The sequence below is a fragment of the Bacillus sp. PS108 genome (assembly GCF_037963335.1).
Lineage (GTDB): Bacteria > Bacillota > Bacilli > Bacillales > Bacillaceae > Bacillus > Bacillus subtilis.
Genome location: NZ_CP150155.1, coordinates 350,515 through 408,185 on the forward strand (window position 1 = coordinate 350,515; position 57,671 = coordinate 408,185).

Consider the following 57,671-nt stretch of genomic DNA (forward strand, 5'->3'; position numbering starts at 1 on the left):
GTTTATCCTCTAAAAAGTCTTTCCACGGATCCTTGTGGACAGAGAGTGTTTCATTCATTCGGCCGTTCAGCTCCTGCCGCTTTTCCGGATCGTTTAACACGGATTGGACATGGGATAAACCGACGCGCTCAAGCCATGCGGACGTACGCTCCAGATAGTTTGCGGTTTCCCTGTAATATTGCAGGTAAGCGCCCGCGTATTCTAAGACTTCTTCATTTGTTTTCACCTTCATCAGCAAATCGCCGGCACGCAAATGGGTTCCGCCGTTTCCGCCGACATAAAGCTCCCAGCCTCCGTCGATGCCGACAACGCCAAGGTCCTTAATGCCGGATTCCGCACAGTTTCGCGGGCAGGCAGACACGGCCATTTTGACTTTGTGAGGCGTGTTCAGCCCTTCGAATTTTTTCTCAAGCGCAATGCCCAGTGCCATGGAGTCTTGTGTGCCGAAGCGGCAGAATTGCTCGCCTACACATGTTTTCACTGTGCGGAGCGTTTTTCCGTACGCGTAGCCCGATGGCATATCAAGATCTTCCCATACCTTCGGAAGATCTTCTTTTTTCACGCCGATAAGATCAATTCGCTGGCCGCCTGTCATTTTCACGAGCGGGATCTCATATTTGTCAACGACATCGGCGATCTTGCGCAAATCTGTGGAGTTGGTCACGCCGCCGTACATCCGAGGAACGACTGAGTATGTTCCGTCTTTTTGAATATTGGCGTGCATTCGTTCATTAACAAAGCGGGATGTCCGGTCATCCTCGTATTTGGTTGGATTGATCATGCCTAAGTAGTAGTTCAGAGCGGGTCGGCATTTAGAACAGCCTTCTGGCGTTTTCCAGCCGAGCACATTCATGACTTCTCTTGTATGTGACAGCCCTTTGGCTTTGATTTCTTCTACGACTTCATCTCTCGACAATGTGGTGCAGCCGCAAATGGCTTCTTTTTGCGCAGACGCATCAAAGTCTGATCCGAGCGTATGCTGGAGGATTTCTTCTACGAGCGGCTTACAGCCTCCGCATGAGCGGGATGCGCCGGTGCATGCTTTGATTTCGTCCGTTGACGAGCAGCCCTTTTCCTGTATGGCTTGAATAATCGCACCTTTTGACACGCCGTTACAGCCGCAGATGATTTCATCGTCGCTCATCGCTGCGGTTATGCTTGTGCTTGCTTCCTGGCTGAGGGGCTGTAAGATTGATATTTTAGAGGTTTCAGAGATATCGGCTTCTTTTTGAATCATAGAAAACAGGCGATTGCCTTCGCTGCTGTCGCCGAATAAAACAGCACCGACAATTTGATTGCCTCTCAGGACTATTTTTTTATAGATGCCGTCCTGCTCATCGAAGACTTTAATCGCTTTTTTCTCCTCTGATTCGTTAAAGTCACCGGCAGAGAAGACCTCGACGCCTGATACCTTTAACTGTGTGGAGAGAACGGAGCCCTCATACGGTTTTGTTTCGATGCCGCACATATGCTTTGCCAGCACTTTTGCCTGTTCATACAGCGGCGCCACAAGCCCGTAGGCGATTCCTCGGTGCTCGGCACATTCGCCGACCGCGTAAATGTGCGGGATTTCAGTCTGCATATAATCGTTGACGATGATGCCGCGGTTAACCGGAATGCCGCTCTCGGCCCCGAGCGTTGTATTTGGGCGGATGCCGACAGCCATGACGACTAAATCAGCTTCAATGCTTGTGCCATCCTTGAATCGGAGGCCTTCGACACGGTCGTCACCGACAATTTCTTCTGTTTGCTTTTCAAGTAAAAAGGTCATACCTTGTTTTTCTAACTCGTTTTGCAGCAGGCGTCCTGCCGTTGCATCAAGCTGGCGCTCCATCAGGAATGGGGCAAGGTGGATGACGGACACATCCATGCCAAGATTCAGCAGTCCGCGAGCTGCTTCCAAACCAAGAAGTCCTCCGCCGATGACGGCAGCTTTTTTATATTGTTTTGACGCGGCGAGCATTGTGTCTGTATCTTTTATGTCCCGGAAAGCTGTGACGCCTTTTTTGTCTGCGCCCGGAATCGGAAGGATAACAGGGACCGAGCCTGTCGCCAGGATCAATTCATCGTAAGGCTGGATTCTGTCTGCATCTGTGATGACTGTTTTGTTTTCCGTGTCCACTTTGATGACTGTTTCATTTGTATACAATTGAATGTTGTTTTCTTCGTACCAGTCCCAATCGTTTAACGTAATATCTTTAATATCTGTATCGCCTTGAAGCACTTTTGACAAAAGGATTCGGTTGTAATTGGGATGCGGTTCGGCACCGAAAATTGTGATCTGAAACTCGTCTTTAGCAACACTCAGTATCTCTTCAATGACCCTTACCCCGGCCATTCCATTACCAACAAGAACTAGCTGTTTTTTTCCCATCAGATGATCCGCTCCTTATCAATGTTTTTTCCAGCGTAGCACAGCAAAAAGGAATATTTAAGATACATGTTATAAAATGTAACAAAATATACGAAAAGTTCTAAAAATTTTATGAAAAATTTAAATAGGTCTGATTCGGACGGCGCATACCTTAAAACCGGGCATTTTACAGACTGGATCTAAGGCTTCTCCGATTAAATCATTCACATTTTGAGCGTCTGCCCAATGGATGGGAACAAAAACAGTATCTTTTCTGATTTGTTCTGATAATTTGCTGCGGACGGTGATGCTTCCCCGCGGCGATTCTATTTTTACCAGTACACGGTCCTCGATATTGTAGGTCGCTGCTGTTTGCGGATGGATCTCCATAAACGATTCAAAATGTCTCGCGGCAAGGGCGGCGCTTTTTCTTGTTTGGACGCCTGTTAAGTAGTGAGACATGACTCTGCCTGTTGTTAAATAAAGCGGATAATCGGCTGTCGGCTTCTCTTTTGGAACAGGTGGTTCGTTTGGAATCACACTTAATGCCGCTTTTTGATCCGGATGAGCAAATGATTCTGTAAACAAGCGCCCAGTTCCGGGATGATCAGATTCCGGACACGGCCAATGAATGCCGCCTTCACGTCTGAGCCTGCCGTATGAGATGCCTGAATAATCGGCAATCCCGCCTCGGCTCGCTTCTCTCAATTCATTAAAAATATCCTCCGCTGACGTATAAGAAAAGTAGCGGCCCTTGCCGAGAGCGGATGCGAGATCACAAATGATCTGCCAATCATGCTTTGCTTCGCCGGGGCATGGCCGGCTTGCTTCTCTTAATGTCACGCGTCCTTCTACATTTGTCATGGTGCCTTCATCTTCTAAGTAAGAGGAGGCAGGTAAAATCACATCTGCGTATTTCGCAGTCTCAGAAATAAACAAATCGATTGCAACAAAGAATGTCAGTTTACGTAAAGCCTTTTTTACGAGATTCGCATTTGGACTGGAGACAGCAGGATTGGAGCACATGAGGAACAATCCCTTGATGTCGCCGTCGTTGATTTTTTCCATCATTTCATAGGCTGAGACACCTTTTCGCGGCAGATCATCCTGATGGATTCCCCACACTTTCGCAACATGTGCCCGGTGTTGTTCGTTTTCAATAGATCGATAGCCCGGAAGCTGATCGGCTTTTTGGCCATGCTCTCTTGCACCTTGCCCGTTGCCTTGTCCGGTGATCGCCCCGTAACCTGAGTAAGGCTTGCCGATTTTTCCTGTGATCAGCACCATGTTTAAGAAGCCTTTCACAGCCGCTGTTCCATCGGTTTGCTGTTCAATCCCGCGGGCTGTAAACAGCATGCCGGACGTTTCCTTGGCAAACTTTACAGCCGCTTTTCTTATATCCGCCAGCGGGACACTCGTCTGTTCGGCGATATCATTCAGGCTCAGCGCGTCAGTATGCTGCTTCAGCTCCTCGAATCCATTTGTTCGTGATTGAATAAAATCTTTGTTTGCGAGCTGTTCGTCGATGATGATTTTGACGAGACCGTTGGCAAGAGCGGCGTCTGTGCCGGGTTTGATTTTCAAATGAAGATCGGCGATTTTCGTTGTCGCTGTTTCACGCGGATCAATGGCAATGATGTAAGCTCCGTTTTCTTTCGCTTTTTCAAAATACGGCATAATCGTGGGCTGGCATTCCGCGATATTGGTGCCGGCCAGAATGATCACACGGGTGTGGGGAATGTCTGATAAGGGATTCGTTAAGCCTCTGTCTGCGCCGAATGTTTGGTTGGCTGCGGTTGCTGCGGCGGACATACAAAGCCTCCCGTTATAGTCGATGTATTTTGTCTGTAAGCCCACCCGTGCGAATTTCCCTAACAAATACGCCTCTTCATTTGTAATCGAGGCGCTTCCGTATACCGCCATGGCGTCATGGCCGTGTTCTGCTTGGATCATTGTCACTTGGTCTTTAATGTAATTCAATGCTTCTTCCCAGGAAACAGGGATAAACTCGCCGTTTTTCTTCAGCAGCGGCCGGGTGATGCGGGAGGAGTTCAGGGCATGCTGGTGAGCATTCATGCCCTTCATGCATAGCCGACCCTGTGTTGTAGGATTATCAATCCCGATCGCAGTGTACTTTTTGCGCGTGACGATGGTTTGTTCCACGAGCTGCATTTTGCACTGCATGCTGCAAAACGGGCATTGAGTGTCATATGTTTTTTCTGATTGGACGTCTTGCTGTTTATCACGGAAATATCTAAGCAGTCGTTCAGTCAAAATGCCTCATCCTTTCTTATATACGCCCGTCTCTACAGTCGGGTTTTGGATCAGTGACAGATCTGTTTGGAGGCTTTCCAGCAGCTGTGCCCTTAGGTCTTCTTCGAATAGCACTTCTCTGATATGAACGATCCCGAGACGGTCTATCCACTGATGAACAGCTTCTAAGTAATGAGCCGTTTCCCGATAATACTGGATCAGTCCTTTGATCATGCCGGCAGTGCTGTCTTCGTTCTCAGTCACGCAAAACAGAGCTCCTGAACGGGCATGAGTTCCCCGGACGCCGCCGATGTGAATGTCCCAGCCAGCTTGTGTCCGAATTGCGCCGACATCTTGCAGGGCGGCATCGGTGCAGTCTGTTTCACATGATAAGCTGATAGAAATGGGAGCGGGTAAGGGAAGCGTCTCAAGTTGTCTTTCGATTTGGGCTGCCAGCTGCTGAATCGATCGATTTTGCCCGCATGTACATGCTTTGATGCTTTGCAGCGCGTGTCGGTGTTCATTAGTGTAAACGGGCATCTTCAGGTCTTTTTTTATGTTCGGGAGATCCGCAGGCTTGATCCCGGAAAGCTTCAGCCTTTGGCCGTGAGTGATGGATACGTCGGGAATGCTGTATGCCTCAATGATGTTGGCGATGGTTCTTAGCTGCTCCGCGTTTGTCCGCCCGCCGTACATTTGCGGAATCAGGATGCATGTCTCTTCAGTGGCTGGCTCAGGCTGGACAAACCCAGGGTACAGCATTTCCAGATAGTATTGAATCGCAGGAACACAAGTACTGCATCCGTTTTTTGTTTTCCAGTCAAGCTGGTTCATCACTTCTGCCGGATTAGTGAATGGCCTGCGCTGAAGCTCAGCGATGATGTCGTCTTCTGTAAAATCAGTACAGCCACAAAACGAAGGTGTGCCGGCGGGCTTCGTATATTCGCTGTTGGTCATGTGCCTCAAAAGGTCTTCAACGAGCGGTTTGCATCCTCCGCAGGACCCAGTGGCTTTGGTGCAGTGCTTGACTTCCTCAACAGTTGTTAAGCTATTCGTGTGCACCGCTTCTTCAATCGCGCCTTTCGTCACTGTGTTGCATTGGCAAATCGTTTCACTGGAAGGCATGGATTCAAATAAAGGGCCGCTTGTCTCCGGTTCGATGATCTGCTTTTTGACAATGGAGATGTCTCGTTGTTTAAGGAGGCTGTCGAGAAGCCGCTGCTTGTCACGGGTGTCTCCGAATAAAATAACGCCGGCCAGTTTTTCATCTACAAAAAGCGCTTTTTTATAAACTCCTGCTTGTTCGTCGTAGATTTTGATGCTCGTCGTGCGTTCATCCTCTTGGATCTTTCCTGCTGACCACACATCGATTCCAGCTATTTTTAACGCCGCTGATGGTGCTGAGCCTTGATATTCCTCACATGGAACGCCGCAAATATGACTGGCGAGCGCTTTTCCCTGCTCATAAAGCGGAGCCACCAATCCGTACACCGTTCCGTTATGCTCAGCGCATTCACCAACGGCGTAGATATTCGGTTCGCTTGTCTGCATGAAGTCATTCACGATGATCCCGCGGTTCACTTTGATTCCAGCGGATACAGCCAATTCAATATTCGGTTTGACGCCGGCCGCCATCACAATCAAGTCTGCTTTTAATGAAGAGCCATCTTTAAAATGGATTCGGTCTGCCTTCGTGGCGCCGGAAATGGAGACGGTGTCTTTCTCCAAAAGAAAGGTTAGGCCTTTTTGTTCCAGCTCTGTTTGCAGCAGCCGCGCCGCTGTTTGATCGAGCTGTTTTTGCATAATGCCGGCGGAGTGGTGAATGACGCTGACATTCATACCGAGATGCTGTAAACCGACTGCAGCTTCCAGTCCTAATAAGCCGGCTCCGATTACCGCAGCCTTTTGAAAGTGCTGGGCCATCTTCATCAGTGCTTGGCAGTCTTCTATTGTCCGAAATCCATAGACACCTTTTTTGTCTGCCCCGGGGATAGGGAGAATATGAGGGGAGGAACCTGTTGCCACTATTAATTTGTCATACGACAGAGTGCGTTTCCGATCTGTGATGACCTGCTGCTGATCTGTATCAATCTGAATAACCGTTTCGCCTGTGTAAAGCGTGATCCCGTGCTTGTCGTACCAATCCTTGCTGTTCAGTGTAATATCATCGAGTGACGCTTCACCCTGCAATACAGAGGATAAGAGAATGCGATTGTAATTGGGATGCCGCTCGCTTCCGAAAATGACAATCTCAAACATGTGGCGATTCAGCTTTAATACTTCTTCAATACAGCGGATTCCGGCCATGCCGTTTCCCGCTAACACCAATCTTTGTTTCTTCATGTATCAGACCTCCTTTGGCGAAGCTCGTAAGTTTTCTCCTATTAAAAATTATGTCACAATGCACTGTTAACGCATTAAACGTGTCACAAAAACTTACACATGTCTTTTCCAGAAAATAATGGTCCTATATCCTTGATTCAGAAAATGTAAAATAATGAGGGTCTAGAAAGGGGAATCTTATGAAGCTGTCGGAACTGAAAACTAGCGGTCATCCACTCACGTTGCTCTGTTCCTTTTTATACTTTGATGTCAGTTTTATGATATGGGTTATGCTTGGGGCGCTGGGTGTTTATATTTCTCAGGATTTTGGCCTGTCTCCTTTTGAGAAAGGGCTTGTCGTAGCTGTGCCGATTTTATCTGGATCAGTGTTTCGTATCATTCTTGGTATTTTAACGGACAGAATCGGACCGAAAAAAACGGCAGTGATCGGGATGCTGGTGACGATGATTCCGCTGCTTTGGGGGACATTCGGCGGCCGTTCCCTGACTGAGCTGTATGCCATCGGGATTCTGCTTGGCGTGGCGGGGGCAAGCTTTGCTGTAGCGCTGCCTATGGCCAGCCGATGGTATCCGCCTCATTTGCAGGGGCTTGCGATGGGGATTGCCGGAGCGGGGAACAGCGGCACGTTGTTTGCAACCCTGTTTGGCCCTCGTCTGGCAGAGCAGTTCGGCTGGCACATTGTCATGGGAATTGCGCTAATTCCATTATTGATCGTCTTTATTCTTTTTGTATCCATGGCAAAGGATTCTCCTGCACAGCCGGCTCCGCAGCCGCTCAAAAGCTATCTGCATGTGTTCGGGCAAAAGGAAACATGGTTTTTCTGCCTGCTGTACAGCGTCACATTTGGCGGATTTGTCGGGCTCTCAAGCTTTTTATCTATTTTCTTTGTTGATCAATACCAGCTGTCAAAAATTCACGCAGGGGACTTCGTTACATTATGTGTGGCGGCGGGGAGCTTTTTCCGGCCTGTCGGGGGCTTGATTTCGGATCGTGTCGGCGGCACGAAAGTTCTTTCTGTACTGTTTGTCATCGTGGCACTGTGTATGGCCGGAGTCAGCAGCCTGCCATCTCTCTCAATGGTTATTGTTCTATTGTTTGTCGGAATGATGGGGCTCGGAATGGGAAACGGTGCAGTATTCCAGCTCGTGCCGCAGCGTTTTCGCAAAGAAATTGGCATGGTGACGGGAATCGTCGGTGCGGCCGGAGGAATCGGAGGGTTTTTCCTGCCGAACATCTTAGGATCTCTCAAACAGATGACAGGCACATATGCTATCGGTTTTATCACGTTTTCCTGTATCGCGCTGCTGGCGTTTGCACTTGTGCTTGCCGCAGGCTATTACTGGCGGAAAAGCTGGAGCGCGGAAAGCAGCCCGGCGGATGTTTAGGGTTTTGACGGACACGCGTTTGTGCGTGTCTTTTTTATTTTCTCTTGATTTTCAACAGTGAACCGATCAAAATAAATAGTAATTATTACGATTTGTTAGTGAGAGGAGTTTTCTGAATGAATCAACATACGCTGCTCCCGAAAAAAACGGAGCGTCTTCAATACTTTGGATCGGTCAGTCCGATCAAAGGCGAGAAACCAGTGGAAAAAGAGAAAATGAAGGACCTGCAAAATATCAGGAAGGATTATTTTTTTGACATTCAGCATGTAGGTGTAGCTAATGTGTCCCATCCAGTCACAATCACTTCTGCCATGATGCCTGCCGAGCAAACAACGGCTGCGAACTTTACAATGACTTGTAATTTGCCGAGAAATCAGAAGGGGATTAACATGAGCCGGTTAACAGAGCTGCTGCAAGTCTATCATCAAAATGGTTGGATTCTCTCATTTTCCTCTCTTCAGCAATTTACGAAAGAGCTTGCAGAAAACATGGACACATCATCTGCCACAGTTGAAGTGAGGTTTCCGTGGTTTTTCGAACGGAAAAGCCCGAAGCTTGAGAAAGCGGGTTTGATGCATGCTGATATATTCATGTCTGTCACCTATCGCAAAGATCAGCCGTTTAAACAGCGTGCCGGCATCTCAGCAAAAGTAACGACTCTGTGCCCTTGCTCCAAGGAAATCAGCGAATACAGTGCCCATAATCAGAGGGGAACGGTCAGCATTTGGGCGGATATTCACCCGGCCGCATCGCTGCCAAGTGATGTTAAAGCTGATTTGCTTCACGCCGCAGAATCAAATGCTTCTGCGAGACTGCATCCGGTATTGAAGCGGCCTGATGAAAAAGCCGTGACAGAAACGGCCTATGAAAACCCGAGATTTGTTGAGGATCTCGCCCGGCTGATTGCTGCTGATTTGTTTGAGCTTGAATGGGTGTCGGCCTTTGAGATTGAATGCCGCAATGAAGAATCGATCCATCTCCACGATGCCTATGCGAAGCTGCGTTTTTCGAAACAGGTGGATAGAATATGAAACGCTCATTATTCATTATTGCAGTTCTTGTGCCGGCCAGCCTGCTGTCAGCGTGTTCTTATCATACGGAAGAACACGCAAGTATCAATACAAAGAAAACGGTCGAAAACATAACGGACGTTCGAAAAACAGCAAAAACAAGCATTGATTGGACAAAGCCTTCGGGCGGAGAATACCCGGATATTAAACAGAAGCATGTCTGGATTGATGTGAATGTGAAGGAGCAGAAGGCTTACATCAAGGAAGGAAGCAACACCATCTATACAATGATGATCTCTTCTGGTCTTGATCAAACAAAAGATGATGCTACGCCAAAGGGCACCTTTTATGTAGAGCCTGAACGGGGAGAATGGTTTTTCTCCGAAGGATACCAGGAAGGCGCAGAATACTGGGTATCATGGAAAAACCACGGCGAATTTCTATTTCATAGTGTGCCAATGACAAAGGATCAAAAAGTCATCAAAACGGAAGCAGAAAAACTAGGAACGAAAGCATCTCACGGTTGTATCAGGCTGACCATTCCAGATGCAAAATGGATATATGAAAATATCCCTGAACATACAAAAGTGGTGATCAGCTGAATTGAAAACCGTTGACAAAAAGGAAAAAAGACCATACAATTTAAATCGTAATAATTACGTTTTGTGGTAAATGGCTTATCATTGGCTGTATCTGTGAAAAGCGGAAAGGCTAAGGATCTTGCTGTCATTGATCCCCATGAAGCGTCTTGTTGAAAACTTGAAACGAAACCCAAGCTACTTTCTGATGAGATGTTTGCGCTTTCCATCGGTTCAGCAACGCAAGTGGAGCAATTGCTTTATGCAAGCTGCGGTTTTCCGAATGTCGGCAAGGGGCAGGGATTTGCGATGGGGAAAAGGATTAAACGCGGTTGGAGCCTTTACTGATTTAGAAATCGGGTGGCAGCGAGAAATGAGCGCGAAAAGCTGCTCTACACCATTGTACATACGGCGAAGTATTCGATTTAAATCGTAATCAATCTATTTTAATGGAGGCACTGTTATGAAAAAAATTCCGGTTACCGTACTGAGCGGTTATCTAGGTGCGGGAAAAACAACATTGCTGAACAGCATTTTGCAAAATCGCGAAGGCTTGAAAATAGCGGTTATCGTAAACGATATGAGCGAGGTGAACATTGACGCGGGCTTGGTTAAGCAGGAAGGGGGCCTTTCCAGAACAGATGAAAAGCTTGTGGAAATGTCAAACGGCTGCATTTGCTGCACGCTTCGCGAAGACTTATTAATTGAAGTTGAGAAGCTGGCAAAAGACGGACGGTTTGATTATATCGTCATCGAATCGACAGGAATCAGCGAACCGATCCCGGTGGCCCAGACTTTCTCTTATATCGATGAAGAGATGGGAATCGATCTTACAAAATTCTGTCAGCTGGATACGATGGTGACGGTTGTTGATGCCAACCGTTTTTGGCATGATTATCAGTCAGGCGAAAGCCTTCTGGACCGCAAAGAAGCATTGGGGGAAGAGGATGAAAGAGAAATCGCCGACCTCTTGATCGATCAAATTGAGTTTTGCGATGTACTGATCTTAAATAAATGTGATTTGGTCAGCGAGCAAGAGCTCGAACAGCTTGAAAACGTTCTTCGTAAACTGCAGCCAAGAGCCAGGTTCATTCGTTCCGTCAAAGGAAATGTAAAACCGCAGGAGATTTTGCATACAGGGTTATTTAACTTCGAGGAAGCGAGCGGATCGGCCGGCTGGATTCAAGAGCTGACGGCAGGCCATGCGGAACACACCCCGGAAACAGAAGAATACGGTATCTCTTCATTTGTATATAAGAGACGTTTGCCGTTTCATTCTACACGATTTTACCGTTGGTTGGATCAAATGCCAAAGAACGTGGTACGTGCCAAAGGAATCGTCTGGTGCGCATCTCATAACAACCTCGCTTTGCTGATGTCGCAAGCAGGTCCGTCGGTTACGATTGAGCCTGTATCTTATTGGGTGGCGGCGCTGCCGAAGCTTGAGCAGGAGCAAGTCAAACAGCAGGAGCCGGAAATCCTGGAGGAGTGGGACCCGGAGTTCGGCGACCGCCTAACGCAGCTAGTTTTTATCGGAACTGACCTGGATGAAGAAACGATCACGAAAGAGCTTGATCAATGCCTGCTGACTGAATATGAATTTGATTCCGACTGGTCGCTGTTTGAGGACCCGTTTAAATGGAAGCTGAATCAATAGAAAAAAAGCCGTCCCCTGGGGAGCGGCTTTTTTTAATGAAACGTTTGTTTAAACATAATGAGCGTATTTTTTCTCAAGGATATTCTGAAAGACCGCGGCAATGGAGCAGATGGCCCAATAAATGAGAGCGGTCAGAATATACATGGTCATATAATCAAACTCTCTGCCCCCGATGATTTTCGCATGCTGGAGCAATTCCGGCACTGTAATCATCGCAGCGAGAGATGACGCCTTGATTAAGTCGAGCAATACATTGGCAAGCGGAGGCAGCGCAATACGTATCGATTGCGGCAAAATGATGCCCCTCATCGTCTGCCAATAGGAAAGACCCAGCGAGGATGCGGCTTCCCACTGTCCTTTTTCGACGGATGAAATGGCTGAACGGTTAATTTCCGCAATGTAGGCGGCGCTGTTTAGGCTAAAGCCGATTAAAGCAGCCGTGACAGCGGAAAATTCAATGCCGATATAAGGAAACCCGAAATAAAGGATAAACAAAATCACCAAAATCGGAACGCCCCGCATAAATGAGATATAGAGCTTCGCCGGCCATCTTAACAAAGCAAGCTTAGACATTCTGGCGAGTGATATGAACAGGCCGATCACAGTTCCCGCAAACATGCTTACAAAAGAGATGAGCAGTGTATATCCAATGCCTTTTATGACATAAGGGAACGATTCAATAGCCAGCTTCGTGTTGAAAATATATTCCCATTGAATGCTATTGATCATGGCGTCCGATTACAAATCAACGTCCTGAACGTCGGCATCAATTTTTTTTGATACATCTGCTTTATTGAAGAATTGTTTCGACAGTTTAGTCAAAGAGCCATCCTTGCTCATCTCTTTCAATGCTTCGTTCATCTTTTTCTGAAGTGCCGCATTGCTTTTTTTCATGACAAGGGCCTGTTTGTTCGGCATGTACTTGATGTCAGGATGAATTGTAATGTTGAGATCCGGGAATGCCGCGAGCGCAAGTGTCTGCAGGTAATAGTCGTTTAAAATGACGTCAGTGCGTCCGTTGGCAACATCTTTTAAATATTGCTCATTCGTCGCATTATCATAAATCACTTCTTTGGCGCCGTATTTTCTCGCGACCTCCATGTAGACGGTTGTAGCCGCGCCAGCCGCTTTCTTCCCTTTTAAATCCTTGAGCGTTTTAATCCCTGATAAATCGTCTTTTCGGACAATTGCCGTGCCGTATGAATATTTATATGGAGTGGAAAATGCGAACTTCTCCTCACGGTCCTTCGTGACAGCGATGTCATTTGCGGCTGCGTCAACCTGTCCGCTGTTCACCGCTGTCAGCATCCCGTCAATGCCCATCTCCTTGAACTCAACCTTCAATCCCAGGCGTTTTGCCGCTTCACGAACGACTTCAACCTCGTAGCCCGTCAGCTTATCAGAGCCAGAGTCAGTATCGTGATAAGAAGTGGGATAAAGCGTGCCTGATGTAGCGACTACGATTTTCCCTTTATCCTTAATCTGCTCCCAGCCTGTATCCTTGGAATCGGCTTCATTTTTGCCGGAACAGGCTGCCAATATAAGAAAGAAAGCCATTGTGAAACTGAATATAACGGCTTTGGAATGCATGAATGATTTCACCTATAGTTCCCCCAATCTGTTAATCAACTAAAAAGATAGCATTGAACATAAGGGGTTGCAATATGTTGATCGCGTTTTCAAAAAGTTCGAATTGTGTATACAAAAGGCATGGGTGGGTGTTTAAAAGCGTCTATGAAGGGAAGAGGTGATGAAAAAAGGAATTGTCCAAGGATGAATGCCAGACGTACCAAGGAAACGCATGTGAAAGTGAAGGATGCAGCAGACCCGTCACTCATCTATGCCAATACCGGAAGAAATGGTCAAGAGACATGAAACCGATCTTCAGAATAATTTAAGTCTTGCTGATGCCCCTAAGGCATATGATATATTCGATGAGAAAGAAAATGGAAACATTTAAACCATAATGGGGAGTCAAATGAATATTTACAAACCAGCCTGATTGTACTGCTGTACTATATTTTGCTGCCGGTGTTTTGGCGCGGTTATCTTATCGGAAAAAGAATCTGCGGAATCAGAATCGTAAAAAAAGACGGATCACAAGTCAGCCTGTTAACAATGTTTTTACGGGTTATTGTAGCCGGCCTGGTATACGGTATAACCTTCGGACTCGGCTTGATCGCCAGCCTGATTCTGATTGCCGTACGAGAAGACAAACGGACCCTGCATCATTTAATCGTGGGAACGTATGTCACTTATGCGACGCCAGGTGAAGAAGAACTTAATGCTGACGAAGAGATTAGAAAGAGCGAATAATGGTTCGCTCTTTTTATTTTTATGCATAAAAAATACAAGGCAGCAAAACATATGAAAAATAGGATTGGAGGAATAAACTGGATGAAACGAATAACCATCAACATCATCACAATGTTCATTGCAGCGGCTGTCATTTCTCTGACCGGTACAGCTGAGGCCGCTGAAAAACAGCAGCAGCCTCCCGCAAATGTTACACTGACAGATCAGCAAAAGAAAGAGATTGAACAACTGGAAGCAGAGATTCTTAAAAAGCGCAAAGACGTGATCTCAAAGTATGTACAATACGGTATCCTGCCTAAAGAAAGAGGAGAACACATCAAAAATCACTTGGACAAACACTTTGAAATGATGAAACAAAACGGCTTTGTTCCAAAGCACCATCCTCATCCGCATAAATTTGAAAAAAGACATTAAGATGGTAAGCATCCAATGGGAATTGGGTGCTTTTTTATTGTTAAAAGTTACTGAATGAATTTTCCGGAAAAATATATCGCTTTTGTTGATTATATCCTATAATAAGATATAAATGGGATGTATAATGATGGAAATGGATTTAATCTCTAAACTTAATCAGCAGTGGACAGATATTTATTATTTATTACATTATCAACATAAAGATAATATTTCTCACCAGGCAATACGGATTATGCAGCATATTGAAAAGCAAGGTGAGGCAACAATAGGAGCTTTGGCTGAATACTTGTCTGTCTCTCACAATACGGCGTCAGAGCATACTAAACGTTTGATTCAAAAGGGATTTATAGCTAAACGGCGAAGTCAACAGGATGAACGAAAAGTTTTAGTTTTCTTAACACAAGAAGGAAGATCTGTTCTTGAACAGCATACACAGCTAGATAAAGAGAAATTAAAAGAAATAATTGAACGAATGAGCACATCAGAAAAGGAATTACTTGAACAGGCATTTGAACTTTTAAGTAGGGAAGCTAAACAATGGCAGTTTTAAGTAAAGTAATCATCTCTGCGTTGATTATCGGTTTTGTTACTGAAATATCAAAAAGACATCTGACCTATGGCGGCATCATTGCTGCTTTGCCCTTGGTCAGCTTATTAAGCCTTTTTTGGATGCAAATACAAGGTGAAAAAACAGCTCAATTAAGTCAATTTGCATCTGGTGTGCTTACAGGAATCCCAGCTACAGTTTGTTTACTAGCTATTTTGGCTTTTTTGCTGAAAATTCATGTGCCGTTTTGGTTTGCATTATGTGTTGGAATACTAGGATGGGCTATGTTTTTATGGATGCAGAAGATCTTTCTCAATATATTATTTAACTGAGTATAGAAAGGAGATGCTATGTTTTTAAAAAAGGTTACTCTTCTTCGAGATAAGATTTTGGACTTTGACAGATTTCCTTTTACTATCCCGGCTATAAGTCAATTAAATGACATCTTATTTACTAGCCAAGTGACTTTTTTTGTGGGGGAAAATGGATCTGGGAAATCTACTTTGCTTGAAGCGATAGCAGATAAGTGTGAATTCAATACAGCGGGCGGAAGCCGAGATAATGTCTATGAATTACGGGAGTCAGATTCCCATTTAGGAGATTACATACGTTTATCTTGGCTTCCAAAGGTAACAAATGGCTTCTTCTTAAGGGCTGAATCGTTTTATCATCTTTCTCTTCATCTGGATGAGATGGAACTAGATGCTCCTCAGCCATACCGTTCCTATGGAGGGAGGCCGCTACACAATCAATCACATGGAGAGTCCTTTATGTCTCTATTCCGTCATCGTTTTAAAGAGAAAGCGATTTACCTTTTAGATGAGCCAGAAGCAGCACTTTCTCCAGCTAGACAATTAGCTTTTTTGAGAGTTATACATGATTTGGTGAAGGGCGGAAATGTACAGATGATCATTGCGACTCACTCCCCAATCCTACTGGGCTATCCCAATGCTAATATTTTAAGCTTTGATGGTGGAAGAATACATCATATTGAATATGAGAATACAGAGCATGTTCAATTAACACGATATTTTCTTGGACAAAGAGAAAAAATATTAGCTGAGCTGTTCCGCGACTAACATCGAGTTGATATGAAACGCGTTTCATAGCCTATGATAGGTTTATCAAATAATTCAGGAGTGATAAACACTATGATCCACCAGCATCCAGAATCTTTTCCGAAACATTTTTTGTGGGGCTCTGCTTCTGCAGCGTACCAGATTGAAGGCGCTTGGAATGAAGATGGCAAAGGCCCTTCTGTTTGGGATGTGTTTACGAAAATACCGGGCAAAACGTTTAAAGAAACCAATGGCGACATTGCGGTTGACCATTATCACCGATTTAAAGAAGATGTCGCTCTGATGGCTGAGATGGGGTTAAAAGCATATCGATTTTCCGTCAGCTGGCCACGGGTTTTTCCAAAAGGAAAAGGAGAGATCAATGAAGCAGGTCTAGCGTTTTACGATAGTCTGATTGATGAATTGCTTTCTCATCACATCGAGCCGGTTCTGACTTTATATCACTGGGATTTGCCTCAAACGCTTATGGACGAATACGGCGGGTTTGAATCCAGAAACATCATAGAGGATTTTAATCACTACTGTATTACTCTTTATAAACGTTTTGGAGACAGGGTGAAATATTGGGTTACGTTAAATGAACAGAACTACAATTTTAATCACGGATTTATTACAGCCATGCATCCGCCTGGAGTGAAAGACAGAAAACGATTTTACGAAGCAAACCATATTGCGTTTCTGGCTAATGCAAAAGCCATCGAATCATTTAGAGAATATGTGCCTGAAGGCAAAATAGGTCCTAGCTTTGCTTATTCTCCGGCTTACCCTTTATCAAGCCATCCAGAGGATATACTGGCATTTGAAAACGCCGAAGAATTTATGAACAATTGGTGGCTTGACATGTATTGCTGGGGAACCTACCCGCAAATTCCATTCCGCTACTTGGAAAAACAGGGATGGGCGCCGACAATTGAAGCAGGAGATATGGACCTGCTCGCCAAAGGGAAGCCTGATTTTGTAGGTGTCAATTATTATCAGACGATCACCTATGAACGAAATCCGCTTGATGGTGTGTCAGAAGGGAAAATGAATACGACAGGCCAAAAGGGAACCAATCAGGAGACGGGGATACCCGGAGTGTTCAAAACGAAAAAAAATCCGCATCTGACAACGAGCAACTGGGATTGGACAATTGACCCAATTGGGCTGCGTATCGGTCTTCGCCGAATTACAAGCCGCTATCAGCTTCCAGTGTTTATAACAGAGAACGGTTTGGGTGAATTTGATAAAGTTGAGGACGGCACTGTACAGGATGATTATCGAATTGATTATTTGCGTTCGCATCTTGAGCAATGCAGACAAGCCATCAGTGACGGTGTCGATTTAATCGGTTATTGCAGCTGGTCGTTTACTGATCTGTTAAGCTGGCTGAACGGCTACCAAAAAAGATACGGATTTGTATATGTCAATCGTGATGAAGAAAGCACATACGATTTAAAACGCTTGAAGAAAAAAAGCTTTTATTGGTATCAAGATGTCATCAAGACAAACGGAGAAAGTTTATAAAGAGTCCCTGAGAGTTATTCTCTCAGGGGTTTTTCATTACACAGAAACAGCATCAATAATATAAGTGTCGGCGTGCAAATCTGACATTTCAGCCGGCACAGTCCAGCATGTCAATTGATAGTCTCCTTTAGGCAGATCAAAGGACAGTCTTTTAGACATGATGCTTTCAATATGAATTCCGTTTTCTGTGACATGAAAAGGAACAGTCACTTTTGTTTCGTAGGAGTTTACTGTTTCTGAACTGTTCAGGCGCAAAAGAATAAAGGCCTTTGTATTTCGCTGTGCCTCAAAGGAAATGGCTCCGTCTGCCGCAGCATATCCTTTTTCAATCGCTTCGTCAGTCCAATCCATTACAGGAGGTGTAGAATCCTTTTGAAATACAGTAAATTGATGATATGAAATCGAAAGTTCTTGCGGCTTCCATGATTTGATCAATGTGCTGTTCCTCCTCTATGTACTGTTTACTGAATTGTGAATAAAACCTTTGTGCCGTCTGGGTAATCGGTAAGCTGATGCCCGACCCAAGAGCCTGCTCCACGGTTGTCAGCGGGAGAAATGTATTCTACAGAAGCTCCCTCACCGCCTTCTTTGCACATGGCCATTGGCCATTCATCTCTGTCATACCCCTTTTTGGAAGGTACGTCCTTTAATGATTGCTCGCGGCGTTCCTCAGCTCCGTCTCTGTCGATAGTGCACACCTCTGAGTGCCCCTCATTTATCGCATCCTTAATATGCTTGGCCGTTTCGGGATAACGGTCAGAAGGGAAGGCGATTGTTTCATCATATTCTTTCGTTTGAGACGTTTTTTGATCAGCTGAGAAAAAGTCTCCTTTTATCAGGCCGATAGCTGCAGCTGCTATGATGACGATGACGAGAAGTATCGTTTTTATGATGTCCGTCGTGATGTTCACCTCCCGCTTTTAAAACTGACACAAGAGTAATCCAGAAAGCATTTGGTGTAAAGGTTTAAATTTTATGTTTTACGCTCAGTTTATTGCAGAAATCGTAATTTTAGCAGATCGAAATATTTGTTTTCAGCAAAATACGATTGCCAATTTACAATAATGATAGTAAGTCATCAGCCGTTTTCGGCTTGATTAATCATTTTAAATTGGCTTATGATACCGGTAAGCTCCTCAGCTAATTGAGAAAGTGTTTCAGAAGCTGCGGTAATCTCCTCCATTGCAGCAAATTGCTCCTCTGTTAATGCAGCCGCTTGCCGGGTATTTTTAGTAGATTCTTTAATGTCGGCCGTATTGGCTGCAAAGGAATCATTTATATGATGTGCACTGGCTGAAATGTTTGTTACAGATGCTGATAAATCACTAATCTCGGCGCTGATTTCACCTGTTGCAGCTGCAATTTCCTTAAATGCATCTCTGGTGCGCTGGATCATGGTGACCCCTTCTGCAGCTTCTGTTTTCACATGCTCAACAGATCTTGCAGACCGGTTCATATCATTTTGTATTTCTATGATCAGTTTTGAAATCTGCCCCGCAGACTGTTGAGACTCTTCTGCTAATTTCCGTACTTCATCAGCAACAACAGCAAAGCCTTTTCCTTGTTCACCGGCTCTGGCAGCTTCAATCGCTGCATTCAGCGCAAGCAGGTTTGTCTGATCGGCAATTTGGGTGATGACCGATAAAATTTGCTCAATTTGTTTAGAGCGGCCGTCTAACTGGTGTATGATTTCTCCGCTTTTCTGAATTGACTGGTGAATCGCATCCATTTGCGCCTGTACATTTGCAATTTCCTTTTGCCCAATGTCTGCTTTTGATTGCGCGAGCTGCCCTTTGTCAGCGATAGCGGCAGTATTTGCAGAAATATCCCGGATGTCTGCTGAAGCTTGTTTTAATGAGCTTTCACTGTTTTCAATTCGGGTGATCTGATCTTGGGCTCCATTTGCAATCTGCTGTACAGCTTCTGTGATCTTTTCTGAAGCTTGATTTGTTTCCTCTGCTCCGGCTGAGAGCTGCTGAGAGGCTGACGCAAGCTGAAGGGCTGATTGTTGTACGGTTTGTATGGTATCGTTCAGCTTCATTCTCATCTTATTATAATAGACGCTTAGTTCTGATAGCTCGTCACCGGTTTTGTCTGACACCTCTATTGTCATATCTCCGTTTCCGGCACTTTCAAAGGCGCTTTTTAAAGCGTTCAGCCGCTTGTTGATTTTTCTGGTGAAAACCAAGACAAGGATGACTGATACCATAATCACGATAACAAGAACGATAGCGAATTGAGTGAAAAGTGATTGTGTAAGTGATGCTAAAATACTTTGATTAGCTCCGGTATACAGCATGCCGATGATGTTCCCATTTTGATCTTTTAACGGCATGTATGCAGTCTGATAAGAAGAACCTGCTACATCTGCTTGTCCGTAAAAACGCTTTCCTTTCTTTAAAACAGCGGCAATAACTTCAGAAGAAGCCTGGGTGCCGACAGCTCTTTCGCCATTTTTCATGACATTGGTTGCAACACGAGTATCGCCTTGGAAAATGGTAATGGTATCACCTGTTTTTTCGCCAAGCAGATCAACAATATCTTCATTTCCATTGATTTGTGTTTGCCCTTTAAAGAGCTTATTGTTTTTCACCTGCCAGTCGCCTGACATGACATCATCAATATAAGTGCTGCTTAAAGCGAGATCACCTTTCGCTTTTTCAGTTGCCATTTGTTTCATGTTTTCTGTAATTTCCTTAAGCATCACAGTGCCAACTGATGCCGAAAACAAAAGAATCACCACGAAAACGAGGCAAAGAATTTTAGTTCCTAGCTTCATCTTAAATCGTTTTATCAACATAATTCCTCCCTTTACGATTTGTAGGTCATATTACTTATCGGGTTTTCGGGTTTAAAGTTTTATTTTAGAAAAAATAAAACCGGCCTGATCTTCAGGCCGGTTGTGTGATGCTATTCAAGGTTTGCGTGGTGAGTGAACATAGTTTCAGAATCGAGTCCTTTTTTCTCCATGAGTTTTAAAATCACTGCATCATAGAAGAGCAGCAAAGTTTGTTCAAATAATGATCCCATTGGCTGAATGGTTTTATAGCTTCCGTTAGACTGGTCTTTAGGAGAACCAGGCATTCTGATGATGAGGTCCGCTTGTTTTCCGATGCTTGATTCCGGATTGATGGTTAAAGCGGCAACAATTCCGTGTAAGCTTTTTGCTTTTGCTGCGGTATGAATCAAGCTTTTTGTCTCGCCTGATCCTGAGCCGATAATAACTAGATCTCCTTCGGCGAGCGGCGGAGTGAGAATCTCACCTACAATATGGGCGTTGAAGCCCATGTGCATCAGTCTCATCGCGAAGGATTTTGCCATCAGGCCAGACCGCCCCGCACCCGCAGTGAAAATTTGGTGGGATGAAAGAATGTGATCGGCAAGCTGGTCAGCCTCTTCATTAGAAATATAAGCTGCTGAACGGTGTAACTCATTGAGAATTTCCGCTACGTATTCAGTCGTTTTCATAGGAGTTATCCTTGGACAATCAGCTGCTTCATTTTTGAAGCTGTTTCCGCCTTATCAGCTGCGCTTGTAATTCCGCCCCCAACAATGACAAGGTCAGGGTTTTGCTTGATCACTTCTGGCAGTGTATCAAGTTTGATGCCGCCCGCGATTGCGGTTTTTGCGTTTTTTACGGTATTTTTGATTGTCGTTAATTCTTCGAAAGAGTTTTTGCCCTCTGCTTGAAGATCATAGCCAGTGTGGACGCAGATGTAGTCAACACCGAGTGCGTCAATTTCTTTCGCACGGGATTCGATATCTTTCACGTTAATCATGTCCACTAAGATTTTCTTCTTTTGTTTTTTGGCTTCTTCTACTGCGCCTTTAATCGTTGCATCGTCTGTAGCCCCTAAAACGGTGATGATGTCAGCGCCTGCTTCCGACGCTTTCATAATTTCGTAGCCTCCGGCATCCATGATTTTCAGGTCTGCAAGAACCTTCAATTGAGGAAATGCTTCTTTTATTTCTTTAACGGCTCTTAGGCCTTCATTGATGACGACCGGTGTTCCGATTTCAACTACGTCGATGTATTGTTCTACCTCTTTGACGAGCTCAATGGCTTCCGGGATGTTGACGAGGTCTAATGCAAGCTGTAATTCCATTGTTGATCCACTCCCTTTTTCGAATTATTTTTCATTCTATAGGTTCCTTCTTTTGATGAGAAGTAGGCACTTTGAAGTCAACAAGTTACTTGGAGGATACTGTGAGGAGAGACAATCAGATTTCTTTCGCTTGATTTTATGAGTGAGTATAATGAAAAAAGAGTCTGCAAAAAAGTAAGTAAGTGATGATACGTATCTAACATACAAAAAGGTTACTAAGGGGGGGATTCTATTGAGCCGGATGGACGACAAAAGGTTTAATTGTGAGAAGGAATTAACGCTTGCAGTGATTGGCGGTAAATGGAAAATGCTCATTTTATGGCATTTAGGAAAAGAAGGCACAAAACGGTTCAATGAATTAAAAACATTGATTCCTGATATTACGCAGAAGATCCTCGTGAATCAGCTGAGAGAGCTTGAGCAGGATATGATTGTTCACAGGGAAGTGTATCCAGTTGTCCCGCCGAAGGTTGAATATTCTCTGACCCCGCACGGAGAAAGCCTCATGCCTATTCTTGAAGCCATGTATGAGTGGGGGAAAGGTTATATGGAATTGATTGATATCGACAAAAATGTCATGAAAGAATCGTTGTAAGACGCTCTTCGCAAGGGTGTCTTTTTTTTGCCTTTTTTTCGGTTTTTGCGCGGTACACATAGTCATGTAAAGATTGTAAATTGCATTCAGCAATAAAAAAAGATTGAACGCAGCAGTTTGGTTTAAAAATTTTTATTTTTCTGTAAATAATGTTTAGTGGAAATGATTGCGGCATCCCGCAAAAATATCCCTGTAAATAAACTGGAATCTTTCGGCATCCCGCATGAAACTTTTCACCCATTTTTCGGTGATAAAAACATTTTTTTCATTTAAAGTAAACGGTAGAAAGATAAAAAATATTGAAAACAATGAATAAATAGCCAAAATTGGTTTCTTATTAGGGTGGGGTCTTGCGGTCTTTATCCGCTTATGTTAAACGCCGCAATGCTGACTGACGGCAGCCTGCTTTAATAGCGGCCATCTGTTTTTTGATTGGAAGCACTGCTTTTTAAGTGTAGTACTTTGGGCTATTTCGGCTGTTAGTTCATAAGAATTAAAAGCTGATATGGATAAGAAAGAGAAAATGCGTTGCACATGTTCACTGCTTATAAAGATTAGGGGAGGTATGACAATATGGAAATAACTTTTTATCCTTTAACGGATGCACAAAAACGAATTTGGTACACAGAAAAATTTTATCCTCACACGAGCATTTCAAATCTTGCGGGGATTGGTAAGCTGGTTTCAGCTGATGCGATTGATTATGTGCTTGTTGAGCAGGCGATTCAAGAGTTTATTCGCAGAAATGACGCCATGCGCCTTCGGTTGCGGCTAGATGAAAACGGGGAGCCTGTACAATATATTAGCGAGTATCGGCCTGTTGATATAAAACATACTGACACTACTGAAGATCCGAATGCGATAGAGTTTATTTCACAATGGAGCCGGGAGGAAACGAAGAAACCGTTGCCGCTGTACGATTGTGATTTATTTCGTTTTTCCTTGTTCACCATAAAGGAAAATGAAGTGTGGTTTTACGCAAATGTTCATCACGTGATTTCTGATGGTATCTCCATGAATATTCTCGGGAATGCGATCATGCACATTTATTTAGAATTAGCCAGCGGCTCAGAGACAAAAGAAGGAATCTCGCATTCATTTATCGATCATGTTTTATCTGAACAGGACTATGCTCAATCGAAGCGGTTTGAAAAGGACAAGGCGTTTTGGAACAAACAATTTGAATCGGTGCCTGAACTTGTTTCCCTGAAACGGAATGCTTCCGCAGGAGGAAGTTTAGATGCTGAGAGGTTCTCTAAAGATGTGCCTGAAGCGCTTCATCAGCAGATTCTGTCATTTTGTGAGGCGAATAAAGTCAGTGTTCTTTCGGTATTTCAATCGTTGCTCGCCGCCTACTTGTACAGGGTCAGCGGCCAGAATGATGTTGTGACGGGAACCTTTATGGGCAACCGGACAAATGCGAAAGAGAAGCAGATGCTTGGCATGTTTGTTTCTACGGTTCCGCTTCGGACAAACATTGACGGCGGGCAGGCGTTTTCAGAATTTGTCAAAGACCGGATGAAGGATCTCATGAAGACACTCCGCCACCAAAAGTACCCGTATAATCTCCTGATCAACGATTTGCGTGAAACAAAGAGCTCTCTGACCAAGCTGTTTACTGTTTCTCTTGAATATCAGGTGATGCAGTGGCAAAAAGAAGAGGACCTTGCCTTTTTGACTGAGCCGATTTTCAGCGGCAGCGGATTAAATGATGTCTCGATCCATGTGAAGGATCGATGGGATACTGGGAAACTCACCATAGATTTTGATTACCGCACTGATTTATTTTCAAGTGAAGAAATCAACATGATTTGTGAGCGCATGATTACAATGCTGGAGAACGCGTTAACGCATCCAGAGCATACCATTGATGAATTAACGATGATTTCTGATGCTGAGAAAGAGAAGCTGCTTGCGAGGGCCGGCGGTAAATCTGTGAGCTACCGTAAGGACATGACGATCCCGGAACTGTTCCAAGAAAAGGCTGAGCAGCTTTCAGATCATCCAGCGGTTGTATTCGAAGATCGTACATTGTCCTATCGAACGTTACATGAACAATCCGCACGCATCGCCAATGTGCTGAAACAGAAAGGGGTTGGCCCGGACAGTCCTGTCGCGGTTTTGATTGAACGTTCTGAACGGATGATTACAGCTATCATGGGAATTTTAAAAGCCGGCGGAGCCTATGTGCCGATTGATCCGGGTTTTCCTGCAGAGCGGATTCAATATATTTTGGAGGACTGCGGGGCGGACTTCATCCTGACTGAATCGAAGGTTGCAGCGCCTGAAGCCGATGCTGAGCTGATTGACTTAGATCAGGCAATTGCGGAAGGTGCAGACGATATGACGGAGGCTGATGTAAACGCGCGGAATCTTGCCTACATTATTTACACATCGGGAACAACCGGACGTCCGAAAGGCGTTATGATCGAGCATCGCCAGGTTCATCATTTGGTTGAATCTCTGCAGCAGACGATTTACCAAAGCGGCAGCCAAACCCTGCGGATGGCATTGCTTGCGCCGTTCCACTTTGATGCGTCAGTGAAGCAGATCTTCGCGTCGCTTCTTTTGGGACAAACCCTTTATATCGTACCGAAGAAAACAGTGACGAACGGGACCGCCCTTACTGCATATTATCGGAGAAACAGCATTGAGGCGACGGATGGAACACCGGCTCATTTGCAAATGCTGGCAGCAGCGGGCGATTTTGAAGGCCTAAAACTGAAGCACATGCTGATCGGAGGAGAAGGCCTGTCATCTGTTGTTGCGGACAAGCTGCTGAAGCTGTTTAAAGAAGCCGGCACAGCGCCGCGTTTGACTAATGTGTACGGGCCGACTGAAACGTGCGTTGACGCGTCTGTTCATCCGGTTATCCCTGAGAATGCAGTTCAATCAGCGTATGTGCCGATCGGGAAAGCGCTGGGGAATAACCGCTTATATATTTTGGATCAAAAAGGCCGGCTGCAGCCTGAAGGCGTGGCGGGTGAGCTTTATATCGCGGGAGACGGTGTGGGCCGAGGCTATTTGCATTTGCCTGAATTAACGGAAGAGAAGTTTTTACAAGATCCATTCGTGCCGGGCGATCGCATGTACCGGACCGGGGACGTGGTGCGCTGGCTTCCAGATGGAACAATCGAATATTTAGGCAGAGAGGATGACCAGGTCAAAGTCCGCGGATACCGGATTGAGCTTGGGGAAATTGAAGCCGTGATTCAGCAGGCGCCAGACGTTGCAAAAGCCGTTGTTTTGGCACGCCCTGACGAACAGGGAAATCTTGAGGTTTGCGCATATGTTGTGCAGAAGCCTGGAAGCGAATTTGCGCCAGCCGGCTTGAGGGAGCATGCGGCCAGACAGCTTCCTGACTATATGGTGCCGGCTTACTTTACAGAAGTGACAGAAATTCCGCTTACGCCAAGCGGCAAAGTCGACCGCCGCAAGCTGTTTGCACTAGAGGTGAAGGCTGTCAGCGGCACTGCCTATACAGCGCCGCGAAATGAGACTGAAAAAGCAATCGCAGCCATTTGGCAGGACGTGCTGAACGTTGAGAAGGCGGGGATCTTTGACAATTTCTTTGAAACTGGCGGACATTCATTAAAAGCCATGACCCTTTTAACAAAGATTCATAAGGAAACAGGCATTGAGATTCCGCTTCAATTTTTGTTTGAGCATCCGACGATTGCGGCTCTTGCAGAGGAAGCTGATCACAGAGAAAGCAAAGCTTTTGCGGTGATTGAACCTGCTGAAAAACAGGAGCATTACCCGCTTTCCCTGGCACAGCAGCGAACATATATCGTCAGCCAGTTCGAGGATGCGGGAGTCGGCTACAACATGCCTGCGGCAGCAATTCTGGAAGGGCCTTTAGATATTCAAAAACTGGAGCGCGCATTTCAGGGGTTAATCCGACGCCACGAGTCATTGAGAACATCATTTGTTCTTGAAAACAGCACGCCGAGACAGAAAATTCACGATAGCGTTGATTTCAACATCGAAATGATTGAAAGAGGCGGCCGCTCAGATGAGGCAATTATGGCTTCATTCGTTCGGACATTTGATTTGGCGAAAGCTCCGCTGTTCAGAATCGGTTTGCTGGGGCTTGAAGAGAACCGTCATATGCTGCTGTTTGACATGCACCATTTGATTTCTGACGGTGTATCCATTGGCATTATGCTGGAGGAGTTAGCACGCATTTATAAAGGCGAACAGCTTCCTGATCTTCGTCTCCAGTATAAGGACTACGCTGTATGGCAAAGCAGACAGGCTGCTGAAGGGTACAAGAAGGACCAGGCTTATTGGAAGGAAGTCTTTGCAGGAGAGCTCCCGGTGCTTCAGCTTCTGTCCGATTATCCAAGACCGCCTGTCCAAAGCTTTGAAGGGGATCGGGTGTCAATCAAGCTGGATGCGGGGGTAAAGGATCGCCTCAATCGTTTGGCTGAACAAAACGGCGCCACTTTATATATGGTGATGCTGTCCGCTTACTATACGCTTTTGTCAAAGTATACGGGGCAGGATGACATCATTGTCGGGACACCGTCAGCGGGCAGAAATCACTCCGATACAGAGGGCATTATCGGGATGTTCGTCAATACGCTTGCGATTCGCAGTGAGGTGAAGCAGGATGAGACGTTTACCCAATTGATCTCGCGTGTCCGCAAACGGGTGCTGAATGGCTTTTCTCATCAGGACTATCCGTTTGAGTGGCTTGTTGAAGATTTGAACATCCCGCGTGATGTTAGCAGGCATCCGCTGTTTGACACGATGTTCAGCCTTCAAAACGCGACAGAGGGCATTCCGGCTGTCGGCGATCTGTCCTTGTCTGTTCATGAGACCAATTTCAAGATTGCCAAATTTGATTTGACCGTGCAGGCGAGAGAAACCGATGAAGGCATTGAGCTTGATTTGGATTACAGCACAAAGCTGTTTAAACAAAGCACGGCAAACAGGCTGCTTACGCATTTTGCGCGTTTGCTTGAAGATGCTGCGGCTGATCCAGAGAAGCCGATTTCTGAGTATAAGCTTCTTTCTGAAGAGGAGGCCGCTTCGCAAATTCAGCAGTTTAACCCGGGCAGAACACCTTATCCGAAAGATAAAACAATTGTTCAGCTGTTTGAGGAGCAAGCGGCGAATACGCCAGACCACACTGCGCTTCAATATGAAGGCGAATCACTCACTTATCGTGAACTGAATGAACGGGCCAATTGTTTAGCCCGCGGCATTCTTTCTCTTGGAGCTGGCGAAGGCAGAACTGCGGCTGTCTTATGCGAGCGGTCAATGGATATGATTGTGTCGATCTTGGCAGTATTAAAATCAGGTTCGGCTTATGTTCCGATCGATCCGGAACATCCGATTCAGCGGATGCAGCATTTCTTCCGTGACAGCGGAGCAAAGGTGCTTCTCACTCAGAGGAAATTAAAGGCTTTGGCGGAAGAAGCGGAATTTAAGGGCGTTATCGTGCTAGCCGATGAGGAAGAAAGCTATCATGCCGATGCGCGAAATCTCGCACTGCCTCTTGATTCTGCAGCAATGGCCAACCTGACGTATACTTCCGGAACGACTGGAACACCTAAGGGGAATATCGTGACACATGCCAATATCCTCCGCACGGTAAAGGAAACGAATTATCTCAGCATTACAGAACAGGATACGATTCTCGGTCTTTCTAATTACGTGTTTGACGCGTTTATGTTCGATATGTTCGGCTCTTTGTTAAACGGAGCCAAGCTGGTGCTGATACCGAAGGAAACCGTTTTGGACATGGCTCGCCTGTCCCGCGTCATTGAACGGGAGAACATCAGCATTCTCATGATTACAACCGCTTTGTTCCACTTGCTTGTGGACTTGAATCCGGCATGCTTGTCAACGCTTCGCAAGATTATGTTTGGCGGGGAACGGGCTTCGGTTGAGCATGTCAGAAAAGCTTTGCAAACGGTTGGAAAGGGCAAGCTTCTTCACATGTATGGGCCGTCTGAAAGCACGGTTTTCGCGACGTATCATCCGGTTGATGAATTGGAGGAGCACACGCTGTCTGTTCCGATTGGAAAACCGGTTAGCAATACGGAAGTATACATTCTTGACCGTACGGGACACGTGCAGCCTGCCGGGATTGCCGGAGAGCTTTGCGTCAGCGGCGAAGGTCTCGTGAAAGGCTATTACAACCGTCCAGAACTGACTGAGGAGAAATTTGTTCCCCATCCGTTTACATCCGGCGAACGCATGTATAAAACGGGAGACCTTGCGAGATGGCTGCCGAATGGCGACATCGAATTTATCGGGCGAATCGACCATCAGGTGAAGATTCGCGGACAGCGCATCGAGCTTGGAGAAATCGAACATCAGCTGCAAACCCATGATCGTGTTCAGGAAAGTGTTGTGCTTGCCGTTGATCAAGGAGCGGGAGATAAACTGTTGTGTGCTTACTATGTCGGAGAGGGAGACATCTCATCACAAGAGATGAGAGAGCATGCTGCGAAGGACTTGCCGGCATATATGGTTCCTGCGGTGTTTATCCAAATGGACGAGCTGCCGCTGACAGGGAACGGAAAAATTGACCGGAGAGCGCTGCCGATTCCTGATGCCAACGTTTCAAGAGGTGTTTCATATGTTGCGCCACGCAATGGAACGGAACAAAAAGTCGCGGACATTTGGGCACAGGTACTTCAGGCAGAACAAGTCGGCGCTTATGACCACTTCTTTGACATTGGCGGACATTCATTAGCAGGCATGAAGATGCTTGCCTTGGTTCATCAGGAACTGGGCGTTGAGCTGTCACTCAAGGATCTCTTCCAGTCACCGACGGTTGAGGGCTTGGCACAGGTGATTGCCTCCGCTGAAAAAGGGACAGCCGCAAGTATCAGCCCGGCAGAGAAACAAGATACGTATCCTGTTTCTTCACCGCAAAAACGGATGTACGTGCTTCAACAGCTTGAGGATGCGCAAACGAGCTATAACATGCCGGCGGTTCTGCGCCTGACAGGTGAGCTTGATGTTGAAAGGCTTAACAGCGTCATGCAGCAGTTAATGCAGCGTCATGAAGCCTTGAGAACCACGTTTGAAATAAAAGATGGAGAAACGGTGCAGCGGATCTGGGAAAAGGCTGAGTGTGAGATAGCCTATTTCGAAGCCCCGGAAGAAGAGATAGAGCGGATCGTTTCTGAGTTTATTAAGCCTTTCAAAATCGACCAACTTCCACTGTTCAGAATAGGGCTTATCAAGCATTCAGACGCTGAGCATGTGCTGCTGTTCGATATGCATCATATTATTTCTGATGGTGCATCTGTCGGTGTGCTGATTGAGGAGCTTTCAAAGCTGTACGACGGAGAAACCCTTGAGCCGCTTCGTATTCAATATAAGGATTATGCCGTGTGGCAGCAGCAGTTCATTCAGTCTGAGCTTTACAAGAAGCAAGAAGAGCATTGGCTGAAGGAGCTGGACGGAGAGCTGCCGGTGCTGACGCTTCCGACCGATTACAGTCGGCCTGCCGTTCAAACATTTGAGGGAGACCGCATTGCATTTTCATTAGAAGCAGGCAAAGCTGATGCTCTGCGCAGGCTTGCAAAAGAAACGGATTCCACGCTTTACATGGTGCTTCTGGCTTCATACAGTGCATTTTTATCAAAACTTAGCGGGCAAGACGATATCATCGTCGGTTCACCTGTGGCCGGACGATCTCAAGCGGACGTCAGCCGCGTCATCGGAATGTTCGTCAATACATTAGCGTTGCGCACGTATCCGAAGGGTGAAAAGACGTTTGCTGACTATCTTAACGAAGTGAAAGAAACGGCACTCAGCGCTTTTGATGCGCAGGATTACCCACTTGAGGATTTGATCGGAAATGTTCAGGTTCAGCGTGACACAAGCAGAAATCCGTTATTCGATGCAGTTTTTTCAATGCAAAATGCGAATATAAAGGATTTAACAATGAAAGGGATTCAGCTTGAGCCGCATCCGTTTGAACGGAAAACAGCCAAGTTTGACCTCACGCTGACGGCTGACGAAACCGACGGAGGGCTTACATTCGTACTCGAATACAATACAGCTCTGTTTAAGCAGGAAACGATTGAACGATGGAAGCAATATTGGATGGAGCTTTTAGATGCAGTTACTGGGAACCCGAACCAGCCGCTTTCCAGCCTGTCACTGGTCACTGAGACAGAAAAGCAAGCGCTTCTTGAGGCATGGAAGGGCAAAGTGCTGTCTGTGCCGACAGACAAAACGGTTCATCAGCTATTCGAAGAGACTGTCCAGTGCCACAAAGACCGCCCGGCTGTCACATACAACGGCCAGTCTTGGACGTACGGCGAGCTGAATGCGAAGGCAAACCGTCTCGCGCGGATTCTGATGGACTGCGGCATCAGCCCGGATGACCGCGTCGGCATTCTCACGAAGCCGTCGCTTGAAATGTCCGCCGCGGTGCTCGGCGTCTTGAAAGCCGGAGCGGCGTTTGTGCCGATTGATCCTGACTACCCGGATCAGCGGATTGAGTATATTTTACAGGACAGCGGCGCGAAGCTCCTCTTGAAACAGGAAGGCATTTCAGTGCCGGACAGCTATACGGGAGATGTCATTCTTCTCGACGGAAGCCGCACGATTCTAAGCCTGCCGCTTGATGAAAACGACGAGGGAAATCCAGAGACGGCTGTAACCGCGGAGAACTTGGCGTACATGATTTACACGTCTGGAACGACCGGACAGCCGAAGGGTGTCATGGTCGAGCACCATGCGCTTGTGAACCTGTGCTTCTGGCACCACGACGCGTTCAGCATGACAGTGGAGGACCGCAGTGCGAAGTACGCGGGCTTTGGGTTCGACGCTTCCATTTGGGAGATGTTCCCGACCTGGACGATCGGTGCTGAACTTCACGTCATTGATGAAGCGATCCGCCTCGATATCGTCCGCCTGAACGATTACTTCGAAACGAACGGCGTAACGATCACGTTCCTGCCGACACAGCTTGCGGAACAGTTCATGGAGCTTGAGAACACATCACTTCGCGTATTGCTCACTGGAGGAGACAAGCTGAAGCGGGCAGTGAAAAAGCCGTACACACTCGTCAACAACTACGGGCCGACAGAAAATACGGTCGTTGCCACGAGTACAGAAATCCATCCGGAGGAAGGCTCGCTTTCCATCGGAAGGGCCATTGCCAATACGAGAGTATACATTCTCGGCGAGGGCAATCAGGTGCAGCCGGAAGGCGTAGCCGGAGAGCTTTGCGTGGCGGGGCGCGGACTGGCACGAGGCTATCTGAATCGAGAAGACGAAACCGCGAAGCGGTTTGTCGCTGATCCGTTTGTGCCGGGTGAGCGCATGTACCGCACCGGCGATTTGGTGAAATGGACGGGCGGCGGCATCGAATACATCGGCCGGATCGACCAGCAGGTCAAGGTCCGCGGCTACCGGATCGAGCTTTCAGAAATTGAAGTCCAGCTCGCCCAGCTTTCTGAGGTGCAGGATGCGGCGGTGACAGCTGTCGAGGATAAAGGCGGCAATACAGCGATCGCGGCGTATGTCACCCCGGAAACAGCTGATATAGAAGCACTAAAATCAACACTAAAGGAAACCCTGCCGGATTACATGATCCCGGTGTTCTGGGTGACGCTGAACGAGCTTCCGGTTACGGCAAACGGCAAAGTCGACCGCAAAGCCTTGCCTGAGCCGGACATCGAAGCGGGAAGCGGAGAATACAAAGCGCCGACGACCGACATGGAAGAGCTGCTTGCCGGCATCTGGCAGGACGTGCTTGGAATGTCTGAAGTCGGTGTCACCGACAATTTCTTCTCGCTTGGCGGAGATTCCATCAAAGGAATTCAAATGGCGAGCCGCTTGAATCAGCACGGCTGGAAGCTGGAAATGAAAGATCTCTTCCAGCATCCGACGATCGAAGAGCTTACCCAATATGTAGAGCGTGCCGAAGGCAAACAGGCAGACCAAGGCCCGGTGGAGGGCGAAGTCATCCTGACGCCGATCCAGCGCTGGTTCTTTGAAAAGAACTTCACGAACAAGCACCACTGGAACCAATCTGTGATGCTTCACGCGAAGAAGGGCTTTGACCCTGAACGGGTGGAGAAAACATTGCAGGCGCTGATCGAGCATCATGACGCGCTCCGTATGGTCTATCGTGAGGGACTGGAAGACGTCATTCAATACAACAGAGGTCTTGAAGCTGCTTCAGCTCAATTGGAGGTCATCCAGATTGAGGGCCAAGCTGCAGATTACGAAGACCGTATAGAGAGAGAAGCGGAGCGTTTGCAAAGCAGCATCGACTTGCAGGAAGGTGGCTTGTTAAAAGCAGGATTGTTCCAAGCGGAAGACGGAGACCACTTGCTTCTTGCCATTCACCACTTAGTGGTTGACGGCGTGTCGTGGCGGATTTTACTGGAGGATTTCGCCGCGGTATATACACAGCTTGAGCAAGGCAATGAACCGGTTCTCCCGCAGAAAACACATTCATTTGCAGAGTATGCAGAGAGATTGCAAGACTTCGCGAACTCCAAAGCCTTTTTGAAAGAAAAAGAGTATTGGAGACAGCTTGAAGAACAAGCTGTCGCGGCAAAGCTTCCGAAAGACCGCGAATCTGGTGATCAGCGAATGAAACATACAAAGACAATTGAATTCTCGCTGACTGCTGAAGAGACAGAACAGCTCACCACAAAGGTGCATGAGGCATATCACACAGAAATGAATGATATTTTGCTGACGGCATTCGGATTGGCAATGAAGGAGTGGACGGGTCGGGATCGAGTAAATGTTCATTTAGAGGGGCACGGACGTGAAGAAATCATAGAAGACCTGACCATTTCCCGCACAGTCGGCTGGTTTACAAGTATGTACCCAATGGTGCTCGATATGAAGCATGCGGATGATCTGGGCTACCAGCTGAAGCAAATGAAAGAAGATATCAGACATGTGCCGAATAAGGGAGTCGGATACGGCATTCTGCGCTATCTGACGGCCCCGGAACATAAAGAAGATGTGGCGTTCTCGATTCAGCCGGATGTCAGCTTCAACTATTTAGGTCAGTTTGACGAAATGTCGGATGCAGGTTTGTTTACGAGATCAGAGCTGCCATCAGGACAGTCATTAAGCCCTGAAACAGAAAAACCGAATGCGCTGGATGTTGTCGGATATATCGAAAACGGAAAACTGACGATGTCACTGGCCTATCATTCTCTTGAATTTCATGAAAAAACAGTACAAACATTCAGTGACAGCTTTAAAGCGCATCTTCTCAGAATCATTGAACATTGCCTATCTCAAGACGGTACGGAACTGACCCCGAGTGATCTTGGTGACGACGATTTGACGCTGGATGAGCTGGATAAATTAATGGAAATTTTCTAATAGAGGTGGCATATGAGCAAAAAATCGATTCAAAAGGTGTACGCACTGACACCAATGCAGGAGGGAATGCTGTATCATGCGATGCTTGATCCGCATTCTTCCTCGTACTTCACACAATTAGAGCTTGGGATTCACGGCGCTTTTGATCTTGAAATCTTTGAGAAAAGCGTCAATGAACTGATTCGGTCATACGATATTCTCCGTACGGTATTTGTGCATCAGCAGCTGCAAAAACCGCGTCAGGTCGTGTTAGCGGAACGCAAAACAAAGGTGCATTATGAGGATATCAGTCATGCAGACGAGAACCGCCAGAAGGAGCACATTGAGCGTTACAAGCAAGACGTTCAGCGCCAAGGCTTTAACCTGGCAAAAGACATATTGTTCAAGGTAGCGGTTTTCCGCCTTGATGCAGATCAGCTGTATCTTGTCTGGAGCAATCATCATATTATGATGGACGGCTGGAGCATGGGCGTCCTCATGAAAAGCCTGTTCCAAAACTATGAAGCGCTCAGAGCAGGCAGGACACCGGCAAACGGTCAGGGCAAGCCTTATTCCGATTACATCAAGTGGCTTGGAAAACAGGACAATGAAGAAGCGGAGAGCTACTGGAGCGAGCGCTTGGCGGGTTTTGAACAGCCAAGCGTGCTCCCGGGCCGCCTGCCTGTAAAAAAAGACGAATACGTCAATAAAGAATATTCCTTTACATGGGACGAAACATTGGTTGCCCGTATTCAGCAAACCGCAAATCTCCATCAAGTGACAGGGCCTAACCTATTTCAGGCCGTTTGGGGCATTGTTCTCAGCAAATACAACTTTACGGATGATGTTGTCTTCGGAACGGTCGTCTCAGGAAGGCCGTCTGAAATCAACGGAATTGAAACGATGGCGGGGCTGTTTATCAACACCATTCCGGTGCGGGTGAAAGTTGAACGAGATGCTGCATTCGCTGATATTTTCACAGCTGTTCAGCAGCATGCAGTAGAGGCAGAGCGTTACGATTACGTGCCGCTCTATGAGATTCAAAAACGCTCAGCCCTTGATGGCAATCTCTTAAACCATCTGGTCGCGTTTGAAAATTATCCGCTTGATCAAGAGCTTGAAAACGGCAGCATGGAAGACCGCCTCGGGTTTTCGATTAAGGTAGAAAGCGCATTTGAACAAACGAGCTTCGATTTCAACCTGATTGTGTATCCAGGCAAAACATGGACCGTCAAAATTAAATATAACGGAGCCGCCTTTGATTCCGCTTTTATCGAACGGACAGCGGAGCACCTTACCCGCATGATGGAAGCAGCTGTCGATCAGCCGGCCGCTTTTGTGCGTGAGTACGGGCTTGTGGGAGACGAAGAGCAGCGTCAAATTGTCGAGGTGTTTAACAGCACGAAAGCCGAACTCCCTGAAGGAATGGCTATTAATCAGGTGTTTGAAGAGCAAGCAAAACGGACGCCGGCGAGCACTGCCGTCGTATATGAAGGAACCGAGCTGACGTACCGCGAGCTGAATGCAGCGGCCAACCGTCTGGCGAGAAAGCTTGTCGAACAAGGGCTTCAAAAAGGGGAAACAGCAGCGATTATGAACGACCGCTCAGTAGAAACCGTTGTCGGCATGCTGGCTGTTTTAAAAGCAGGCGCCGCATATGTGCCGCTTGATCCAGCGCTTCCTGGGGATCGTCTTCGTTTCATGGCAGAGGACAGCTCCGTTCGAATGGTTTTGATCGGAAATTCTTATACAGGGCAGGCACATCAGCTGCAAGTGCCGGTTCTTACACTGGACATAGGCTTTGAAGAGAGCGAAGCGGCTGACAATCTCAACCTGCCATCCGCCCCGTCTGATTTGGCGTACATTATGTACACATCCGGTTCAACGGGCAAACCGAAAGGCGTCATGATCGAACATAAAAGCATTCTGCGCCTCGTCAAAAATGCCGGGTACGTTCCTGTTACTGAAGAGGACCGCATGGCGCAAACGGGAGCTGTCAGCTTTGATGCCGGAACGTTTGAGGTATTCGGCGCACTGCTGAATGGCGCAGCGCTTTATCCGGTCAAAAAAGAGACGCTGCTTGATGCGAAACAATTTGCTGCATTTCTGCGTGAGCAAAGAATCTCGACGATGTGGCTGACATCACCTTTATTCAACCAGCTTGCTGCAAAGGATGCGGGTATGTTCGGCACACTGCGCCATTTAATCATCGGCGGAGATGCCCTTGTCCCGCATATTGTCAGCAAAGTAAAACAGGCATCGCCGTCGCTTTCATTGTGGAACGGATACGGCCCGACAGAAAACACGACGTTTTCAACCAGTTTTCTGATCGACCGCGAGTATGGCGGCTCTATCCCAATCGGGAAGCCGATCGGAAATTCCACTGCCTATATTATGGATGAGCAGCAATGCCTGCAGCCAATCGGCGCGCCTGGTGAGCTTTGCGTAGGCGGAATCGGTGTAGCGCGTGGGTATGTCAATCTCCCTGAGCTGACGGAGAAGCAATTTCTCGAAGACCCGTTCAGACCGGGTGAGAGAATTTACCGCACTGGTGACTTGGCAAGATGGCTGCCGGACGGCAATATCGAATTTTTAGGCAGAATCGACAACCAAGTGAAGGTGCGCGGCTTCCGAATTGAGCTTGGCGAAATTGAAACAAAACTGAACATGGCTGAGCATGTGACAGAGGCTACGGTGATCATCCGCAAGAACAAAGCAGATGAAAATGAAATTTGCGCGTACTTCACGGCGGATCGTGAAGTGGCTGTGAGTGAGCTGAGAAAAACACTGTCTCAGTCTTTGCCTGACTATATGGTCCCTGCCCACCTGATTCAAATGGACAGCCTGCCGCTCACGCCAAACGGGAAAATCAACAAAAAGGAACTGCCTGCACCACAATCAGAAGCCGTGCAGCCGGAATACGCAGCACCAAAAACAGAGAGTGAAAAGAAATTAGCGGAGATCTGGGAAGGAATACTCGGCGTCAAAGCAGGCGTTACCGATAACTTCTTTATGATCGGCGGCCATTCTTTGAAAGCGATGATGATGACGGCGAAAATTCAAGAGCATTTTCATAAGGAAGTTCCGATAAAAGTGCTTTTTGAAAAGCCGACTATTCAAGAACTGGCACTGTATTTGGAAGAGAACGAAAGCAAGGAGGAGCAGACGTTTGAACCGATCAGGCAAGCATCTTATCAGCAGCATTATCCTGTATCCCCGGCCCAGCGGAGAATGTATATCCTCAATCAGCTTGGACAAGCAAACACAAGCTACAACGTCCCCGCTGTACTTCTGCTGGAGGGAGAAGTAGATAAAGACCGGCTTGAAAACGCGATTCAGCAATTAATCAACCGGCACGAAATCCTCCGTACATCGTTTGACATGATCGACGGAGAGGTTGTGCAAACCGTTCATAAAAACATATCGTTCCAGCTGGAGGCTGCCAAGGGACGGGAAGAAGACGCGGAAGAGATAATCAAAGCATTTGTTCAGCCGTTTGAATTAAACCGCGCGCCACTCGTCCGTTCGAAGCTTGTCCAGCTGGAAGAAAAACGCCATCTGCTGCTCATTGATATGCATCATATTATTACTGACGGAAGTTCAACAGGCATTCTAATCGGTGATCTTGCCAAAATATATCAAGGCGCAGATATGGAACTGCCACAAATTCACTATAAAGATTACGCAGTTTGGCACAAAGAACAAACTAATTATCAAAAAGATGAGGAATATTGGCTCGATGTCTTTAAAGGCGAACTGCCAATACTGGATCTTCCCGCGGATTTCGAGCGGCCTGCTGAACGGAGCTTTGCGGGAGAGCGCGTGATGTTTGGGCTTGATAAGCAAATCACGGCTCAAATCAAATCGCTCATGGCAGAAACAGATACGACAATGTACATGTTTTTGCTGGCGGCGTTCAATGTACTCCTTTCCAAGTACGCGTCACAGGATGATATCATTGTCGGCTCGCCGACAGCTGGCAGAACACATCCTGATCTGCAAGGTGTGCCGGGTATGTTTGTCAACACGGTCGCACTCAGAACGGCACCAGCGGGAGATAAAACCTTCGCGCAATTTCTTGAAGAGGTCAAAACAGCCAGCCTTCAAGCATTCGAGCACCAGAGCTATCCGCTTGAGGAGCTGATTGAAAAGCTTCCGCTTACAAGGGATACAAGCAGAAGTCCGCTGTTCAGCGTGATGTTCAACATGCAAAATATGGAGATTCCTTCATTAAGATTAGGAGATTTGAAGATTTCCTCGTATTCCATGCTTCATCATGTTGCGAAATTTGATCTTTCCTTGGAAGCGGTCGAGCGTGAAGAGGATATCGGCCTAAGCTTTGACTATGCGACTGCCTTGTTTAAGGACGAGACGATCCGCCGCTGGAGCCGCCACTTTGTCAATATCATCAAAGCGGCCGCGGCTAATCCAAACGTTCGGCTGTCTGATGTAGATCTGCTTTCATCTGCAGAAACAGCTGCTTTGCTAGAAGAAAGACATATGACTCAAATTACCGAAGCAACCTTTGTCGCTCTTTTTGAAAAACAGGCCCAGCAAACACCTGACCATCCTGCGGTGAAGGCTGGCGGAAATCTGCTGACCTATCGCGAGCTTGATGAACAGGCGAACCAGCTGGCGCATCATCTTCGTGCCCAAGGGGCCGGAAATGAAGACATCGTCGCGATTGTTATGGACCGGTCAGCTGAAGTCATGGTATCCATTCTCGGTGTCATGAAGGCGGGGGCAGCTTTCCTTCCGATTGATCCTGAGACACCTGAAGAACGAATCCGTTATTCATTAGAGGACAGCGGAGCAAAATTTGCGGTCGTGAATGAAAGAAACATGACGGCTATTGGGCAATATGAAGGGACAATCGTCAGCCTTGATGACGGTAAATGGAGAAATGAAAGCAAGGAGCGCCCATCATCCATTTCCGGGTCTCGCAATCTTGCATACGTCATTTATACGTCCGGTACGACCGGAAAGCCAAAGGGCGTGCAGATTGAGCATCGCAATCTGACAAACTATGTCTCTTGGTTTAGTGAAGAGGCGGGCCTGACGGAAAATGATAAGACTGTATTGCTTTCATCTTACGCATTTGACCTTGGCTATACGAGCATGTTCCCTGTACTTCTGGGCGGGGGCGAGCTCCATATCGTCCAGAAGGAAACCTATACGGCGCCGGATGAAATAGCGCACTATATCAAGGAGCATGGGATCACTTATATCAAACTGACACCGTCTCTGTTCCATACAATAGTGAACACCGCCAGTTTTGCAAAAGATGCGAACTTTGAATCCTTGCGCTTGATCGTCTTGGGAGGAGAAAAAATCATCCCGACTGATGTTCTCGCCTTCCGTAAGATGTATGGACATACCGAATTTATCAATCACTACGGCCCGACAGAAGCAACGATCGGCGCCATCGCCGGGCGGGTTGATCTGTCTGAGCCGGATGCATTTGCGAAACGCCCGACAATCGGACGGCCGATTGCGAATGCCGGCGCGCTTGTCTTAAATGAAGCATTGAAGCTTGTGCCGCCGGGAGCGAGCGGACAGCTCTATATCACGGGACAGGGGCTTGCGAGAGGGTATCTCAACAGGCCTCAGCTGACAGCCGAGAGATTTGTAGAAAATCCATATTCGCCGGGAAGCCTCATGTACAAAACCGGAGATGTCGTACGAAGACTTTCTGACGGTACGCTTGCATTTATCGGCCGGGCTGATGATCAGGTGAAAATCCGCGGCTACCGCATTGAGCCGAAAGAAATTGAAACGGTCATGCTCAGCCTCAGCGGAATTCAAGAAGCGGTTGTATTAGCGGTTTCCGAGGGCGGTCTTCAAGAGCTTTGCGCGTATTATACGTCGGATCAAGCTATTGAAAAAGCAGAGCTCCGGAAGCAGCTTTCCCTAACACTGCCGTCTCATATGATTCCTGCTTTCTTTGTGCAGGTTGACGCGATTCCGCTGACGGCAAACGGAAAAACCGACAGAAACGCTTTGCCGAAGCCGAACGCGGCACAATCCGGAGGCAAGGCATTGGCCGCACCGGAGACAGCGCTTGAAGAAAGCTTATGCCGCATTTGGCAGAAAACGCTTGGCATAGAAGCCATCGGCATTGACGACAATTTTTTCGATTTAGGCGGCCATTCATTAAAAGGGATGATGCTGATTGCCAACATTCAGGCGGAATTGGAGAAAAGCGTACCGCTTAAAGCACTGTTCGAGCAGCCGACTGTTCGCCAGCTGGCGGCTTATATGGAGGCGTCTGCCGTTTCAGGCGATCATCAAGTCCTCAAGCCGGCTGACAAGCAGGCTATGTATCCATTGTCATCCGCACAGAAACGGATGTACGTGCTCAATCAGCTTGACCGCCAGACAATAAGCTACAACATGCCATCTGTTCTTCTAATGGAAGGAGAGCTTGATATTTCGCGCCTGCGCGACTCACTCAATCAGCTTGTGAACCGTCACGAATCATTGCGGACGTCATTTATGGAAGCTAATGGTGAGCCTGTTCAGCGCATCATTGAGAAGGCGGAGGTTGATCTTCATGTGTTTGAAGCCAAAGAAGACGAAGCGGACCAAAAGATTAAGGAATTTATCCGGCCATTCGACTTAAACGACGCACCGCTCATTCGCGCAGCTTTGCTTCGAATAGAAGCGAAAAAACATTTGCTGCTTTTAGATATGCATCATATCATTGCAGACGGCGTCTCAAGAGGCATTTTTGTAAAAGAATTGGCGCTGCTTTACAAAGGAGAGCAGCTTCCGGAGCCGGCGCTTCATTATAAAGATTTCGCCGTTTGGCAAAATGAAGCTGAGCAAAAAGAACGGATGAAGGAGCATGAGGCGTACTGGTTGTCAGTTCTTTCAGGCGAGCTGCCAGAGCTTGATCTCCCGCTCGATTATGCCCGTCCGCCTGTGCAAAGCTTTAAAGGAGATACGATCCGTTTCCGTACGGGAAGTGAGACGGCAAAGGCGGTAGAAAAACTGCTTGCCGAAACCGGAACGACCTTGCACATGGTTCTCCATGCTGTTTTCCACGTCTTTTTAAGCAAAATTTCCGGACAGCGGGATATCGTCATCGGCTCCGTTACTGCCGGCCGGACGAATGCTGATGTTCAGGACATGCCGGGAATGTTCGTCAATACACTTGCCCTGAGAATGGAAGCGAAAGAACAGCAAACATTTGCGGAGCTTTTGGAGCAAGCAAAGCAGACGAACCTGTCAGCGCTTGAGCATCAGGAGTATCCGTTTGAAGATCTGGTTAATCAGCTTGATCTCCCTCGGGATATGAGCCGAAACCCATTGTTTAATGTGATGGTGACGACAGAAAACCCTGATAAAGAACAGCTTACATTGCAAAATCTGAGCATTTCACCTTATGAGGCTCATCAGGGAACTTCTAAGTTTGATCTGACACTGGGCGGATTTACTGATGAAAATGGCATTGGCTTGCAGCTCGAATATGCGACAGATCTGTTCGCAAAAGAAACAGCTGAAAAATGGAGCGAATACGTTCTGCGGCTACTAAAGGCTGTTGCGGATAACCCGAACCAGCCGCTTTCCAGCCTGTCACTCGTCACCGAGACAGAAAAACAAGCACTTCTTGAGGCATGGAAGGGCAAAGCGCTGCCTGTGCCGACAGACAAAACGGTTCATCAGCTATTCGAAGAGACTGTCCAGCGCCACAAAGACCGCCCGGCTGTCACATACAACGGCCAGTCTTGGACGTACGGCGAGCTGAATGCGAAGGCGAATCGTCTCGCGCGGATTCTGATGGACTGCGGCATTAGCCCGGATGACCGAGTCGGCATTCTCACGAAGCCGTCGCTTGAAATGTCCGCCGCGGTGCTCGGCGTCTTGAAAGCCGGAGCGGCGTTTGTGCCGATTGATCCTGACTACCCGGATCAGCGGATTGAGTATATTTTACAGGACAGCGGCGCGAAGCTTCTCTTGAAACAGGAAGGCATTTCAGTGCCGGATAGCTTCTCAGGAGACGTTATTCTTCTCGACGGAAGCCGCACAATTCTAAGCCTGCCGCTTGATGAAAACGACGAGGGAAATCCAGAAACCGCTGTAACCGCGGAGAACTTGGCGTACATGATTTACACGTCTGGAACGACCGGACAGCCGAAGGGTGTCATGGTCGAGCACCATGCGCTTGTGAACCTGTGCTTCTGGCACCACGACGCGTTCAGCATGACAGTGGAGGACCGCAGTGCGAAGTACGCGGGCTTTGGGTTCGACGCTTCCATTTGGGAGATGTTCCCGACCTGGACGATCGGTGCTGAACTTCACGTCATTGATGAAGCGATCCGCCTCGATATCGTCCGCCTGAACGATTACTTCGAAACGAACGGCGTAACGATCACGTTCCTGCCGACACAGCTTGCGGAACAGTTCATGGAGCTTGAGAACACATCACTTCGCGTATTGCTCACTGGAGGAGACAAGCTGAAGCGGGCAGTGAAAAAGCCGTACACACTCGTCAACAACTACGGGCCGACAGAAAATACGGTCGTTGCCACGAGTACAGAAATCCATCCGGAGGAAGGCTCGCTTTCCATCGGAAGGGCCATTGCCAATACGAGAGTATACATTCTCGGCGAGGGCAATCAGGTGCAGCCGGAAGGCGTAGCCGGAGAGCTTTGCGTGGCGGGGCGCGGACTGGCACGAGGCTATCTGAATCGAGAAGACGAAACCGCGAAGCGGTTTGTCGCTGATCCGTTTGTGCCGGGTGAGCGCATGTACCGCACCGGCGATTTGGTGAAATGGACGGGCGGCGGCATCGAATACATCGGCCGGATCGACCAGCAGGTCAAGGTCCGCGGCTACCGGATCGAGCTTTCAGAAATTGAAGTCCAGCTCGCCCAGCTTTCTGAGGTGCAGGATGCGGCGGTGACAGCTGTCGAGGATAAAGGCGGCAATACAGCGATCGCGGCGTATGTCACCCCGGAAACAGCTGATATAGAAGCACTAAAATCAACACTAAAGGAAACCCTGCCGGATTACATGATCCCGGTGTTCTGGGTGACGCTGAACGAGCTTCCGGTTACGGCAAACGGCAAAGTCGACCGCAAAGCCTTGCCTGAGCCGGACATCGAAGCGGGAAGCGGAGAATACAAAGCCCCGACGACCGACATGGAAGAGCTGCTTGCCGGCATCTGGCAGGACGTGCTTGGAATGTCTGAAGTCGGTGTCACCGACAATTTCTTCTCGCTTGGCGGAGATTCCATCAAAGGAATTCAAATGGCGAGCCGCTTGAACCAGCACGGCTGGAAGCTGGAAATGAAAGATCTCTTCCAGCACCCGACGATCGAAGAGCTCACCCAATATGTAGAGCGTGCCGAAGGCAAACAGGCAGACCAAGGCCCGGTGGAGGGCGAAATCATCCTGACGCCGATCCAGCGCTGGTTCTTTGAAAAGAACTTCACGAACAAGCACCACTGGAACCAATCGGTGATGCTTCACGCCAAGAAGGGCTTTGACCCTGAACGGGTGGAGAAAACATTGCAGGCGCTGATCGAGCATCATGACGCGCTCCGCATGGTCTATCGTGAGGAAAACGGGGACATCGTTCAGGCGTATCAACCGATCAGTGAGAGCAAGGTCAGCTTCGAAATCGTGGATCTGTACGGCTCCGATGAAGAGATGCTGAGAAGCCAGATTAAGCTTCTCGCGAACAAGCTGCAAAGCAGTCTCGATCTGCGAAACGGGCCGCTTTTAAAGGCGGAGCAATATCGCACAGAAGCTGGGGATCACCTGCTCATTGCTGTACACCATCTCGTGGTCGACGGTGTGTCATGGCGGATTTTGCTTGAAGACTTTGCTTCAGGCTACATGCAGGCTGAGAAAGAAGAGAGCCTTGTCTTCCCGCAAAAAACAAACTCCTTCAAGGATTGGGCGGAAGAACTGGCGGCATTCAGCCAATCAGCGCATCTTTTACAGCAGGCTGAATACTGGTCGCAAATTGCCGCTGAACAGGTTTCTCCTTTACCTAAGGATTGTGAAACAGAGCAGCGGATCGTCAAGGATACATCATCTGTCCTATGTGAATTAACGGCAGAAGACACTAAGCATCTTTTAACAGATGTTCATCAGCCATATGGAACTGAAATCAACGATATTCTTCTCAGCGCGCTCGGTTTGACAATGAAAGAATGGACAGAGGGTGCTAAAATCGGCATTAACCTTGAGGGACACGGCCGGGAGGACATCATCCCGAATGTGAATATCTCCAGAACGGTCGGCTGGTTTACGGCACAATACCCTGTTGTGCTCGACATATCTGACGCAGATGCCTCGGCTGTGATCAAAACAGTCAAAGAAAACCTGCGCCGCATTCCCGACAAAGGTGTTGGCTACGGCATTCTTCGTTATTTCACAGAAACAGCGGAAACAAAGGGCTTCACACCGGAGATCAGCTTCAACTATTTGGGCCAATTCGACAGTGAAGTCAAAACTGATTTCTTTGAACCGTCAGCTTTCGATATGGGGCGCCAAGTAAGCGGAGAATCAGAGGCGCTGTACGCTTTAAGCTTCAGCGGCATGATCAGAAACGGCCGGTTTGTGCTTTCCTGCTCCTACAATGAAAAGGAGTTTGAAAGAGCCACGATTGAAGAGCGAATGGAACGGTTTAAAGAAAACCTCCTGATGCTAATCCGCCATTGCACGGAAAAAGAAGACAAGGAATTCACACCAAGCGACTTTAGCGCCGAAGACCTTGAAATGGACGAGATGGGAGATATCTTTGACATGCTTGAGGAGAATTTAAAATAAAACGCAAGGGAATTACAGAAGGCGGGAGCGAAACATATGAGTCAATTTAGCAAGGATCAGGTTCAAGATATGTATTACCTATCGCCGATGCAGGAAGGGATGCTTTTTCATGCCATCCTGAATCCCGGCCAAAGCTTTTACCTTGAACAAATCACGATGAAAGTAAAAGGTAGCTTGAATATCAAATGTCTTGAAGAAAGCATGAATGTGATCATGGACCGGTACGATGTATTTCGTACCGTGTTCATTCACGAAAAAGTAAAAAGGCCTGTCCAAGTCGTATTGAAAAAACGGCAGTTCCAAATAGAAGAAATAGATCTGACACACTTAACGGGCAGCGAGCAAACAGCCAAAATCAATGAGTACAAAGAACAGGATAAGATCAGGGGTTTTGATTTGACGCGGGATATTCCGATGCGGGCAGCCATTTTCAAGAAAGCTGAAGAAAGCTTTGAATGGGTGTGGAGCTACCACCACATTATTTTGGACGGATGGTGCTTCGGCATCGTCGTACAGGATCTATTTAAGGTATACAATGCTCTGCGCGAACAAAAGCCGTACAGCCTGCCGCCCGTCAAACCGTATAAAGACTACATCAAGTGGCTTGAAAAGCAGGATAAACAAGCATCACTGCGTTACTGGCGCGAATATTTAGAGGACTTTGAAGGACAAACGACGTTTGCGGAGCAAAGAAAGAAACAAAAGGACGGCTATGAGCCGAAAGAGCTGCTCTTTTCACTGCCGGAGGCGGAAACAAAGGCTTTTACTGAGCTTGCAAAATCGCAGCATACCACTTTAAGTACGGCGCTGCAGGCAGTCTGGAGCGTATTGATCAGCCGCTATCAGCAGTCTGGCGATTTGGCCTTCGGTACAGTTGTTTCAGGGCGTCCCGCGGAAATCAAAGGCGTTGAACATATGGTCGGGCTGTTTATCAACGTTGTCCCGAGACGTGTGAAGCTGTCGGAGGGTATCACATTTAACGGCTTGCTCAAGCAGCTGCAGGAGCAATCGCTGCAGTCTGAGCCGCACCAATATGTGCCGCTTTATGACATCCAAAGCCAGGCCGATCAGCCGAAACTGATTGACCACATCATTGTTTTTGAGAACTATCCGCTTCAGGATGCGAAAAATGAAGAAAGCAGTGAAAACGGCTTTGATATGGTGGATGTTCATGTTTTTGAGAAGTCGAATTATGATCTCAACCTGATGGCTTCCCCGGGAGATGAGATGCTGATTAAGCTTGCTTATAACGAGAATGTGTTTGATGAGGCGTTTATCCTGCGCTTGAAATCTCAGCTTCTCACAGCAATTCAGCAGCTCATCCAGAATCCGGATCAGCCTGTCAGCACGATCAACCTCGTTGACGACAGGGAGAGAGAATTTTTGCTAACCGGCTTAAACCCGCCGGCTCAAGCTCATGAAACAAAGCCTCTGACGGAATGGTTCAAGGAAGCAGTGAACGTCAATCCGGATGCGCCGGCGCTTACGTATTCCGGCCAGACCCTGTCTTATCGCGAATTAGATGAGGAAGCGAACCGCCTTGCACGCCGGCTGCAAAAACAAGGTGCGGGCAAAGGCTCTGTTGTAGCGCTGTACACGAAGCGCTCACTTGAACTGGTGATTGGCATTCTCGGTGTATTAAAGGCGGGAGCAGCCTATCTGCCGGTTGATCCGAAGCTGCCAGAGGACCGAATCTCGTATATGCTGGCTGACAGTGCGGCAGCCTGTCTTCTGACGCATCAGGAGATGAAAGAACAAGCGGCTGAGCTGCCGTATACAGGCACAACGCTCTTCATCGATGATCAAACACGGTTTGAAGAACAGGCAAGCGATCCTGCAAATGCGATTGATCCTAATGATCCGGCATATATCATGTACACGTCCGGCACAACCGGAAAGCCAAAAGGCAATATGACCACTCATGCCAATATTCAAGGTTTGGTCAAGCATGTAGACTACATGGCATTTTCTGATCAGGATACGTTCTTGTCTGTTTCGAATTACGCCTTTGACGCATTTACCTTTGATTTCTATGCTTCTATGCTGAATGCGGCACGGCTCATTATCGCAGACGAACATACGCTGCTTGATACAGAACGGCTCACAGATCTGATTCTGCAAGAGAATGTCAATGTCATGTTTGCGACAACCGCACTATTTAATCTTCTCACGGATGCGGGAGAGGATTGGATGAAGGGGCTTCGCTGTATATTATTCGGCGGAGAGCGCGCCTCAGTGCCTCATGTCAGAAAAGCGCTGCGGGTCATGGGGCCGGGCAAGCTGATTAACTGCTACGGGCCGACTGAGGGAACAGTGTTTGCGACAGCTCACGTCGTGCATGATCTGCCGGATTCCATCTCCTCATTGCCGATTGGAAAGCCGATCAGCAATGCCAGTGTTTATATTCTGAACGAGCAAAGCCAGCTCCAGCCATTCGGGGCGATCGGTGAACTGTGCATCAGCGGAATGGGCGTGTCAAAAGGATATGTAAATCGTGCTGACCTCACGAAGGAAAAGTTTATTAAGAACCCGTTCAAGCCGGGAGAAACGCTTTACCGCACAGGGGATTTAGCGCGCTGGCTGCCGGATGGAACGATTGAATACGCCGGCCGTATTGACGACCAGGTCAAAATACGCGGACACCGGATTGAGCTTGAAGAAATCGAAAAGCAGCTGCAGGAATACCCAGGTGTGAAAGATGCGGTCGTTGTGGCGGACCGCCCTGAGTCTGGCGATGCATCAATCAATGCCTACCTTGTGAACCGGACGCAGCTTTCAGCTGAGGACGTGAAGGCGCACCTGAAAAAACAGCTTCCTGCTTACATGGTGCCGCAAACCTTTACCTTCTTGGATGAGATTCCTTTAACGACGAACGGGAAAGTCAATAAACGGCTGCTCCCAAAACCTGATCAGGATCAGCTGGCGGAAGAATGGATTGGACCGCGGAACGAGATGGAAGAAACAATCGCACAAATATGGTCTGAGGTTCTCGGCAGAAAGCAAATTGGCATTCATGACGATTTCTTTGCGCTCGGAGGGCATTCCTTGAAGGCCATGACCGCCGCGTCCCGCATCAAGAAAGAGCTCGGGATTGATCTTCCAGTAAAGCTTTTGTTTGAAGCGCCGACGATCGCCGGTATTTCAGCGTATTTGAAAAACGGGGGCCCTGATGGCTTGCAGGATGTAACGATAATGAATCAGGATCAGGAGCAGATCATTTTCGCATTCCCGCCGGTCTTGGGCTATGGTCTTATGTACCAAAATCTGTCCAGCCGCTTGCCGTCATACAAGCTGTGCGCCTTTGATTTTATTGAGGAGGAAGACCGGCTTGACCGCTATGCGGATTTGATCCAGAAGCTGCAGCCGGAAGGGCCTTTAACATTGTTTGGATATTCAGCGGGATGCAGCCTGGCGTTTGAAGCTGCGAAAAAGCTTGAGGAACAAGGCCGTATTGTTCAGCGGATCATCATGGTGGATTCCTATAAAAAACAAGGTGTCAGTGATCTGGACGGACGCACGGTTGAAAGTGATGTCGAAGCGTTGATGAATGTCAATCGGGACAATGAAGCGCTCAACAGCGAAGCCGTCAAACAAGGCCTCAAGCAAAAAACACATGCCTTTTACTCATACTACGTCAACCTGATCAGCACAGGCCAGGTGAAAGCAGATATTGATCTGTTGACTTCCGGCGCTGATTTTGACATGCCGGAATGGCTTGCATCATGGGAAGAAGCTACAACAGGTGTTTACCGTGTGAAAAGAGGCTTCGGAACACACGCAGAAATGCTGCAGGGCGAAACGCTAGATAGGAATGCCGGGATTTTGCTCGAATTTCTTAATACACAAACCGTAACGGTTTCATAAATGAAGTGATGAAAGGAGGAGACAGCCAATGAGCCAACTCTTCAAATCATTTGATGCGTCGGAAAAAACACAGCTCATCTGTTTTCCGTTTGCCGGCGGCTATTCGGCGTCGTTTCGCCCTCTCCATGCTTTTTTGCAGGGGGAGTGCGAGATGCTCGCTGCCGAGCCGCCGGGACACGGCACGAATCAAACGTCAGCCATTGAGGATCTCGAAGAGCTGACGGATTTGTACAAGCAAGAACTGAACCTTCGCCCTGATCGGCCGTTTGTGCTGTTCGGACACAGTATGGGTGGAATGATCACCTTCAGGCTGGCGCAAAAGCTTGAGCGTGAAGGCGTCTTTCCGCAGGCGGTTATCATTTCTGCAATCCAGCCGCCTCATATTCAGCGGAAGAAAGTGTCCCACCTGCCTGATGATCAGTTTCTCGATCATATTATCCAATTAGGCGGAATGCCCGCAGAGCTTGTTGAAAATAAGGAGGTCATGTCCTTTTTCCTGCCTTCTTTCCGATCAGATTACCGGGCTCTTGAACAATTTGAGCTTTTCGATCTGGCCCAGATCCAGTCGCCTGTTCATGTCTTTAACGGGCTTGATGATAAAAAATGCATACGAGATGCGGAAGGGTGGAAGAAGTGGGCAAAAGACATCACATTCCATCAATTTGACGGCGGGCACATGTTCCTGCTGTCACAAACGGAAGAAGTCGCAGAACGGATTTTTGCGATCTTGAATCAGCATCCGATCATTCAACCGTGATCAAAAGCGGACAGCTTCGGCTGTTCCGCTTTTTTTGTGTTGAATGCCAATTTTTGCATGGTATAATAGTCGAAATACTCAAATAAAGGCAGGTCGAAACATGCGCACGTCTCCCAGGATGAAATGGTTTGTATTGCTGTTTACGTTTGTTTTCGCCATCGGAATGAACTCATTCAGAAATTCCTTTCAATTTTTTATGCTGCCAATGGCAGATGCCTTCCATGCCGACAGGTCGCTGATCTCGGTTTCTGTCAGCATTTTTATGATCACAACCGGCATCGTCCAGTTTTTTGTCGGTTTTTTTATCGACCGTTTCAGTGTCAGAAAAATTATGGCGCTGGGAGCTGTCTGCATCAGCGCAAGCTTTTTGGTGCTTCCTTATTCACCGAATGTTCATGTGTTTTCCGCCATTTACGGTGTGCTTGGCGGAATCGGCTATTCCTGCGCGGTCGGCGTGACGACCCAGTACTTCATCAGCCGTTGGTTTGACACACATAAAGGTCTGGCGCTTGCTATTTTGACCAATGCCAACTCTGCGGGCCTGCTGCTTCTCTCGCCCATTTGGGCTGCGGCTCCGTATCATGCCGGCTGGCAGAGCACCTATACCATTTTGGGAATCGTCATGGCGGCTGTTCTGCTGCCGCTCCTCGTCTTTGGGATGAAGCACCCGCCACATGCGCAAGCGGAAACTGTGAAAAAATCTTATGATTGGCGAGGGTTTTGGAACGTGATGAAGCAATCCCGCCTCATTCATATCCTGTACTTCGGCGTGTTTACTTGCGGATTTACAATGGGAATTATTGATGCTCACCTCGTCCCGATACTGAAGGATGCGCATGTCTCTCATGTCAACGGAATGATGGCCGCGTTCGGGGCATTTATCATCATTGGCGGATTATTGGCGGGCTGGCTGTCAGATCTCCTCGGCAGCAGAAGCGTCATGCTATCCATCTTATTTTTCATTCGGCTGCTCAGCCTCATTTGCCTGCTCATTCCCATTCTCGGAATTCATCACAGCGACCTTTGGTACTTCGGGTTTATCCTGTTATTCGGGCTCAGTTACACAGGCGTGATCCCGCTGACCGCGGCGTCAATTTCGGAAAGCTATCAAACAGGATTGATCGGATCGCTGTTAGGCATCAATTTCTTTATCCATCAGGTTGCCGGAGCTCTTAGCGTGTATGCGGGCGGTTTGTTTTTTGACATGACTCATGGTTATTTGCTGATTGTCGCTGTGTGCATCGTGTTTGTGGGTTTATCGGCTGTAATAGAGCTGGTGCCGTTTTTAGATAAACAGAAGGCAAAAGAAACCCACCATTCAATATAAAAGGATCAGCACTGTCAATGCTGATCCTTTTTAAATTTGAGTTTTTTTGTTTCGGTATTTTTAAGGATAATCTCCTTGAATCTGTTCATCTCCTCTTCGGAGTGAAAAAAATGTTTGGGGATCGCAATATATTGGCCACTTGATGTATTGACCCTGAAGATATTTTTATATTCGAAAACAGCTGTAATTTCATCCCAATTGAAAATGAGGTCATATTTTTTAGAACATATACGAATTCCTTCTTGGTTCAGAGTATATGTTCTTTTCGATTTCATCCGTTCGTTCTTCTTGTATGCTCTGGAAAACTTCACATATAGAAGAAGGAGAAGCAGCAGTGTAAACAGAACGGACATCACGATAATCAACATACTGTTCATAAACAAGTTAAGCGCGTCACTGCCATAAACGATACGGGGCCATCCGTTAATGAAGTTAACTGCAGCAAATATGGCGCAAAACAACAGAAAGTAAAAGCATGATATTTTTGCGATTTGATAAAAAAAGATTTCTCTTACATCCTTAAAAGCGATTTCTCCTGGAAGATTGATACTTTCACTAGCATATTGAATCATACGGTAAACCTACACCTCTAACCATGTTTTTCCTTTCAGTCTAGCATAATTTCTCATTTTTTTGCAGGCATACCAGGGCGCTTTGTTTTTTTCTCCAGATTGATATTGCTCCCCACCACGCCAATCATAATACAAACAGCCCCGGCAAGATGATACCAGGCCAGGCTTTCGTTAAGAATCACAACTCCTGCAATCATCGTCACAATGGTAGATACATGATTAAAAGCACTCATTTTAAACGCCTCAATTCGCGACAGCGTATAGTTAGACAGAAATGAAGTGACAAGTGAAGACAGCACGCCCAAATACACAATGGCGAGAACGAAGCCGGGCTCCCGGAACGGCAGAAAATAAGTGCCGACTGTTCCCGCCGCTCCGTGACGCACAAGGGCGATGGCGTTGAAGACGACAAAGCCGATGGCTGACATGATGTAGGTGAGCTCTGTCAGCTTGAACCGCTGCGTCATTTTTCTGGCAGCAGTATTGTACATCGCTGAAGACAAAGCGGACAATAGGATCAGCAAAGACCCTTTTAAGCTGGCTGATTCCACGTCAACGCCTTTCATCACAAAAATAAACATGACGCCGGCAACGGATAAAACCGTGAACCCCTTTTGCGTCCACGTTGGGCGTTCCTTTAAAACATAAGCGGCAAAGACCATCGTGAAAATCGGAATGGCTGCCTGAATAATTCCCGCTTCAGAGGAGGACGAGTACACAAGGCCGAATGCCTGAAAGCTGAAAAATAACGCGGGATACAGCAGGGCGAGCGGCAAAATGGCAATGACGTCCTTTACGCGGATTGATAGCTTTACCCAGCCGAATAAGATCGGTACAGTGGCCGCAGCAAACGCAATGGTGAACCGATGCGCCAAAATATCAAACGGCTCTGCTGTTTGCAGTGCGATTTTTACGAATAGAAAGGATAAACCGATAATGAACGAATATAAAATAGCCGCTATATAAGCGGGGGCTTGCTGATGTTTAACCATAATGGGAAGGGCTCCTTTACCTGAATTGCAGCGCCGGTCGCTCCCTTTATTGTATGGCCGCGGTCAGAACGGTACAATGAGAAAAACAATGAACTGTACCGGTACAAAACAGGGGGAGAAGGCATGGAAAAATATATGAGTCTATTAACGAGGATAGAGGAGATGATGCAAAGCACCGCCTATCAAGAAGGAGACAGGCTTCCATCTATCCGTCAGCTGTCCGCCCGCTACCAAGTCAGCAAAAGCACAGTGATCCGCGCGCTGCAGGAGCTGGAAAAGCGCCACCTTATCTATTCTGTTCCAAAAAGCGGCTATTATATTGTGAAAAAGGCAGGGAAATCAAAAAGCGGGCAGCCTGGCCCCATCGACTTTGCCACATCTGCGCCGGACCCAGATGTGTTTCCGTATCTTGATTTTCAGCACTGCATCAACAAAGCGATTGATACATACAAAAACGATTTGTTTATTTATGGGACGCCAAAGGGGCTTCCCTCACTCATCCGCGTACTCCGAAAGCTCTTGGCCACTCAACAGGTATTTGCGGATGAACGGCATATTTTCATTACATCAGGTGTCCAGCAGGCGTTATCCTTGCTTTGTGCCATGCCGTTCCCAAATGGGAAAGAGAAGATCGCCATTGAACAGCCGGGCTACCATTTGATGGTCGAACAGCTTGAGACACTTGGGATTCCCGCCATCGGGGTGAAACGAACGGAAGAAGGGCTTGATATAGCCAAGGTTGAGCGGTTATTTCAAACAGAATCGATTAAATTTTTTTATACGATGCCGCGCTTCCATAACCCGCTTGGGTGCTCATTGTCAGAGCGTGATAAACAGGAGCTTGTGAGACTGGCAGAAGCGTATGATGTCTATCTCGTTGAGGATGATTACCTCGGTGATCTGGAGGAAAATAAAAAGGCAGATCCGCTGTACGCATATGATCTGTCCTCACATGTCATCTATTTGAAAAGCTTCTCGAAAATGATGTTCCCCGGCCTCCGCGTGGGGGCGGCTGTTTTGCCCGAAGCGCTGACTGACACGTTCTATGCGTACAAAAAGCTGAACGACATCGACTGTTCGATGATTTCTCAAGCGGCATTGGAGATTTACCTGAAAAGCGGTATGTACGGCAGGCATAAGGAGAAAATCAGAGATTCTTATAAAGAGCGGTCGCTGAGGCTACATCAAGCCATTCGAACTCACAGGCAGCTGGGGAGCGGACGCTTTACGTTCTCCAGCGGGCAGGCACCCTGTATGCACACCCATCTGGTGCTTCCTCAGGATCTGCCCGCCTCAAGAGTGATTCATAGACTGGAAAAACAAGGGGTTCTCCTTGAGGCGATAGACCGTCATTATTTATCAGATTATCCGAAAGAAAATCTATTAAAAATCAATATTTCCAATGTGAAAACGGAAGATATTGAGCGCGGTGTCAAGCTGTTGATGAGCCATTTATAAAAGCTCTTCGTACGAGACCATTGTGATATCCTCGGGGAAATCAGGGTGTGCGGCGCATACAGCCATTTTGTAGCCGGGATCGACCTCATACGTTTTGATATAGCATGGGGAATGGCTGTCCGGAAGCTCAATGGATACTTGTCCGTCCTGGTGCAGGCGCACTGAAAAGGAATCAAGCGGAAGCGATAAGCCTTTGCCTTCCTGTTTGATAAAGCTTTCTTTCATTGACCATAGATGATAAAAATAGTCTGTCTGCTCGTCCTTGTCTTTTGCTAAAAGGTCGCTGTACTCTGTTTTTGAAAAGAAGCGCTTGGCGATCTCAAGGCTGATCGGTTTCGTTTTTTCGATATCTATGCCGATCGGCTGTGAATCAAACGCGCAAATGACCCAGCGTCCGGAGTGAGAAATGTTGAAATGAGCGTCGGGAAGATCAGGGATGCACGGCTTCCCGTATTCCTGCGTGCTAAAGCGGATATCGGATTTGTCCAACTGATACTGCCTGCTTATGACTGAGCGAACGAGCACATCTCCCAGCAGGGTGCGGTGAGCATCTTCTTTATGATAAAATCTCCGGCATTTCTCCCGTTTTTCAGGTGATATGAAAGACATGAACCGTTCATTTTCTTCCTGTGAAAGCGGGCGGTCCATATAAATTCCGTAAATCTTCATTCTAGATCCTCCGTCTGCAAAAGATTGTCAAAACCATCCTATCATACTTCCACAAGACTCATATAGAGGAGAAAATAAAAAAACAAAGCCAAGGCGGCTTTGTTTTAGTGTACAGGCGGAGATGCTTTCACAGCGGCTGTCCGCCTTGCCACAGCATAATTCAGCAACTGGATTGACTGGGGCAATGAAAAGCGCAAAATAAGTCCGGTGAGGATGGCGGTCAAAATGGTGCCAAAACCGATCGGCCCGCCCATACCCCATGCCGCAAACAAAATGGTTATTTCCATGCCGTTCCGCACCCATTGCACATTCCAGCCGGTTTTTTCGGTAATCAGCATCATCAGTGAATCACGCGGCCCCGCGCCAAGGCCTGCTGATACATAAACACCGACGCCGTAACCGATCAGCACCACGCCTAGAGAGAAGACGATGATCGAGCCTGTGTAGGTCGAGGGGGCAGGCAGAATGAAATTGAAAAAATCTATAAATACACCAATGAGCACCATATTCAGGAGGGCCCCAATTTTCGGCCAAGCTCTCGTAAACAATGACGTGAATCCGACGATGAGCGCTCCAATAATGATGGACCACTGGCCGACGGTAAGCCCGAAGTGCTGAAACAGGCTGTAATGAAATGCATCCCACGGACTAATGCCGAGTGCTTTTCCTTCTATCGTCAGGGATACACCAAAAGCCAAAATGATCAAACCGGCAAAATAAAATGTCCAGCGCAGAACAAGTTCTTGCTTCACGTGAGGTCCCTTCTTTCGTAAAAATCAGTCGATTGTCATTGTAGCACATCTGACAGAAGGGCGGAATAGGCGAAAGGGGCTCAACAAAAAAACAGGGCCGCCGCAGGCGCCCTGTTCAGCGTGTTGGCAAATCCTTGCATTCGTTGTCAGGCCTGTGCTTCGGTGCTCACGAATTTAACATTCGCTGTGCTCCAATGCTCGCCCTTCCTAGACTTCAAAGGTTTTCAATCACGCTGAAAATCACAAAATCCTAAAACGAATATCGTTTTAGGATTTTGTCAATAATCTGAAACAGGGCGCGGGCGCCCTGTTTTTCTTATTACAGCGGGTTCAAAATCCGGTTCAAGAACCGCTGTGTCCGTTCTTCTTTTGGTGCGGAGAAAATTTGCTCCGGCGGTCCTTGCTCCACGATAACGCCGCCGTCGATGAAGATGACTTCATCCGCAACTTCCTGCGCGAACTTGATTTCGTGGGTCACGACGACCATGGTCCAGCCTTCATTGGCCAAGTCCTTGATAACCTTCAGCACCTCTCCGACAAGCTCGGGATCAAGCGCTGAGGTCGGTTCGTCAAACAGCATGAGCTCAGGCTGAATCGCCAGTGCGCGGGCGATGCCGACGCGCTGCTGCTGTCCGCCGGAAAGCTGGAATGGATATAAATCCATTTTGTCCTTCAATCCGACTTTATCAAGAAGCTGAATCGCTTCTTTTCTGACTTCCTCTTTGTTCCGTTTTTGCACCTGAACAGGGCCCTCCATCACGTTTTCGAGGGCTGTGCGGTGCGGGAACAGGTGATACGCCTGAAACACCATTCCGGATTTTCGGCGAAGCTTTAGGATATCCGCCTGTTTCACCTTTTTGGAGAAATCGATGGAGAAATCATCAAATGCAAGCTCTCCGCGATTCGGGATCTCCAGAGCGTTCAGGCAGCGGAGCAGCGTCGTTTTCCCTGAACCTGAAGGCCCAAGTATGGCGATGACTTTTCCTTTTTCAATCTTCATATCTATCTTTTTTAAAATTTCATTTTCACCGAATGATTTGTTTAATCCTTTAACGGTAAGCATACTCGGAACCTCCTTATTTGGCCACGTAGCGGTCAAGACGCCGTTCGATGACATGCTGGACGAGTGAAAGCAGGAAGCAGATAATCCAATAAATAAAGGCTGCTTCAATATAGATCACTAAAATTTGATCAAGATTCCGCGCGCCGATTTCCTGGGCTTTTCTGAACAGCTCAGCGACCAGAATTTGAGAGGCGAGGGATGTATCTTTAATCAGGCTGATAAAGGTATTGGATAATGGCGGGATCGACACACGAAACGCCTGCGGCAAAATGACGCGGAACAGCGTTTTTTGATGTGTCATGCCAATTGTGTAGCCGGCTTCCCATTGCCCTTTCGGCACGGATAAAATAGATGCCCGGATGATTTCAGATGCATAGGCGCCGACGTTTAATGAAAAGGCGATAACTGCGCTTGGAAATGGATCTAATGTGACGTTAAAGGCCGGGAACAGATAGAAAATAATGAACAATTGAACGAGAAGAGGAGTGCCGCGTATTGCGGATACGTATACGCTGAACACCCATCTCAAAGGTCTCACTTTCGACATTCTGGCAAGCGCTGTAATCAGCGCCAGGATCATTCCAAATATAAAGGAAAGAATCGTAAGGGGAATCGTATAGTAGATTCCCCCTGAAAGTATCGGCCAGAATGACTGCTGCACCAGATCCCACGGGATCGCCGTGCCAAGCGTCAATGCCGGCAGATTATTTAGAAACATCTTCGCCGAACCATTTTTTAGAAATTTTAGAAAGAGTCCCGTCCTCTTTCATTTCTTTTAATGCTTTGTTGACTTGATCAACAACCTCGCCGCTTCCTTTACGGAACGTGAAATATGTTGACTGAGGCTCACCTGTTTCAAACGCGATTTTCACGTTTTTATTGCCAGATGTTTTTAAGTAGTTCAATACGGCAAGCTTATCGTTGTATGTCATATCGACGCGGCCTTGCTGGATCATTTGAAGGGCCTGCGCCATGCCTTCAACGCCTTCTACTTTCGCGCCGGCATTTGTAGCTAATTTGTTGTAGTTGCTTGTCAGTGATTGAGCTGACGTTTTTCCTTTTACATCTGCTTCAGACTTAATATCGTTGTTGTCTTTTTTCGTTACGACAACGGCTCTTGATGTTGTGTATTTATCTGAGAAATCATATTGATTTTCACGATCTGTTTTTCCGACTTGGTTGGCAACAACGTCAAACCGTTTGGAATTCAGGCCGGCAAACATGCTGTCCCACTGTGTTTCCTTAAAGTCGACTTTAAGCCCGAGGCGTTTTGCGACTTCTGTGATTACTTCGACATCATAGCCAGTCAGTTTATCAGTGTCTTTGTCGTGGTAAGTGAACGGCTCATATGTTCCTTCCGTTCCGACTGTGAGCACACCTTTTTTCTTAATTGAAGCCCAAAGATCGCCATCTTTGGCATTATCTTTTGACTGATTGTCATTTCCTGCTCCGCAAGCTGCAAGAGCTGCAATACTTACGACCATGAATAAAGCCAATAATGCTTTTTTCATCTTATTCCCCACTTTTCTGGTTGATTTTATTGAAATAAAAAAATAGCTTACAAATCTAAAGGATAACTTTTTTTTAGTATGAGTCAAGTAATTGGTTTTCATAAGGCAAAATCTTTTAAAATAAATCCAAAAATTGCTGTGCCGGTTTAGGCAAATAACTGTCCGTTCTCCACATGACAGCCGGTGTCATAATGAAGGGATTATTTTCGATATGAACGGTGTGAACGTGATTTCTCATATGAACGGGAATCATTGTGACGGGCAAAATAGACGCGCCGAATCCGGATGACACGAGGCTGAGCAAAGTTGCAGAGTCGTGGCATTCACAAACAATGCGCGGCTCCAGGTTCAAACGGTGAAATTCATTCATGACCTGATTATAGACGCCTTTTCCGTTGACAGGCCTCAGCAGGATCAGCGGAAATGAAGGAATGTCCTCCATCTTAATGGTGTCTCCGCACGG

35 protein-coding genes and 4 pseudogenes (2 of these 39 only partly in view) are annotated in these 57,671 nt (G+C 47.3%); 21 read left to right on the forward strand and 18 right to left on the reverse strand.

The genetic code is table 11. The features are described 5' to 3' along the window. From nasD to nasB, 3 genes are all read right to left on the reverse strand, one after another. Nucleotides 1-2,374: the 5' portion of an NADPH-nitrite reductase gene (nasD, locus tag NSQ16_RS01875; protein WP_339232536.1), read on the reverse strand. It extends 44 nt beyond the left edge of the window; the window shows 2,374 of its 2,418 coding nt (coding positions 1-2,374); it begins with the start codon at nucleotides 2,372-2,374; its stop codon lies off the left edge, out of view. Nucleotides 2,375-2,494: 120 nt separating this feature from the next. Then, nucleotides 2,495-4,627 carry an assimilatory nitrate reductase catalytic subunit gene (nasC, locus tag NSQ16_RS01880; protein ID WP_327837518.1) on the reverse strand — a complete coding sequence of 711 codons (2,133 nt, stop codon included), beginning with the start codon at nucleotides 4,625-4,627 and terminating at the stop codon, nucleotides 2,495-2,497. 6 nt (nucleotides 4,628-4,633) lie between these two features. Further along, nucleotides 4,634-6,949 (reverse strand): assimilatory nitrate reductase electron transfer subunit NasB, encoded by a 2,316-nt coding sequence (gene nasB / locus NSQ16_RS01885; RefSeq protein WP_327837520.1) that lies wholly within the window; start codon nucleotides 6,947-6,949, stop codon nucleotides 4,634-4,636. Between the two features lie 179 nt (nucleotides 6,950-7,128). On the opposite strand from nasB, the gene NSQ16_RS01890 reads away from it, so the two are divergent. The 5 genes from NSQ16_RS01890 to zinU all read left to right on the forward strand — a co-directional run bounded on the left by NSQ16_RS01890 (nucleotide 7,129) and on the right by zinU (nucleotide 11,579). Further along, nucleotides 7,129-8,334, forward strand: coding sequence for a nitrate/nitrite transporter (locus tag NSQ16_RS01890; RefSeq protein WP_015252853.1), 1,206 nt, complete (start codon nucleotides 7,129-7,131; stop codon nucleotides 8,332-8,334). Nucleotides 8,335-8,450: 116 nt separating this feature from the next. Next, nucleotides 8,451-9,365 (forward strand): GTP cyclohydrolase FolE2, encoded by a 915-nt coding sequence (gene folE2, locus NSQ16_RS01895; protein WP_230488357.1) that lies wholly within the window; start codon nucleotides 8,451-8,453, stop codon nucleotides 9,363-9,365. Further along, complete coding sequence (locus tag NSQ16_RS01900; protein WP_230488356.1) at nucleotides 9,362-9,946, forward strand: L,D-transpeptidase; 585 nt, start codon at nucleotides 9,362-9,364, stop codon at nucleotides 9,944-9,946. The genes folE2 and NSQ16_RS01900 overlap by 4 nt, the downstream gene beginning before the upstream one ends. 238 nt (nucleotides 9,947-10,184) lie before the next feature. After that, complete coding sequence (locus NSQ16_RS01905) at nucleotides 10,185-10,358, forward strand: hypothetical protein (protein WP_230488355.1); 174 nt, start codon at nucleotides 10,185-10,187, stop codon at nucleotides 10,356-10,358. 27 nt (nucleotides 10,359-10,385) lie between these two features. After that, complete coding sequence (gene zinU / locus NSQ16_RS01910; protein WP_033883103.1) at nucleotides 10,386-11,579, forward strand: zinc metallochaperone ZinU; 1,194 nt, start codon at nucleotides 10,386-10,388, stop codon at nucleotides 11,577-11,579. Nucleotides 11,580-11,627: 48 nt separating this feature from the next. Here the strand turns inward: zinU and NSQ16_RS01915 are convergent, their stop codons facing one another. Beyond that, a complete protein-coding gene (locus tag NSQ16_RS01915; protein WP_003234624.1) occupies nucleotides 11,628-12,308 on the reverse strand; it encodes an amino acid ABC transporter permease in 681 nt (226 codons plus the stop codon). Nucleotides 12,309-12,317: 9 nt separating this feature from the next. Further along, the gene (locus NSQ16_RS01920) at nucleotides 12,318-13,181 is read right to left on the reverse strand and encodes a transporter substrate-binding domain-containing protein (RefSeq protein ID WP_230488354.1); all 864 of its coding nucleotides are present in this window, start codon (nucleotides 13,179-13,181) and stop codon (nucleotides 12,318-12,320) included. Nucleotides 13,182-13,342: 161 nt separating this feature from the next. Between NSQ16_RS01920 and NSQ16_RS01925 the strand changes: the two are divergent. The 7 genes and pseudogenes from NSQ16_RS01925 (at nucleotide 13,343) to bglC (ending at nucleotide 17,441) form a co-directional block, all read left to right on the forward strand. After that, nucleotides 13,343-13,539 (forward strand): annotated as a pseudogene (locus NSQ16_RS01925) (hypothetical protein). A 35-nt stretch (nucleotides 13,540-13,574) separates the two neighbouring features. Continuing rightward, a pseudogene (locus NSQ16_RS01930) lies at nucleotides 13,575-13,895 on the forward strand (RDD family protein); the annotation flags it as partial. An 81-nt stretch (nucleotides 13,896-13,976) separates the two neighbouring features. Continuing rightward, a complete protein-coding gene (locus NSQ16_RS01935) occupies nucleotides 13,977-14,309 on the forward strand; it encodes a YckD family protein (RefSeq protein ID WP_015252849.1) in 333 nt (110 codons plus the stop codon). Nucleotides 14,310-14,436: 127 nt separating this feature from the next. Beyond that, nucleotides 14,437-14,859, forward strand: coding sequence for a MarR family transcriptional regulator (locus NSQ16_RS01940; protein ID WP_174616579.1), 423 nt, complete (start codon nucleotides 14,437-14,439; stop codon nucleotides 14,857-14,859). Then, nucleotides 14,847-15,188: a DUF3147 family protein gene (locus NSQ16_RS01945; RefSeq protein ID WP_230488353.1), complete on the forward strand. Its 342-nt coding sequence runs from the start codon at nucleotides 14,847-14,849 to the stop codon at nucleotides 15,186-15,188. Before NSQ16_RS01940 ends, NSQ16_RS01945 begins: the two co-directional genes overlap by 13 nt. A gap of 18 nt (nucleotides 15,189-15,206) precedes the next feature. Beyond that, the gene (locus NSQ16_RS01950; protein WP_230488352.1) at nucleotides 15,207-15,935 is read left to right on the forward strand and encodes an AAA family ATPase; all 729 of its coding nucleotides are present in this window, start codon (nucleotides 15,207-15,209) and stop codon (nucleotides 15,933-15,935) included. Between the two features lie 72 nt (nucleotides 15,936-16,007). Further along, the gene (bglC, locus tag NSQ16_RS01955) at nucleotides 16,008-17,441 is read left to right on the forward strand and encodes a 6-phospho-beta-glucosidase (RefSeq protein ID WP_230488351.1); all 1,434 of its coding nucleotides are present in this window, start codon (nucleotides 16,008-16,010) and stop codon (nucleotides 17,439-17,441) included. Between the two features lie 36 nt (nucleotides 17,442-17,477). On the opposite strand, the gene nin is transcribed toward bglC, so the two are convergent. The 5 genes from nin to hxlA all read right to left on the reverse strand — a co-directional run bounded on the left by nin (nucleotide 17,478) and on the right by hxlA (nucleotide 21,547). Continuing rightward, a complete protein-coding gene (nin, locus tag NSQ16_RS01960; protein ID WP_015252845.1) occupies nucleotides 17,478-17,876 on the reverse strand; it encodes a DNA-entry nuclease inhibitor in 399 nt (132 codons plus the stop codon). A 26-nt stretch (nucleotides 17,877-17,902) separates the two neighbouring features. Beyond that, the gene (nucA, locus tag NSQ16_RS01965; protein WP_033883649.1) at nucleotides 17,903-18,352 is read right to left on the reverse strand and encodes a DNA-entry nuclease; all 450 of its coding nucleotides are present in this window, start codon (nucleotides 18,350-18,352) and stop codon (nucleotides 17,903-17,905) included. 167 nt (nucleotides 18,353-18,519) lie between these two features. After that, nucleotides 18,520-20,241, reverse strand: coding sequence for a methyl-accepting chemotaxis protein TlpC (gene tlpC, locus NSQ16_RS01970; RefSeq protein ID WP_230488350.1), 1,722 nt, complete (start codon nucleotides 20,239-20,241; stop codon nucleotides 18,520-18,522). A gap of 110 nt (nucleotides 20,242-20,351) precedes the next feature. Beyond that, nucleotides 20,352-20,909 carry a 6-phospho-3-hexuloisomerase gene (gene hxlB, locus NSQ16_RS01975; RefSeq protein ID WP_003234605.1) on the reverse strand — a complete coding sequence of 186 codons (558 nt, stop codon included), beginning with the start codon at nucleotides 20,907-20,909 and terminating at the stop codon, nucleotides 20,352-20,354. Between the two features lie 5 nt (nucleotides 20,910-20,914). After that, entirely contained in the window at nucleotides 20,915-21,547 is a 633-nt protein-coding gene (gene hxlA, locus NSQ16_RS01980) for a 3-hexulose-6-phosphate synthase (protein WP_003234604.1), read from the reverse strand. Between the two features lie 232 nt (nucleotides 21,548-21,779). Here hxlA and hxlR point away from each other — a divergent pair, with 232 nt between their 5' ends. The 8 genes and pseudogenes from hxlR (at nucleotide 21,780) to NSQ16_RS02020 (ending at nucleotide 50,191) form a co-directional block, all read left to right on the forward strand. Next, entirely contained in the window at nucleotides 21,780-22,142 is a 363-nt protein-coding gene (gene hxlR / locus NSQ16_RS01985; RefSeq protein WP_003246265.1) for a transcriptional activator HxlR, read from the forward strand. Nucleotides 22,143-22,715: 573 nt separating this feature from the next. Next, entirely contained in the window at nucleotides 22,716-33,479 is a 10,764-nt protein-coding gene (srfAA, locus tag NSQ16_RS01990) for a surfactin non-ribosomal peptide synthetase SrfAA (protein ID WP_339232538.1), read from the forward strand. A gap of 12 nt (nucleotides 33,480-33,491) precedes the next feature. Then, nucleotides 33,492-36,584: pseudogene (gene srfAB / locus NSQ16_RS01995) on the forward strand (surfactin non-ribosomal peptide synthetase SrfAB); the annotation flags it as partial. A gap of 43 nt (nucleotides 36,585-36,627) precedes the next feature. Continuing rightward, complete coding sequence (gene comS / locus NSQ16_RS02000) at nucleotides 36,628-36,768, forward strand: competence protein ComS (protein WP_010886404.1); 141 nt, start codon at nucleotides 36,628-36,630, stop codon at nucleotides 36,766-36,768. Continuing rightward, a pseudogene (srfAB, locus tag NSQ16_RS02005) lies at nucleotides 36,714-44,243 on the forward strand (surfactin non-ribosomal peptide synthetase SrfAB); the annotation flags it as partial. The gene comS and the pseudogene srfAB (NSQ16_RS02005), both read left to right, overlap by 55 nt. A gap of 36 nt (nucleotides 44,244-44,279) precedes the next feature. Continuing rightward, the gene (srfAC, locus tag NSQ16_RS02010) at nucleotides 44,280-48,107 is read left to right on the forward strand and encodes a surfactin non-ribosomal peptide synthetase SrfAC (protein ID WP_339232540.1); all 3,828 of its coding nucleotides are present in this window, start codon (nucleotides 44,280-44,282) and stop codon (nucleotides 48,105-48,107) included. A 28-nt stretch (nucleotides 48,108-48,135) separates the two neighbouring features. Beyond that, a complete protein-coding gene (srfAD, locus tag NSQ16_RS02015) occupies nucleotides 48,136-48,864 on the forward strand; it encodes a surfactin biosynthesis thioesterase SrfAD (RefSeq protein ID WP_024573248.1) in 729 nt (242 codons plus the stop codon). Nucleotides 48,865-48,964: 100 nt separating this feature from the next. Next, a complete protein-coding gene (locus tag NSQ16_RS02020; RefSeq protein ID WP_046160045.1) occupies nucleotides 48,965-50,191 on the forward strand; it encodes an MFS transporter in 1,227 nt (408 codons plus the stop codon). Nucleotides 50,192-50,205: 14 nt separating this feature from the next. On the opposite strand, the gene NSQ16_RS02025 is transcribed toward NSQ16_RS02020, so the two are convergent. Together NSQ16_RS02025 and NSQ16_RS02030 are read right to left on the reverse strand one after the other, a co-directional pair. After that, nucleotides 50,206-50,763 (reverse strand): YcxB family protein, encoded by a 558-nt coding sequence (locus NSQ16_RS02025; protein WP_327837533.1) that lies wholly within the window; start codon nucleotides 50,761-50,763, stop codon nucleotides 50,206-50,208. Nucleotides 50,764-50,816: 53 nt separating this feature from the next. Continuing rightward, nucleotides 50,817-51,755: a DMT family transporter gene (locus NSQ16_RS02030; RefSeq protein WP_041336873.1), complete on the reverse strand. Its 939-nt coding sequence runs from the start codon at nucleotides 51,753-51,755 to the stop codon at nucleotides 50,817-50,819. Between the two features lie 123 nt (nucleotides 51,756-51,878). Between NSQ16_RS02030 and NSQ16_RS02035 the strand changes: the two genes are divergently transcribed. Then, nucleotides 51,879-53,213 carry a PLP-dependent aminotransferase family protein gene (locus tag NSQ16_RS02035; protein ID WP_122895023.1) on the forward strand — a complete coding sequence of 445 codons (1,335 nt, stop codon included), beginning with the start codon at nucleotides 51,879-51,881 and terminating at the stop codon, nucleotides 53,211-53,213. Here NSQ16_RS02035 and NSQ16_RS02040 read toward each other — a convergent pair. The 6 genes from NSQ16_RS02040 to bsdA form a co-directional block, all read right to left on the reverse strand. Continuing rightward, complete coding sequence (locus NSQ16_RS02040) at nucleotides 53,208-53,882, reverse strand: 4'-phosphopantetheinyl transferase (RefSeq protein ID WP_003234549.1); 675 nt, start codon at nucleotides 53,880-53,882, stop codon at nucleotides 53,208-53,210. The two genes, NSQ16_RS02035 and NSQ16_RS02040, sit on opposite strands and share 6 nt — an antisense overlap. Nucleotides 53,883-53,986: 104 nt before the next feature. Then, the gene (locus NSQ16_RS02045; protein WP_014475783.1) at nucleotides 53,987-54,634 is read right to left on the reverse strand and encodes a YitT family protein; all 648 of its coding nucleotides are present in this window, start codon (nucleotides 54,632-54,634) and stop codon (nucleotides 53,987-53,989) included. 319 nt (nucleotides 54,635-54,953) lie between these two features. Beyond that, complete coding sequence (gene tcyC, locus NSQ16_RS02050; RefSeq protein ID WP_003246629.1) at nucleotides 54,954-55,697, reverse strand: cystine ABC transporter ATP-binding protein TcyC; 744 nt, start codon at nucleotides 55,695-55,697, stop codon at nucleotides 54,954-54,956. A 13-nt stretch (nucleotides 55,698-55,710) separates the two neighbouring features. Then, nucleotides 55,711-56,415, reverse strand: a complete 705-nt coding sequence (gene tcyB, locus NSQ16_RS02055) for a cystine ABC transporter permease TcyB (RefSeq protein WP_003234541.1) — start codon at nucleotides 56,413-56,415, stop codon at nucleotides 55,711-55,713. Continuing rightward, a complete protein-coding gene (gene tcyA / locus NSQ16_RS02060) occupies nucleotides 56,402-57,208 on the reverse strand; it encodes a cystine ABC transporter substrate-binding lipoprotein TcyA (RefSeq protein WP_014475786.1) in 807 nt (268 codons plus the stop codon). Before tcyA ends, tcyB begins: the two co-directional genes overlap by 14 nt. Nucleotides 57,209-57,323: 115 nt before the next feature. After that, nucleotides 57,324-57,671, reverse strand: the 3' end of a protein-coding gene (gene bsdA, locus NSQ16_RS02065; RefSeq protein WP_339232542.1) for a transcriptional regulator BsdA. It continues 516 nt past the right edge of the window; the window shows 348 of its 864 coding nt (coding positions 517-864); its start codon lies beyond the right edge, outside the window; the stop codon is at nucleotides 57,324-57,326.

Excerpts from the sequence above, each read along its gene's own strand:
- nasB (WP_327837520.1), bottom strand. The coding sequence starts at position 6,949 with ATGAAGAAACAAAGATTGGTGTTAGCGGGAAACGGCATGGCCGGAATC.
- NSQ16_RS01890 (WP_015252853.1), top strand. The coding sequence starts at position 7,129 with ATGAAGCTGTCGGAACTGAAAACTAGCGGTCATCCACTCACGTTGCTC.
- folE2 (WP_230488357.1), top strand. The coding sequence starts at position 8,451 with ATGAATCAACATACGCTGCTCCCGAAAAAAACGGAGCGTCTTCAATAC.
- NSQ16_RS01900 (WP_230488356.1), top strand. The coding sequence starts at position 9,362 with ATGAAACGCTCATTATTCATTATTGCAGTTCTTGTGCCGGCCAGCCTG.
- NSQ16_RS01905 (WP_230488355.1), top strand. The coding sequence starts at position 10,185 with ATGCAAGCTGCGGTTTTCCGAATGTCGGCAAGGGGCAGGGATTTGCGA.
- zinU (WP_033883103.1), top strand. The coding sequence starts at position 10,386 with ATGAAAAAAATTCCGGTTACCGTACTGAGCGGTTATCTAGGTGCGGGA.
- NSQ16_RS01915 (WP_003234624.1), bottom strand. The coding sequence starts at position 12,308 with ATGATCAATAGCATTCAATGGGAATATATTTTCAACACGAAGCTGGCT.
- NSQ16_RS01935 (WP_015252849.1), top strand. The coding sequence starts at position 13,977 with ATGAAACGAATAACCATCAACATCATCACAATGTTCATTGCAGCGGCT.
- NSQ16_RS01940 (WP_174616579.1), top strand. The coding sequence starts at position 14,437 with ATGGAAATGGATTTAATCTCTAAACTTAATCAGCAGTGGACAGATATT.
- NSQ16_RS01945 (WP_230488353.1), top strand. The coding sequence starts at position 14,847 with ATGGCAGTTTTAAGTAAAGTAATCATCTCTGCGTTGATTATCGGTTTT.
- NSQ16_RS01950 (WP_230488352.1), top strand. The coding sequence starts at position 15,207 with ATGTTTTTAAAAAAGGTTACTCTTCTTCGAGATAAGATTTTGGACTTT.
- bglC (WP_230488351.1), top strand. The coding sequence starts at position 16,008 with ATGATCCACCAGCATCCAGAATCTTTTCCGAAACATTTTTTGTGGGGC.
- tlpC (WP_230488350.1), bottom strand. The coding sequence starts at position 20,241 with ATGTTGATAAAACGATTTAAGATGAAGCTAGGAACTAAAATTCTTTGC.
- hxlB (WP_003234605.1), bottom strand. The coding sequence starts at position 20,909 with ATGAAAACGACTGAATACGTAGCGGAAATTCTCAATGAGTTACACCGT.
- hxlA (WP_003234604.1), bottom strand. The coding sequence starts at position 21,547 with ATGGAATTACAGCTTGCATTAGACCTCGTCAACATCCCGGAAGCCATT.
- srfAA (WP_339232538.1), top strand. The coding sequence starts at position 22,716 with ATGGAAATAACTTTTTATCCTTTAACGGATGCACAAAAACGAATTTGG.
- srfAC (WP_339232540.1), top strand. The coding sequence starts at position 44,280 with ATGAGTCAATTTAGCAAGGATCAGGTTCAAGATATGTATTACCTATCG.
- srfAD (WP_024573248.1), top strand. The coding sequence starts at position 48,136 with ATGAGCCAACTCTTCAAATCATTTGATGCGTCGGAAAAAACACAGCTC.
- NSQ16_RS02020 (WP_046160045.1), top strand. The coding sequence starts at position 48,965 with ATGCGCACGTCTCCCAGGATGAAATGGTTTGTATTGCTGTTTACGTTT.
- NSQ16_RS02025 (WP_327837533.1), bottom strand. The coding sequence starts at position 50,763 with ATGATTCAATATGCTAGTGAAAGTATCAATCTTCCAGGAGAAATCGCT.
- NSQ16_RS02030 (WP_041336873.1), bottom strand. The coding sequence starts at position 51,755 with ATGGTTAAACATCAGCAAGCCCCCGCTTATATAGCGGCTATTTTATAT.
- NSQ16_RS02035 (WP_122895023.1), top strand. The coding sequence starts at position 51,879 with ATGGAAAAATATATGAGTCTATTAACGAGGATAGAGGAGATGATGCAA.
- NSQ16_RS02040 (WP_003234549.1), bottom strand. The coding sequence starts at position 53,882 with ATGAAGATTTACGGAATTTATATGGACCGCCCGCTTTCACAGGAAGAA.
- tcyC (WP_003246629.1), bottom strand. The coding sequence starts at position 55,697 with ATGCTTACCGTTAAAGGATTAAACAAATCATTCGGTGAAAATGAAATT.
- tcyB (WP_003234541.1), bottom strand. The coding sequence starts at position 56,415 with ATGTTTCTAAATAATCTGCCGGCATTGACGCTTGGCACGGCGATCCCG.
- tcyA (WP_014475786.1), bottom strand. The coding sequence starts at position 57,208 with ATGAAAAAAGCATTATTGGCTTTATTCATGGTCGTAAGTATTGCAGCT.